The sequence below is a fragment of the Chryseobacterium sp. CBTAP 102 genome (genome assembly GCF_003201365.1).
Lineage (GTDB): Bacteria > Bacteroidota > Bacteroidia > Flavobacteriales > Weeksellaceae > Chryseobacterium > Chryseobacterium candidae.
In genome coordinates this window covers 101,994-159,664 of record NZ_QICX01000004.1, presented here as the reverse complement: position 1 = coordinate 159,664, position 57,671 = coordinate 101,994, and the positions used below count along the sequence as shown (strand labels likewise).

The 57,671-nt window shown below is 36.3% G+C and carries 48 protein-coding genes and 1 tRNA gene (1 of these 49 only partly in view); 37 read left to right on the top strand and 12 right to left on the bottom strand.

The features are described 5' to 3' along the window. From C8D70_RS07580 to C8D70_RS07565, 4 genes are all read right to left on the bottom strand, one after another. A protein-coding gene (locus C8D70_RS07580) for a PAS domain S-box protein (protein ID WP_110366911.1) crosses the window boundary here: on the bottom strand, window positions 1-1,836 show its 5' portion. Its footprint begins 1,686 nt before the window's first position; only the first 1,836 of its 3,522 coding nucleotides appear in the window; its start codon is at window positions 1,834-1,836; its stop codon lies off the left edge, out of view. A gap of 2 nt (window positions 1,837-1,838) precedes the next feature. Beyond that, window positions 1,839-2,984, bottom strand: coding sequence for an FIST signal transduction protein (locus tag C8D70_RS07575; protein WP_076597221.1), 1,146 nt, complete (start codon window positions 2,982-2,984; stop codon window positions 1,839-1,841). 760 nt (window positions 2,985-3,744) lie between these two features. Then, window positions 3,745-8,367: an FG-GAP-like repeat-containing protein gene (locus C8D70_RS07570; protein WP_110366910.1), complete on the bottom strand. Its 4,623-nt coding sequence runs from the start codon at window positions 8,365-8,367 to the stop codon at window positions 3,745-3,747. Window positions 8,368-8,898: 531 nt separating this feature from the next. Then, window positions 8,899-8,972: transfer RNA gene (locus C8D70_RS07565), tRNA-Arg, on the bottom strand. 59 nt (window positions 8,973-9,031) lie between these two features. Between C8D70_RS07565 and C8D70_RS07560 the strand changes: the two genes are divergently transcribed. The 3 genes from C8D70_RS07560 to C8D70_RS07550 are packed head-to-tail and all read left to right on the top strand — an operon-like array spanning window position 9,032 to window position 12,810. Further along, the gene (locus C8D70_RS07560; protein WP_228408002.1) at window positions 9,032-10,078 is read left to right on the top strand and encodes an ABC transporter substrate-binding protein; all 1,047 of its coding nucleotides are present in this window, start codon (window positions 9,032-9,034) and stop codon (window positions 10,076-10,078) included. Window positions 10,079-10,121: 43 nt separating this feature from the next. Next, window positions 10,122-10,766: a monofunctional biosynthetic peptidoglycan transglycosylase gene (gene mtgA, locus C8D70_RS07555; RefSeq protein ID WP_110366909.1), complete on the top strand. Its 645-nt coding sequence runs from the start codon at window positions 10,122-10,124 to the stop codon at window positions 10,764-10,766. A 13-nt stretch (window positions 10,767-10,779) separates the two neighbouring features. Further along, window positions 10,780-12,810 carry a recombinase gene (locus tag C8D70_RS07550; protein WP_110366908.1) on the top strand — a complete coding sequence of 677 codons (2,031 nt, stop codon included), beginning with the start codon at window positions 10,780-10,782 and terminating at the stop codon, window positions 12,808-12,810. Window positions 12,811-12,871: 61 nt separating this feature from the next. Here C8D70_RS07550 and C8D70_RS20765 read toward each other — a convergent pair whose 3' ends face one another. The 4 genes from C8D70_RS20765 to C8D70_RS07530 form a co-directional block, all read right to left on the bottom strand. After that, on the bottom strand, window positions 12,872-13,039 hold the full coding sequence (locus C8D70_RS20765; RefSeq protein ID WP_170872094.1) for a hypothetical protein: 168 nt from the start codon (window positions 13,037-13,039) through the stop codon (window positions 12,872-12,874). A 107-nt stretch (window positions 13,040-13,146) separates the two neighbouring features. Then, a complete protein-coding gene (locus C8D70_RS07540) occupies window positions 13,147-13,440 on the bottom strand; it encodes a hypothetical protein (protein WP_076597226.1) in 294 nt (97 codons plus the stop codon). A 165-nt stretch (window positions 13,441-13,605) separates the two neighbouring features. Continuing rightward, window positions 13,606-14,685 carry a DNA replication/repair protein RecF gene (gene recF, locus C8D70_RS07535; protein WP_110366906.1) on the bottom strand — a complete coding sequence of 360 codons (1,080 nt, stop codon included), beginning with the start codon at window positions 14,683-14,685 and terminating at the stop codon, window positions 13,606-13,608. Window positions 14,686-14,688: 3 nt separating this feature from the next. Then, window positions 14,689-15,444 carry a hypothetical protein gene (locus C8D70_RS07530; RefSeq protein ID WP_076597228.1) on the bottom strand — a complete coding sequence of 252 codons (756 nt, stop codon included), beginning with the start codon at window positions 15,442-15,444 and terminating at the stop codon, window positions 14,689-14,691. Window positions 15,445-15,462: 18 nt separating this feature from the next. On the opposite strand from C8D70_RS07530, the gene C8D70_RS07525 reads away from it, so the two are divergent. From C8D70_RS07525 to C8D70_RS07480, 10 genes are all read left to right on the top strand, one after another. Beyond that, on the top strand, window positions 15,463-21,405 hold the full coding sequence (locus C8D70_RS07525; protein WP_110366905.1) for an alpha-2-macroglobulin family protein: 5,943 nt from the start codon (window positions 15,463-15,465) through the stop codon (window positions 21,403-21,405). A 154-nt stretch (window positions 21,406-21,559) separates the two neighbouring features. Further along, on the top strand, window positions 21,560-22,048 hold the full coding sequence (gene eco, locus C8D70_RS07520; protein ID WP_076597230.1) for a serine protease inhibitor ecotin: 489 nt from the start codon (window positions 21,560-21,562) through the stop codon (window positions 22,046-22,048). Window positions 22,049-22,801: 753 nt separating this feature from the next. Then, a complete protein-coding gene (locus tag C8D70_RS07515) occupies window positions 22,802-24,220 on the top strand; it encodes a TolC family protein (RefSeq protein WP_110366904.1) in 1,419 nt (472 codons plus the stop codon). 11 nt (window positions 24,221-24,231) lie between these two features. Continuing rightward, a complete protein-coding gene (locus C8D70_RS07510; RefSeq protein WP_076597300.1) occupies window positions 24,232-25,188 on the top strand; it encodes an HlyD family secretion protein in 957 nt (318 codons plus the stop codon). Window positions 25,189-25,254: 66 nt separating this feature from the next. Next, window positions 25,255-26,463 carry an ABC transporter permease gene (locus tag C8D70_RS07505; RefSeq protein WP_110366903.1) on the top strand — a complete coding sequence of 403 codons (1,209 nt, stop codon included), beginning with the start codon at window positions 25,255-25,257 and terminating at the stop codon, window positions 26,461-26,463. A 164-nt stretch (window positions 26,464-26,627) separates the two neighbouring features. Then, window positions 26,628-27,083 (top strand): DUF1569 domain-containing protein, encoded by a 456-nt coding sequence (locus tag C8D70_RS07500; protein WP_110366902.1) that lies wholly within the window; start codon window positions 26,628-26,630, stop codon window positions 27,081-27,083. A 12-nt stretch (window positions 27,084-27,095) separates the two neighbouring features. Beyond that, a complete protein-coding gene (locus tag C8D70_RS07495; RefSeq protein ID WP_110366901.1) occupies window positions 27,096-27,566 on the top strand; it encodes a hypothetical protein in 471 nt (156 codons plus the stop codon). 47 nt (window positions 27,567-27,613) lie between these two features. Continuing rightward, on the top strand, window positions 27,614-27,985 hold the full coding sequence (locus C8D70_RS07490; protein WP_110366900.1) for a VOC family protein: 372 nt from the start codon (window positions 27,614-27,616) through the stop codon (window positions 27,983-27,985). 16 nt (window positions 27,986-28,001) lie between these two features. After that, window positions 28,002-28,550, top strand: coding sequence for an SRPBCC family protein (locus tag C8D70_RS07485; RefSeq protein WP_228408001.1), 549 nt, complete (start codon window positions 28,002-28,004; stop codon window positions 28,548-28,550). Between the two features lie 35 nt (window positions 28,551-28,585). Continuing rightward, a complete protein-coding gene (locus tag C8D70_RS07480; protein WP_110366899.1) occupies window positions 28,586-29,035 on the top strand; it encodes a VOC family protein in 450 nt (149 codons plus the stop codon). Between the two features lie 182 nt (window positions 29,036-29,217). On the opposite strand, the gene C8D70_RS07475 is transcribed toward C8D70_RS07480, so the two are convergent. Beyond that, window positions 29,218-29,517 carry a T9SS type A sorting domain-containing protein gene (locus tag C8D70_RS07475; RefSeq protein WP_110366898.1) on the bottom strand — a complete coding sequence of 100 codons (300 nt, stop codon included), beginning with the start codon at window positions 29,515-29,517 and terminating at the stop codon, window positions 29,218-29,220. A 749-nt stretch (window positions 29,518-30,266) separates the two neighbouring features. Between C8D70_RS07475 and C8D70_RS07470 the strand changes: the two genes are divergently transcribed. From C8D70_RS07470 to C8D70_RS07395, 15 genes are all read left to right on the top strand, one after another. Beyond that, window positions 30,267-30,593 carry a hypothetical protein gene (locus C8D70_RS07470; protein ID WP_076597240.1) on the top strand — a complete coding sequence of 109 codons (327 nt, stop codon included), beginning with the start codon at window positions 30,267-30,269 and terminating at the stop codon, window positions 30,591-30,593. Between the two features lie 18 nt (window positions 30,594-30,611). Beyond that, the gene (locus C8D70_RS07465) at window positions 30,612-31,244 is read left to right on the top strand and encodes a hypothetical protein (RefSeq protein WP_110366897.1); all 633 of its coding nucleotides are present in this window, start codon (window positions 30,612-30,614) and stop codon (window positions 31,242-31,244) included. 21 nt (window positions 31,245-31,265) lie between these two features. After that, a complete protein-coding gene (locus tag C8D70_RS07460; RefSeq protein WP_076597241.1) occupies window positions 31,266-32,042 on the top strand; it encodes a sensor histidine kinase in 777 nt (258 codons plus the stop codon). An 11-nt stretch (window positions 32,043-32,053) separates the two neighbouring features. Continuing rightward, window positions 32,054-32,743 (top strand): response regulator transcription factor, encoded by a 690-nt coding sequence (locus C8D70_RS07455; protein ID WP_076597242.1) that lies wholly within the window; start codon window positions 32,054-32,056, stop codon window positions 32,741-32,743. 141 nt (window positions 32,744-32,884) lie between these two features. Beyond that, window positions 32,885-33,277 carry a DUF1398 domain-containing protein gene (locus C8D70_RS07450; protein WP_076597243.1) on the top strand — a complete coding sequence of 131 codons (393 nt, stop codon included), beginning with the start codon at window positions 32,885-32,887 and terminating at the stop codon, window positions 33,275-33,277. Between the two features lie 131 nt (window positions 33,278-33,408). Then, window positions 33,409-34,086: a DUF2490 domain-containing protein gene (locus tag C8D70_RS07445; RefSeq protein WP_110366896.1), complete on the top strand. Its 678-nt coding sequence runs from the start codon at window positions 33,409-33,411 to the stop codon at window positions 34,084-34,086. A gap of 68 nt (window positions 34,087-34,154) precedes the next feature. Continuing rightward, on the top strand, window positions 34,155-35,159 hold the full coding sequence (locus C8D70_RS07440) for a bestrophin family protein (protein WP_110366895.1): 1,005 nt from the start codon (window positions 34,155-34,157) through the stop codon (window positions 35,157-35,159). A gap of 147 nt (window positions 35,160-35,306) precedes the next feature. Then, entirely contained in the window at window positions 35,307-36,920 is a 1,614-nt protein-coding gene (locus C8D70_RS07435; RefSeq protein WP_110366894.1) for a Na+/H+ antiporter, read from the top strand. Between the two features lie 325 nt (window positions 36,921-37,245). After that, window positions 37,246-37,671, top strand: a complete 426-nt coding sequence (locus C8D70_RS07430) for an SRPBCC family protein (protein ID WP_110366893.1) — start codon at window positions 37,246-37,248, stop codon at window positions 37,669-37,671. Between the two features lie 3 nt (window positions 37,672-37,674). Beyond that, window positions 37,675-38,181: a GNAT family N-acetyltransferase gene (locus tag C8D70_RS07425; RefSeq protein ID WP_076597248.1), complete on the top strand. Its 507-nt coding sequence runs from the start codon at window positions 37,675-37,677 to the stop codon at window positions 38,179-38,181. Window positions 38,182-38,364: 183 nt separating this feature from the next. After that, on the top strand, window positions 38,365-39,387 hold the full coding sequence (locus C8D70_RS07415) for a glutaminyl-peptide cyclotransferase (protein ID WP_076597249.1): 1,023 nt from the start codon (window positions 38,365-38,367) through the stop codon (window positions 39,385-39,387). Window positions 39,388-39,489: 102 nt separating this feature from the next. Further along, window positions 39,490-40,515, top strand: a complete 1,026-nt coding sequence (locus C8D70_RS07410) for a glutaminyl-peptide cyclotransferase (RefSeq protein ID WP_110367012.1) — start codon at window positions 39,490-39,492, stop codon at window positions 40,513-40,515. Window positions 40,516-40,659: 144 nt separating this feature from the next. Then, window positions 40,660-41,610: a hypothetical protein gene (locus C8D70_RS07405; protein WP_228408000.1), complete on the top strand. Its 951-nt coding sequence runs from the start codon at window positions 40,660-40,662 to the stop codon at window positions 41,608-41,610. Window positions 41,611-41,636: 26 nt separating this feature from the next. Then, entirely contained in the window at window positions 41,637-42,251 is a 615-nt protein-coding gene (locus C8D70_RS07400; RefSeq protein WP_002977952.1) for a deoxynucleoside kinase, read from the top strand. A gap of 92 nt (window positions 42,252-42,343) precedes the next feature. Next, window positions 42,344-42,694 (top strand): arsenate reductase family protein, encoded by a 351-nt coding sequence (locus C8D70_RS07395; RefSeq protein WP_076597252.1) that lies wholly within the window; start codon window positions 42,344-42,346, stop codon window positions 42,692-42,694. Window positions 42,695-42,756: 62 nt separating this feature from the next. Here the strand turns inward: C8D70_RS07395 and C8D70_RS07390 are convergent, their stop codons facing one another. Next, complete coding sequence (locus C8D70_RS07390; protein WP_076597253.1) at window positions 42,757-43,236, bottom strand: hypothetical protein; 480 nt, start codon at window positions 43,234-43,236, stop codon at window positions 42,757-42,759. Between the two features lie 93 nt (window positions 43,237-43,329). Here C8D70_RS07390 and C8D70_RS07385 point away from each other — a divergent pair, with 93 nt between their 5' ends. Further along, on the top strand, window positions 43,330-45,357 hold the full coding sequence (locus C8D70_RS07385) for a M43 family zinc metalloprotease (RefSeq protein ID WP_181416103.1): 2,028 nt from the start codon (window positions 43,330-43,332) through the stop codon (window positions 45,355-45,357). 231 nt (window positions 45,358-45,588) lie between these two features. Here C8D70_RS07385 and C8D70_RS07380 read toward each other — a convergent pair whose 3' ends face one another. Next, window positions 45,589-45,894 (bottom strand): DUF493 family protein, encoded by a 306-nt coding sequence (locus tag C8D70_RS07380; protein WP_047433612.1) that lies wholly within the window; start codon window positions 45,892-45,894, stop codon window positions 45,589-45,591. 40 nt (window positions 45,895-45,934) lie between these two features. Further along, on the bottom strand, window positions 45,935-46,606 hold the full coding sequence (locus C8D70_RS07375; RefSeq protein ID WP_076597255.1) for a DUF4197 family protein: 672 nt from the start codon (window positions 46,604-46,606) through the stop codon (window positions 45,935-45,937). A gap of 365 nt (window positions 46,607-46,971) precedes the next feature. On the opposite strand from C8D70_RS07375, the gene C8D70_RS07370 reads away from it, so the two are divergent. From C8D70_RS07370 to C8D70_RS20760, 8 genes are all read left to right on the top strand, one after another. Continuing rightward, complete coding sequence (locus tag C8D70_RS07370; RefSeq protein ID WP_110366890.1) at window positions 46,972-49,794, top strand: SusC/RagA family TonB-linked outer membrane protein; 2,823 nt, start codon at window positions 46,972-46,974, stop codon at window positions 49,792-49,794. 11 nt (window positions 49,795-49,805) lie between these two features. Beyond that, on the top strand, window positions 49,806-51,230 hold the full coding sequence (locus C8D70_RS07365) for a RagB/SusD family nutrient uptake outer membrane protein (protein WP_076597257.1): 1,425 nt from the start codon (window positions 49,806-49,808) through the stop codon (window positions 51,228-51,230). 75 nt (window positions 51,231-51,305) lie between these two features. Further along, window positions 51,306-52,697 carry a glucoamylase family protein gene (locus C8D70_RS07360; RefSeq protein ID WP_110366889.1) on the top strand — a complete coding sequence of 464 codons (1,392 nt, stop codon included), beginning with the start codon at window positions 51,306-51,308 and terminating at the stop codon, window positions 52,695-52,697. Between the two features lie 40 nt (window positions 52,698-52,737). Next, window positions 52,738-53,454: a prolyl oligopeptidase family serine peptidase gene (locus C8D70_RS07355; RefSeq protein ID WP_110366888.1), complete on the top strand. Its 717-nt coding sequence runs from the start codon at window positions 52,738-52,740 to the stop codon at window positions 53,452-53,454. A 65-nt stretch (window positions 53,455-53,519) separates the two neighbouring features. Beyond that, window positions 53,520-55,847 carry a beta-glucosidase BglX gene (gene bglX / locus C8D70_RS07350; protein ID WP_110366887.1) on the top strand — a complete coding sequence of 776 codons (2,328 nt, stop codon included), beginning with the start codon at window positions 53,520-53,522 and terminating at the stop codon, window positions 55,845-55,847. An 89-nt stretch (window positions 55,848-55,936) separates the two neighbouring features. After that, window positions 55,937-56,335 carry a hypothetical protein gene (locus C8D70_RS07345; RefSeq protein ID WP_076597261.1) on the top strand — a complete coding sequence of 133 codons (399 nt, stop codon included), beginning with the start codon at window positions 55,937-55,939 and terminating at the stop codon, window positions 56,333-56,335. Window positions 56,336-56,452: 117 nt separating this feature from the next. Then, complete coding sequence (locus C8D70_RS07340) at window positions 56,453-56,863, top strand: hypothetical protein (protein ID WP_076597262.1); 411 nt, start codon at window positions 56,453-56,455, stop codon at window positions 56,861-56,863. Between the two features lie 424 nt (window positions 56,864-57,287). Beyond that, entirely contained in the window at window positions 57,288-57,431 is a 144-nt protein-coding gene (locus C8D70_RS20760) for a bacteriocin-like protein (RefSeq protein ID WP_156121528.1), read from the top strand. Window positions 57,432-57,671: the final 240 nt, after the last annotated feature.

Below are 57,671 nucleotides of genomic sequence, written 5' to 3'. Positions count from 1 at the left end.
GCGCAATTGGATTTGCTCTTTGACAAACTCAAAATTATGGTCATCATGTAAAAATAAAAGCATAGGATTTTTGCCGATTAACTCATCTGCATCGTAGCCGGATACATTGCAAAAGCTCTGATTGGCATAACGAATGGTCTCGTTGTTGTCTACTTCCAGCAGCCCCAGATTCATATTGGCAATAATATTCCGGTATTTTTCCTCCTGTCTTTTCAAATGATCCTCCGCTTTTTTTCTTTCGGAAATGTCTTTTAGAAAATAACAATAATGTTTGTCACTATTCTGCACCACTTCAATAACTGACATTTCCACTGTTAGCTGTTCTCCGTTAGCTTTAATCACATTGCGCTCCAGTTGTTTGTTGAGCATAGATCTGAAAGGTATGTTTTCCGTTTTGGGAATAATCTTGTCATTGATCTGCTGACCTTCCATCTCTTTTTCGGTCCATCCGAAAGTTGATGCTGCACTTCTGTTCCAGAATGTAATCTTGCCTTTCTGGTCGGTGATAATAATAGCATTCATGGCGGAATCCATGATCATTCTGTGGCGTTCCTCACTTTGTTTCAGAAGATTTTGGGTGATGACACGTTCTGTTATATCATTATATTTCCAGAGATGCCCTTTGTAATGGTCATTAATAAAGATGGGGATATAATCTCTTTCGAGAAACCTGCCGTCTTTTGTTTCCAAAAGTTCATTGGTAACCAGCTCTCTCTTCTTAAGGATTTCATTAATTCTCTGCACAAAGTATGCTTCGTTTTTAAAGAGAGCTTTAGACTGCTCCGCAGAGTTAGTGCAGTCTGCGCCAATCATATCATCTGAAGAAACCGGGATATTGAACATCCTGCAGAACAGATTATTGGTGAAAACGATTTTTCTTTTTTCATCTTCCATTAATATTCCGAACTGTAGATTAGCCAGTAGTTTCTTCAAGATCTGCACAGTTTTCGATAGATCCCTTTCAAGAAAAATACGTTCTCTCACGTTCACAAGAACCTGTGTGAAGATGGTAAGAAGATTCTTTTCGGTATCGGATACCTGGTGATGATTCTTAACGAAATCAAAACCTACAAAGCCCAGACATTCATTTTGCAGCATTGCAGGAATGACCAGCAGGCTTTTGATATCCTGCTCCAGTAAAATGCCCTTAAGATCGCTTTCCGGCAATTCCTGGACATTGGGATAGTAGATGGTTTCTCCTTTTTTATTAATTTCCACCCATTCACTGATCATTTCCAAAGGCATATCCTGGAGATTTTCTATTTGCGGACTTACCCCTTCATTACAGTATTCAAAAATATTTGAGCAGGTACCTTTTGAAAAGTCGTATTTGAAAATATATGCCCTGTCTGCCTTTACAAATTCAGACATTTCCTGGAGGGACTTCTGAATGCTTTCCGACACTTTTTCGATCGGGATATTAATATATTCTGAAGAAATATCCATGAGAAGATGCTGGAAATCAAGCTGCTTATTAAGCTGTTCCTGTAGGAAAATTCTTTTTTTCAATAACTCTTTAACGTAAGATGACAATTCAGTAAGATCTTCAGAATCCTGATTTTCAACGGAGGGATCAAGAATTTTTATAAACTCATAAAGGCTGGAGATCGATTTCTGTTTGAGCTCGTTCTCATTTTTAAGATCCTGGTAGAGATCCAGGTATTCCTCCTCGCTTTGTTTGAATGCATGATTCATCAGTTCTTTATCTCTTTCAAAAGATTTATAAGACTGATTGACTGCGCGAATGAAATTTTTGAATTGCGGATGAGACTTACACTCTTCTGTAAGATGTTTGTTGATCTGTCTGTTGAGCAGATTGTGAAACTCGGGTTCCATAATTATTCTGTTTCATTTAATGTAGTAATGGTAATGGTCTGGTTGTGAAGTACACAGTCATCAAACGGCTTCAATGGAGAAATTTCTCCATAGGAATAAAAACCTGAGATCATTGTCTGCGGACCAAAGATGTCTCTCACTATTTCCACCTCCTCGCTGATGCGTTCGCCCAGAACCAGTTTCCTTCCCACACAACTGATGATGACAGCCATTTTGGGGCTGTGATTACGATTTATTTCAAGACATTCTTTTGCGGCGGCACTGGCAGCATCGGTTAATCTGTCCATATTAGCCTTCATAAATCTTACTTTGCCCCCTTCAGGTAGATCACCGGCGAAAATCATCATATTGTTTTTTTCATTGATGGACAGGATTGTTCTTACCACGTGAGTGTCATCTTCTGAAGACCTTATAGACAAAGGGAAGAGCAGGGCAGAGCCAGGCAGTTCTTCGGCATATTTTCCAAGATATTTTTTGTAAAGGTCCAGTGCATTTTTATGGTCTATCTCATACAGAATATTATTATATGATTGGGTAACGGTTCTTTCCAATCCAAAACTTTCCCAGCCTCCACAGGAAGAGTGGGATAATTCCAGATGATCACCGTAAAAGCCAATTGCCACTATTTTATTGGGCTTTGGTGTCTGGTTGAGACCTACGGATGTTTTTTCAAAACGATCTCCGTCTCCTGCCAATCCACCTGACACCAATACATGGGGTGGACGTATCTTGTTGATGCCTTCTACGAGCTGACTTCCATTGACCTTGCTTCCGTCGGACAGTACAAAGACCCATTTCAGATCTTCTTTGTCAAGGTTTTGCATCAATGCGCAGCCTGCGTCAAAACTGTTTTGGAAATCTTCAATATCGATCTGTGTACTTTTGATCTGTGATCTTGAAAAACCAATGGCGGTCAATGCAATCGTGTTATCATGTACTTCATTGGAAAATATTTCTCCGGAAGAAGAGGACAGCGCAATATCGGCATTGGGGAATTTCTTCTTTAAAAGCAAAAAGAAATCACTCTTCTCAATAATGGCCCTGGCACCATATCCAAGGATCAACTGAGCCTTATGATAGTCAAGGTTTTCATCATTCCTTTCAGTAATCCATTCTCCGTCTGAAAAAAGTAATTTGGCGACTTTCATAGTTATTATTTGTTTTTTTTTAGTTTTTTAATTTTTTGGTTTCAGCATTGTTCATCAGGTTATAGATCGTTAATTTGCTTATATTAAGAATCTTTGCAGTCTTGATGACATCATTGTTATTTTTGATTAGAAAATGAAGAATAATTTCTGTTGTGTATTCCTTGAGTGTTTTTTGCTGATCAGGTAAGACTTCAGACTCCTTATCGGGGCTGTAAAAACATCATCATCAACTAAGAATATTTTGGTCATTGTGGTGTGTTAAAAATATACTCTTAAAAATAATAGTTTTTCTTCATATAATGACATTTTTTATTTTATTAAATATCAATAATGGTTTATTTTAGAATGTTTTTAAATTTTATGACCTTCCGATGTGTAATTCATTAAATCACAGTAGCGCAAGATCTTTTATGAATCAGTACTCTTTTCAAGAAATAAATATATTTTTCCGTATAATTTGCTTTATTCTGTCTGTCAAAAATGCAGGCGATTAAAAAGGAAAGGCTGTGTTTGCAGGAAGGAACTTAATTATTGAAATATTTTGATTGGCACTGTAAATCTACTAAGGAAATTACTACCCGGATAAATTTGATCTTCCTACCGGTGATGATCTACCTGAGAGGTAAAAAAACCATCCGAAATTTCGAATGGTTTGGTATTGAAGGGTTAAACTATTTTGGTCTAACTTTTTCGATGGTTTATATTTTCAACTCCCGTTCCTTTATGGTCCGATTTGATTAGGAAAACGAAAGAATCTGAATTATCTTTTAAATTTGACCAGCATTTTCCTTGTGTAGGATTTATTTTCCGAGTCGGTAACCTTCAGCAGATAATAGCCTTTAATTTCCAATGGAAGATCAATTCTCACTTCTTCTGACGGGCTGAAATTCTTCTCTAAAATGCGGACACCATTAAGATCGAAAACATCAGCCTTTACGATTTGTTTTCTTGTATATTCTGAACCTTTTCGGTGTTCCAGTCTTATAAAGGCGACATCATTTACCGGATTCGGATACAGCTGGACAACCGTAAGTTCTTCTTCTCTTGCTTTGGACTGGATTGTATTGGTTACGGTGTTGGTTCTCATTGTTTTTTCATCATCAAAGGCAATAACAGCGCTGTTAATAATTTTTGTTTCTTCAGCCAGGCCTTTTTTAGGAAGAACAGTGAATGTTACATATCCTTGGGATGCTTTTGAATCTTTTTCAGTAGGAGGCAGGAATACGTTTTCCCATTTGAAAGTAACCTTATTGCCAACAATTTCCGTCGAAATATTATCGTGGCTTGTAGAGACTATTTTGAAGGTATTCATATCGAGTTCCTGCGGCATTGTGTCAACAATCGATACATTTTGGGCAGCAAAATTCCCTACATTTTCAAATCTTATAGTATAGGTAAGCATTTGATCAGGCAGAATATAACCTTCTTCGCCGTAACCTTTAGGATAAACCAAAATATCGTTGGGGTCTATTGCGCCGTACACATTGTATTTTTGGATCAATGTATTGTCTTCCAGATTGCAGTCTGTGGAAGCATTTACAATTTCACCTTTGAATTCAAGTTCATCATTAATCAAAACTGATGCACCTGTACCTGTCATAAAGCTTATCACCTTGTTATTGAAAGGATTCAGCGCTCCCAAAGCCCAGGAATATCTTGTATAATTTTTAGCATTTACTACAAATGTTTCCTGTTGTGTAATAGGAGAGGAAGGACTCGAGATGCTTACTGTTGAAGGAACTACAAAATTCAGCACGCTGGAAGCAGAAACATTCCGAGACTGATTGCTCACCACTATTTTAAATTGATTATTGGTATAACCTTTTCTGATGGCAGTTCCTCCCATATTGATTTTCAAATCTGTATTATTGCAGGCAGACGTTGCAGGAATGTATATTTGCTGTGAAGCCTGATAATTGGTCAGATCAAATAGTTTAGACCCTGCATTCAGTCCGTTTTCTGCTAAGATCTGTAACTCTACATTATTTTGAGTGGTATAAAAGCTGAACGTTCCTGCATCATTCGAATATACTTTGGCGTTTGTGGGCACCACTTTTATGGCAGCTCTTGAGACAGTTGGCTCAGTGTCTTGTTTTACCCCGTCATTGTTGCTGTCAAAATATACGATCCCTTTTACTTTTAGCTGTTGAGGTTCAATGATTTCTAGGATCTGATTGACCGAAACATTATTTATTTTCTGGATAATTCCGCTTGCCCATTTCACAGTGATGCTGTTAATTGCTGTGGCATTTCCTAAACCAAAATGCTGCGTATAACTGCTTTGTCCTCCAAAACCACTTTGGCTGTTCACCTCTCTCATCTGCGTTTTGGTTCCGGTTTCAACAAATATTTTTGTTCCGATGGCAGAGCCGTTGCTCTCAGTGGCTTTTAAATTAATTTCAATCCATTTATTGGTATTTCCGTTGTTGACAAAAATATGATTTTTCTGATTGGAATGCGTTGCCACTGCCAGGTCTAAATCTCCGTCATGATCATAATCGCTCCAGGCATGACCAAAAGAAAGCCCGAAGTTGTAGGTAATAGCTTCATCTCTGTTTTCGGTGAAATTTCCGTTTCCATCGTTAAAATAAAGAAACTTTCTGATCTTATCATTGGTGACAAATAGATCCAGATCTCCGTCATTGTCAATATCTGCAAAGCTGCATCCGTGAGAACTACCTCCCTGATTAACAACAGAATTGGTCACTTTCTGAAAATTTCCGTTTCCTAAATTTTTATACAGGAAATTGGTAGTTGTATTGGAATTGGTAACAAATAAATCTAAATCGCCGTCATTATCAATATCTCCCCAGCAGCTTCCCACGGATTTTCCCCCTTCCTGGTTGATGATATTGTTTTTCTTGGAAAAAGTACCGTTCCCGTCGTTATGGAATAAAGAATTTTTACTGCCAATACCATTAGGCACAAACAGATCCATTAATCCATCCTGATCGTAATCTGCCCAGGTTGGTCCAAGAGAAGAGTTAGCTTCCAGTGGAATAGCATCTGTAGCTTCTTTTACAAAACTTCCCGTGTTGTTATTTCGGTGCAGTTCGTTGTATTTTGTTGGGAAATAATTACACATAAATACATCCGCTTTGTTATCATTATCATAATCCGCAAAGGCACCGCCGTGGTAATAAGAAACATCCTGGGTGAAAGATTTGGTATTGTCTGCTACCAAAGTTCCGTTATCATTTCTGTAGAATTTATTAGGGTTTCTTGTATTATTAAGAACCAGAAGGTCTTCATCCCCATCATTGTCCACATCTGCCCATGTACTGCTCATCGATACGCCATCCTCAGGTAAAGTCTGTCCGGCGGTAAAACCTCCTGTTTTATTATTCATAAAGATCAAATTAGGTGCGGTAAGTCCCATATCTGTCACATAAAGATCGTCGTATCCGTCATTATTGATGTCTACCCAGCTGATCGTCCAGGAGTTGGTGGTAAAAGAATCAAATAATGGATTATCCAACCGTGAAAATATAAGCTTGGAGGTATTGGAGGTCTGTACAGAGACTGAATTGGCTATAGTAGATTGCTGCGTCTCTCCATTCACCTTTCCGGTAATAACGGTTTCTACGGTCGTATTAAGGGTAGTCCCTACCAATTCCCCATTATTGGCTCCCACGGTGGCCACCACTTTTGTTTCAACCTTATATGTGGAATTGGGTTGGAGGGTCGGCAAATTATTGTATGTTACCGTTGTTTTGTCATTGAGTTCTGTAACAGTCCCCTGTGTTTGGGATTGATTGGGATTGATCAATTTGGATTCGACCACTTTCAGCCCTTCCTGTACGATAACCTCAACTGAGGGTGTGGTTACTTCTCCGCTGGTTTTGATTTGAGAGATCACGGTCGCCTGTTCGGCAGGGATCAGTGTGTCATCACTAACAATGCTTGTCTGGGTGAAAGAATGTCCCAGTGAGCTTCCCGTATAACACATCCAGTTATCATTGAAATTGCTGTTCATCACGGCAATATCATTATTGCTTTGAACGATTAAATACGGTCTTTCCGATCCGGAAGGTGTTCCTGTCCCGTTATAAAATGCTTTCCATTCAGTTAGACTTATAGAGCAGTCGGCATACTTTTCAGGTGCAATGGTAAATGTTTTGCTGAATTTTGTTCCATTTGTTAAAGCATCTTTTACAGTTACGGTAGCGCCTGACTTTGAGAACAAATACAGATGAGAAAAGGAACCATTGTACTTTGAACCCGTCAGCGGGTTGGTGACATTGATTTCATTTCCCGGAGGCGCAATATACGTTAGGAAGTTTTTCCCTGCTGTTGTTCCGCTTTCGGAAGAGACCATCGTTGCCATATCGGAGGTGCCGGGAGAACCAGTTTCAAACCAGTTTCCTTCAAAAACAGACACTTTTTTCCCTGCTGAGCAGCTAATTCTGAAAACGGTGGGATAAGAAACATTCCCATTGGATTTTCCCACCCAGTCTCCCGCGGCCAATCGGTTAAGGGAGAAGGTTTTCACGGAGACCCAATTCCCGTTCACATAACGATCCAGATTTACCGTATTGGCGTTGTCCCAACTGACGATCCTGATTTCCTGCTCACCCGCCGCCTGGTAGGGAACAGTGAAATACATCAGTTCTCCGGAAGAACTTCCATTGGAGGTAGGAACATAGCCGCCACCGTCCCGTTCATTTCCGAATAAGGCACCATACTGCATGGTTACGGGCTTGTTAGCGATCAGCATATAGGTTTCTCCGGATATCATTGCATCCCTTCCTTCCGCAGAGTTATAAATTAAATCCTGGCCTACGTTTATCGTTTTGGAAAAGACCTTCACTGCATTTTCTGCATTGACATCGGTAAATCCCGTATTGGTTTTGGGCTGGGTAGAAATTTTATAAAAATCGATAACCGTATTATTTTGATACGCAAATACATTGATGTCTCTGTTAGAAGATGATATCATTGGAGCATATACAATAAATTTCTGTCCTATAGAACTCTTATCCACGCTCGGAATCCAGTCATGCTGCCAGTCGCTGTTCGTGCTTTGGGAGGCATACACCAGTTTATTGGATTTTACGATAAAATAATCTCCGTCCCATTTTAAAACGCCACCGGAAGCATACCGGGCATCATCATTGATACCGTTGTCCTTGATGTAGAGAACATAACTCTGTCCTGCTTTTAAGATCCCTGACTTGGAATCATCCGTATCTCCGTCCGCACCATCATCAATAATATTAAATTCAGTATCATCGTAGATGGCGGTCACAATCAGACAGACATTTCTCTGCACTGCGTCATTATTCGGAGGAACGTAGATCTGAAAATAAGTGGAAGGTTCCCCTGTTGCGTAAAGATCATTTATCCCTAAAAAAAGAATAAATAAAAAGAATAAATTTTTCATAGCTGATAATTATTTAACATATTAAACGATAATCAACAGATATGCTTGAATTTTTAAAATACTGTATATCAAGTATTTACATATGCGTGTTTCAAGGAAGAAAATTCCAAAATATAGACTTTTTTCATTTTTTGGAAAATCTATCTGAAATGCTATGTATAATCTATTTACTATTATAGATGTCATTACAAATGCTGATTCAGATTTGATCCGGACAAATTAAACGAACTCTTTAAAACGGAAATTTTTAAACTGGAATACAATCCAATTATCAAAGAGCTTATGAAAGAAATATTTTTAGATAACTATAAACAGTTCACTTGCGATATAGAATTTAAGAGAAAGTCAATTTCAAAAGAGATCAATTTACTTAATGAAAAGGTTGCTTTCCCTAAAAAGTAGAATTTGACGGAAAAAGTTTTCAAACACCTAAAATGAATATTGTTGCTCAGTGTATCTACCAGTATAATAACGGATTAGGAAATAAAAAAAACCGACATTGAAGAGTAAAATCTTCAAATGTCGGTCTTGTGACCTCGACAGGATTCAAACCTGTAACCTTCTGAGCCGTAATCAGATGCGCTATTCAGTTGCGCCACGAGGCCTTTTGTTATCTTCTTGATTAACGGTTGCAAATATACCACTTTTTTCCGTTCTTTGAAACATGAAACAGAAAATTTTACTTTTATTCACGGTCTTCTCGCTAATTGCCTGTAAAAGAGAATCAAAAATTTCGTCCTCAGACTGGACAAATATCTCAAACCGCACCCAATTTAAGGAACATGATGGTATCCTGGAACTGAAATCGGGGAATTTTACTTATAACTTTAAGCAAAATCAAACACCTTTCAAGAAAATAATCCTGTTGAATGCAAGTATGGCCGGCTATATTTCGGAGCTTGGAGCAGAAAATTTAATTATAGGAGTTTCCAGTCCGGAGTATATTTATTCAGAAAAAATTCAGAATCTGATTAAAGAAGGAAAAATTCAGAATGTAGGAAGCGAACAGAAATATGATGTGGAAAAAATTATCTCTATGAAACCGGATGCTATTTTTACCAATCATATTGCAAGTTTTGACAATACTTATGAGCTTTTAAAGAATAATGGTATTCAGGTGATATTTCTGGATGAATACATGGAACAGAAACCTTTGGAAAAAACAGCTTATATCAAAATTTTCGGAGAACTTTTAGGAAAAGAAAAAGAAGCAGAAGCTAAATATCAGGAAGTTGAAAAAAGTTACAGCGATCTGAAACAGCTTGCGTCAAAAGCAAAAGAAAAACCTGTTGTACTTGCCAATGAAATGTATGGAGATGTTTGGTATCTTCCGGGAGGAAATACTTCCGTGGCTCATTATATTTCGGATGCCAACGCTAATTATATCATGAAGGATAATAAAGATGAAAAAGCATTGACAATGAGCTTTGAGGAAGTTTATGCCAAAGCAGGAGGAGTTGAGTACTGGGTAAATGCAGGAAGTCATGCTTCGAAAAAAGAAATGCTGGGCATGAATCCTTTCTATGGGAAGCTGGATGTGTTCAATAAAGGGAAAATGTATACCATTGCGGGAAAAGAAAAACTGAAAGCCAATGATTTCTTCGAAAGTGGCGTGGTAAGAGCAGACTTGATCCTTAAAGATTACATTAAGATCTTCCATCCGGAACTTTTACCGGATTATCAGCTTACTTATATGAAAGAATTGCAGTAACTCGTACTATTTGCTTATTTTTGTCTTTCCTTTTTATCAAGTTATGTGGAAAAAAATTAAACAGCTTATCTTCATCATTCTTGTTTTGAATGTAGTTTTCATTATCTGGGGTAGATTCTTTAATCCGCCCATTACACTTACCCAGATAGGAGGGCTTTTTGAATATGGAAAACTGCATAGAGATTATATTTCCTATGATGAAATGGGAAATAATGTGAAAAAGGCCGTAATAGCCTCGGAAGACCAGAAATTTTTTGATCATGACGGTTTCGATTATACAGCCATCGAAAAAGCCATGAAATATAATGAGAAAGGCAAAAAAATAAGAGGAGGAAGCACCATTTCCCAGCAAACAGCAAAGAATGTATTTCTATGGCAGGGCAGAAGCTGGGTGAGAAAGGGGCTTGAAGCTGTGTATACTTTCATCATCGAGAAAGTATGGACTAAGGATATTATCCTGGAAAGATACCTGAATTCCATAGAAATGGGGCAGGGAGTATTTGGTGTAGAGGCTGCTGCTCAATATTATTTTGGAAAATCATCCAAAGATTTAAGTACCTCAGATGCAGCCTGGATTGCTGCTGTATTGCCTAATCCAAAGAAGTATGATCCTAAAAACCCATCTCCATATCTAAGAAAGAAACATAATTGGATTATGAGACAGATGAGGAATGTGAGTTTGAAATAGTATCTTTGTCCTAATGAAATTCTTTAATTCCAGCACAAATTTTGAGTCAGTTCTTAAAAAATATTTTTCTTTTAAGAACGAAACTCTTTCTTTAGAACCCTTTGCGGAGTTTCTGGAGACTGTAAAAGAGGCGGACTTCACAGATGTGCTCAATTTCTTCAGAAGCAATCCTAATTTTGCGGACAACTTTAAGTATTATATCCATAATATTTTTAGAGAAAGACCTTTCAACCTTTCCCTGACGGAAGCGAATATTCTTTCAGAAAATGCCTTTTTCCCGGAACTTAAGAAAAGAATACTGAACAAGGTTCTTCCACCCGTTGAAAACGAAAACACGGTGTGGTACATGATCGATAACGTCAGTATGAGACCGAAAAAGGATTTGAAATACCTGCATAATCTTCCTGAAAATGAGATTAATGAATTTTTAAACATGTTGGGAGCTTCGGATTTTATTATCCGCCCTAACGTTAAAAAGGAACTTATTTTCTCAATGAACATCCTTTCCTGGAGGGTAACAGGAATGGCGATGGAAGTGGAAGTAGTAAGAATGGCACCTCAATACAGAAATTTAGACAATCCGTTTCTTGCTCTTCAGAATGAGCTGGAAACATTAGCGGATGATCTGGTAAAAGACCCTGAATTACAGCTGCATTCAAAAGACAGCAGATTTAAGCAGATCAAAATCTATGCAGAGCAATGCCAGGAGTTTGTGAGTATTGCTTTTAAAAATTCAGCCAAATATGGTATTTCAGGAAAGATTAATCAATCCCTGTTAAAAATTCGTCAGCAGACGGAAAGAATATATGAAATTACTCAGTTATTGGTTATTGATACAGATGAAGATGTTCAGATAAAGTCTAAACAGTTGATTTTTAATATTCTGAATTATAAGTCTCACAAAAATAATATCTCAGACCTGATTAATGACAGCACGCGGCTGATTTCTCACCTTATTACCAATCATACTGCAGAAACTGGTACTCATTATATTACCTCTACCCGTAAGGAATATATGACCATGTTCTACAAAGCGAGTGGCGGTGGAATTATTGTAGGAGCACTTTGTGTTTTGAAAATGCTTTACGGATATATTCCCGGAAGTGATTTTTCACATGCCTTTTTGTATTCCATGAATTATGCAATGGGATTTGTGATGATTTATCTGATGGGCTTTACCCTTGCTACAAAACAGCCTGCAATGACAGCTGCCACGATGACAAAAGTATTATCCGAAGAAGGCAATGCCCAAAGAAACAACACGGAATTTGCCCATTTGGTCTCCAAATTATTCAGAAGTCAGTTTATTGCCTTTGTAGGGAATGTGTTGCTCGCTTTTCCGGTGGCTCTTGCCATTATTTACGGATTGGATGTGTTTTTCTCACAAAATCTTGCTGTAGAACGTTCTGATAAATTGTTAAAAGATCTTGATCCTTTTAAATCAAAAGCTATTCTTCACGCAAGTATTGCCGGATTCTACCTTTTTATTTCCGGGATCATTTCCGGGAATATCGGGAATAACTCTGTGTTTTATCAGATTCCGGAAAGAATTGCCAAAAACCTTTCCATCAGAAGCTTTTTCGGAAAAAAATTCGCAAAAGGACTTTCGAAATATTATGCTAAAAACTGGCCGGGAATCATTTCTAATTTCTGGTTTGGGGTTTTCCTTGGAGCAACTGCTCCGGTCGGAATGTTCTTCGGGCTGGATCTGGATATCAGACACATTACCTTCGCAGCCGGTAACTTTGCCTTAGGACTATATGGAAAAGATTTTTCTGTAGATTCTTATACATTCTGGATGTCTTTTGTAACAGTATTTCTGATTGGTTTCTTCAACTTCCTGGTAAGTTTCAGTTTGTCAATGTTCCTGGCATTCAGGTCAAGAAAGATGAACTTTGGCCAGGTAAGTGAAATCTATAAAGAGATTTTCAGATATTTTACGAAACATCCGCTGAAATTCTTCCTTCCATTACAATCCGGACTGGATAAAAAAGCAGATGATCTGATGAGCAGTACGATTTCCAATAAATCAGAAAAAGATTAATGGTATTTAAAATAAAAAATGCTACCCTCAGGTAGCATTTTTCTATCGTTATAAGTTACTTTTAAAGACAAATAGGAAGTAACGGACATTTTGTAGGTAAAGTTGTCCAGTAAACACATTCGTTCTCGTTAGCACAGCTTACGGCACAGCAGATTTCTCCGATACCACCTCCTTGTATTGTTCTTAAAGTTTTTCTTGTTAGTTTTTTTGATGCAATTGATTTTTTCATGGTAAAAATATTTAATATTAAATCTTCACTAAAATACATAATATATTGCATGGAACAAAATAATTTCAATTTTAGTGAATTATTTTAACCATTCAACTGTTTTAATATTATAAAATCTGAAGGTCTTTAAATTTATCCGCTCCGAATTTATCCTGAAATTTCTTGAGATAGAAGCTCTTTCGCATCTTAAAATCATGTTTCAATAAAGGAGAATCAATTTTGATTACGATACATTCATTTTCTATATTGACACTTCTGATTTCTTTGAAAAGACTTTCATCAAGATATTCTTCAAGGAAGTCTTTGATGTCAAAAGCCACAAGTTTATCTTCAAAACCATAAATTCTGGCAAAAGATTTTACCAGCTCAGAGGATTGATATTCACGTTTTTTCTTCTTCATAGTCGTAGTGCGGGTTTCATAGTCGTGATTCGGGTTTTTGAGTTACGTGGCTTGGGATATGTTTCGAATGATAAGTTAAGATAAAAAAATCTATAATTTGGAGAATCAGATTTAAATATTTTATGATTTTTAATTATAAATTTTGGTTTCAGAACCTTTTGATGGTTAAACCTCAAAAATTATACTCTCTTCATTGATTTTCTTTACCACATTTTCTGTACGTTCTCTATGAGTATCTGTGATAAAAATCTGTCCGAAACTTTCTTTATTAACCAGCTCAATCAATTGTGAAACCCTGGTATCATCAAGCTTATCAAAGATATCATCAAGCAACAGGATAGGAGTCTTTTTGGTGAGCTCTTTTACAAGACTCATCTGAGCCAGCTTTAAAGAGATCAGGAAAGATTTCTGCTGTCCCTGAGAACCGATTTTCTTGATTAATACATGATCCATTTCAAAAAGAAGATCATCTTTATGAATTCCTTTCGAAGTATAAGTAAGCATACGGTCTTTTTCAAGACTTTCCTTTAAAAGATTTTCAAAAGAATCCTCCAGCAGATGTGATTCGTAAATAACAGATACTGTTTCTTTTCCACCGGAAATAATCTGATAGAAATTCTGAACAATAGGATTGAGCTGTTCTACAAAATCTTTTCTTTTCTTAAATATTTTTGTTCCAAATCTGGTGATCGGGTCATCATAGATTTCCAGAGAATCTTTATCCCATGTTCTGTTTTTGGCAAAATATTTCAGTAAGGCATTTCGCTGCTGGATGGTTTTCTGATACTGAATAAGATCAAAAAGATATTCTGAATCCGTTTGAGAAATCATAGCATCCAGAAACTTACGCCTGCTTTCCCCGGAATCCGAAATAAGATTAGAATCATAGGGAGAAATCATAACACTTGGCAAATACCCGATATGATCTGCAAGCCTGTCATAGCTTTTATCATTCTTTTTGATGACCTTTTTAGCTTCTTTAGGCTGAGTGATTCTGATGATATCTTCATTGTCTTCATTCTGAATTTCAGCATCAATGGTAAAAAAGTCTTCCTCTTGTTTAATATTGTTGAGGTCAGTATTTCCTAAAAAGCTTTTTCCTACGGATAAATAATGCAGGGCATCCAGAATATTGGTCTTTCCCATACCGTTATTTCCCACAAAACAGTTGATTTGCGGGGAAAATTCAAATTTTTTCTCAGAGTGGTTTTTGAAATTGTAGAGGGAAAGCTTCTTAATAATCATTCGTCAAAAATACTCCATTATTACTAAAAATAAAAAAGGAAGTGCGGAACAAGTTTCCACTCCGAATGAGAAATAAGCGTCATCTCTTTTATTATCAGAGAAATAGATGAGAATATAAGTTATAATGCTTGCCATAAAAAATGCGAAGGCATACTGAAATTCAAGATAGAAGATCCCAATGATAGTACTGATGAAAACAAGGGTGTAGGCAATGTATTTGGTGTTATCAATACCTATCAGCATAGGAAAGGTTTTTACCGTATCACTATTCATATCCCGGATATCAAAGGGAAGTACTAGAGCCGTAATAAAGAAAAAACTGATCAGAAAAATAGGTATACTGAATTCAGGAAGGGTAAGCCAGCAGTTGACCAATGCCCACACCAATCCTACGTAGAAAACTTTCAGTAAAGGGATTTTCCGGATATAAACATCAAGAAAAAAGCTATTATAAAGTAGTCCCAGCACAACAATAATAAACCATTTTAAAAGTCTTATTTCATTATGATTATGAATGATTAAAAAAGCGCAGACAATTCCTGCAATGGCATTCATGATCACTATTTTGAAAAAGTGTTTGGTGTATTGGTATTTAGTATACAGATAACCACTGAAATAAGTAATGAAAATTAGTGCAAAGGTAGGGAAACGGAATGTGTTTTGCTCTTTCATGAAAAATACTGCAAAAAGAGTTCCCATAAGGGAGACATAAAGCTGACTGTCTATGACGGTTTTTTTCAGTATTTTTAAAATGTTCATTTATCAAAATTAATATATATGAAAAGATTTTCCAAGATTTTTCTGCTTTTGCTTATAATGCTGAGCTTTTCAACGGTGTCCGCACAGAAATATTACGATACCCAATGGAAAAAAGTAGCTGAAAACAGTACAAAAGGAGCCTACAAATCTAATCTTCCCATTATTTTAGACATACAAAAACAAGCCATGAAAGAAAATAATGCCTTCGAGCTGATCCGTTCTCTGAAAGCGGAATTCAGTATTGTGAACCAGACAGTGGACGATGATCAGAATGATGATGCTTCCCGGTTTTTCAAAAAACTTAAAAATGCAGAAGGGAAAATAAAGGGAGAGGGAAAACTTATATTTAAAGTTCTGCTTAATGGTTTTTTCATGGATTATTACAACCAGAATGCATGGAAAATAAACGGAAGAACCAATATCAACTCGCAGGACGTTTCACAGATTGAAACCTGGAGTAAGCTGGATTTTAAAAATTATCTGACTAAAAACTATCAGGAACTTGATCAGGAGAAGCCTGAAATGAAAAAGATTTCCCTGGAAAAGTATAAGAATATCTTTTCAGAAGCTGGAGATATCGCTTATTTCCCGACATTATCAGATTGGTATGGCGTAAAGAAAATAGGATTTTTATCTGAAAACAATATTTTCACCAGAAATGAACTGGCTGCCAACCGTACAACAATCAATGCAACTTATGATGAACTGATCGGGCAGAATACAGGAAATTCAAGGCTGTATTTCATGAGAGAAAAGATCACGGAAAACTGTAGCTTCAATCATTGTAAGGATAAACTTCAGCAGCTTCAGAATCTTTTGAAATCTAATGTAGAAGGAGATTATAAAGTAATGATTATGGGAGATGTCATGGATGAGCTTACTAATCAGAAGAAGTCTAAAGAAGCTCTTGCATTGGCTGCACAAGCTAAAAGTGAATATCCAAAATCTCTTTTTCTGGAGAATATTAAAAGCAAAGAAGCTCAGATTGTCAATCCATTTCTGAATTTAAAATATGAATCTCAGACTCAGAATAATCTGCCCATTCATTTTGTTGCACAATATAAGAATGTATCAGAATTTACCCTGAATATTTATGAAGTAAAAGAGGATTTTACGTCACTGCTTCAATACGTTCAGAACTCTTATTCCAATACTTTCGGAAATCTAAAAAAGAATCTGGTAAGAAAGGAAAAATTTCAGCTTCCGGATCCCAAAGATTATCAGAGCCATACAAGTTCTCTGGAAGTGAAGCCACTTCCTTCAGGAGTATATGTGGCAGAATTTACCGTTGCAGGAGCAGATATGAAAGATACTGACTCCAGACAGAATTTTTACTTTCTGGTTTCCGGGAACAGAATAATTTATCAGTCCAAAACAGACAGAAAGCCTCTTTCTGACGAACTGAAATTAGTTAATAGTGAGAATGGTAAGCCTTTAGCCAATGAAGGTCTTCGATTTTATGAATTTGTTTCCAATAAAACTCTAACTAAAATTGAGGGAACAACCAGTGCCAGCGGAGTATTTAAGCTTCCTGCTACAGACAGCAAAGAATATTACAGAACTTTCCTGATCCAACAGCCTAAAACAAATGATTTCCAGATCATGCAGGTGTATGGAAACAGAGGCTATGCTGATGATTATAATCCAAATAAACAAACGCGTTCAACCGCTCAGATTTTTGTAGACAGAGGAATTTACCGTCCCGGGCAGACTGTTTATTTCAAAGTGATCAATACCAGAATCAACAAGGAGGTGGAAGCTGTTCTTTCAGGATTAAAACAAAAAATCACTTTATTGAATACCAATAGTGAAGAGGTTTCTTCACAGGAATTTACTACCAATGAATTTGGTTCTTATCATGGAAGTTTTATTCTTCCAAAAGGGAAACTGAACGGAAACTTTTATCTGAGAATAGAAGGAGAAAGCACAGGATATAAAAATTTCAGGGTAGAAGAATACAAAAGACCAAAGTTTGAAGTAACCTTTGACCCTGTTAAAGAGGAGTACAAATACGGTCAGACTATAGAACTGAAAGGAAAAGCTGTCATGTTCTCCGGTGTTCCGCTGAGCAATAGCACAGTGAATTATGAAATCAAAAAACAGAATATCAGATGGAGATACTTCAGCTGGTATCCGCAGAATGATGATAATGAAAATTCAATTTTAGGCGAAGCAAAAACCAACGAGAAAGGAGAATTCACAATTCGTTTAGAACTTAAAAAAGATGAAAAGCTGGAAGGCATACAGATTGATAATTATGCCATCAATGCCTCTGTGACAGACATCAATGGAGAAACGCAGTCCGCAGATACCCAATTGAAAGTAGCGTCAGTTTCTCATTACATTCAGGCAGAAAATATCACTAATATTTTTACTGACGAAAACGTGAAATTGAAGGTGGAAACCAAAAATTATAATGATCAGAATCTTAAGAAACCTTATCAGGTTAAACTATCCAAACTGAAGGCTCCGGAAAGAATTTTCAGAGATAATTTCAAATCTGATGTTCAGAACTTGCCGAAATATTCAAAAGAAGAATTCATCAGCAAATTCCCACATGATCTTTTTGATAAAAATGACGAAATTAAAAACTGGAAAACTGAGAAAGTATTAGTTGAAAGACAGCAGCAGCCATCCGCTGACAATGCTCAGCTTTCAACGAATCTTGATTTAGGAAAACTGGAAACAGGAGATTATGAACTTGAACTTTTCAATAGGGAAGGAAAAGATACCATCAAAACTTCACAGTATTTCAGTGTTTGGGATAAAACAGCTTTAAAACCCAATCAAAAAACATTTCTTACAGTGATCGCTCCAAAAGAAGAATTATCAAGAGGAGAAAAAGCAAAAGTTTATGTTTACTCAGCAGTTCCTGATGCATTGGTGAATGTTTTTGTTCAGGACGGCTCCGGAAAAACGATTTCAGAAGTTCGTCAGATGAAAAACGGAATATTAGAATATACGGCTGAAATTCCTAAAGATAAAAGTGTTTCAGAGCTGAATCTTCAGTTTCAGCTGGTAGCATTTAATGATGTGAATACAGAATCTGTTTCCTTAAAAATAAAAGACACAGAAAAACCTTTAAAAATTGAAACCGTAACCTTCAGAGATAAGCTTGAACCTAACGCTAAGGAAAAATGGACGGTAAAAGTTACCGGAAATGACAAGGAAAAGATCAATGCCGAGGTATTAGCGAATATGTATGATATATCTTTGGATCAGTTTGCTAAAAACACGTACAGCTGGAGAAAATTATATACTCCATTTGTAATGGTGACTTCTTATGGAATCAGAAATTATCTGCAGCAGCAAAACTATCAGAAGAGATTAAAGTATTTTGAAGACAGATATATAACTGTTCCTCAGTTTAACTGGTTTGATGGAAATTATTATTCAATTTCAAGGGAAACTATAGTAGGATTTAGCAATCAGGAAGGAGTGAAAGCTCCTGCGTATGCATCTCCTCCGTCACCAATTGCTGGTGCCAAATTTAAAACAGCAAGAGCTGCCGTGGCAAAAGAAGCTGTGGTATTGAATGATAGTGCGATTGATCTCCTTGATTCAGGAAGACAATTGACGGAAGAGAAGAGAAAAAGATATACAGACGTTCCTGGCTCTGTTGATGTAGAGAAAGACTTGGATAAAGTAGCTGTTCGTCAAAACCTGAATGAAACAGCATTTTTCTATCCAGATCTAAAAACCGATATAGAAGGTAATGTAAGCTTCGAGTTCACCTCTCCGGAAGCACTGACAAAATGGAAACTGATGTTCCTTGCCCACACCAAAGATGCAAGAGCAGCTACCCTGGAAAAAGAAGTGGTAACGCAGAAAGAATTCTCAGTAACGCCAAATTATCCTAGATTTTTAAGAGAAGGAGATGAACTGAATCTACAGTCGAAATTATCCAATCTTACCGATAAAAAACTAAATGGTTCTGCCGAATTACAGATTCTGGATGCCTTTACCAATGAAAATATTTCTTCGAAGTTTGGAGTCACTTCCGGAGTACAAAACTTCAGTCTGAACGAAAACGGAAGCAGTGCATTAACATGGAAATTAAAGGTTCCGGATGATGTTTCTTCTGTTATTTTCAAAGTGGTGGCCAAAGCAGGAGCTTATTCTGACGGAGAACAGCAGGCCATTGCTGTATTGCCTAACAGAATGCTTGTGACGGATGCTGTTCCGGTTTTTGTGAAAGAAGGCGAAACCAAAACATTTGTATTAGATAATCTTAAAAATAATACATCTACAACGGCTTCCAATGTTTCCAATACGTTGGAACTGACAACTAATCCGATCTGGGAGATCATGTTTGCGCTTCCAGGTCTGAAAAATGATCAGAACAATTCTGCGGATGTTATCTTTAATAAATGGTTTGCTGATGTGCTGGCTTCAGAAATTTTCAAAGCCAATCCGAAAATGAAAACGGTTTTTGAAGAATATCAGAACAAAGGACTATTACAGTCAAATCTGGAAAAAAATCAGGAGTTGAAACAGTTATTGCTTGAAGAAACTCCTTGGGTATTGGAAAGCAAAAATGAAGGCGAGCAGATGCAAAAGCTGGCATTGCTGTTTGATGTTAACACGATGAAAAACTCCATTAATCAGGATTGGGATGATTTCAAAAAACTACAAAATCCTGACGGTGGATTCTCATGGTATCCCGGCTACCCAAGTTCTTACGGAACGTCATTGTATATCCTTAAAAACTTAGGAAAAATCAATTCATGGTTAAAAGATAATGTGAAAGACTATCAAAGTGCTGATCAGAAAGTTCTGGTAGCAAAATTGATTCAGTATGTAGACAATGAAGTGGCCAAATATTATGATGTGAAAAAAGACAATGTCTGGAACAACTGGGCGATCGATTATCTTGATACCAGAAACTATTGGGAGCAGCAATATCCTTTAAAAGGAAAAGGAGCTACCCTGAAAATGCTGGTAAAGCAAAAAGCAAAGACAGCTAAGATCAACGACTTTACATTCTTCGGGCTTCACCGCGCGGCATTATTGATGAACGATTATGGTCTGAAAGAGGTGTCAGATAAGTTAATGACTTACCTTAAAGAAACTTCCACAGATACCAAAACACAAGGGGTCTACTGGAAACAAAACCTGAATGACTGGGGATGGTTTGGTTCCAAAGTAGTTAACCATGCCGGAGCACTGGAAGCCTTCAACAAATTGAAAGCTAATGATCAATCTTTTATTGAAGATATGAAGATCTGGCTGGTAACCCAAAAAGAAGTCAACTCATGGGGAAGCTCAAGAGGAACAGCTGAGGTGATCTTTACCATTTTGAATTCAGGAAAATCATGGACGGGTACAGAAAGTGATAAAGCAACGATTGTTTGGGGTGGAAAAGAACTGGCTCCTCAGACACAGGCAACTGGTTATGTAAAATCAACCGTGAAACCGGAAGCTATAGATAAAAATTTAGCCACCGTAACGGTTACAAAACCTGGTCCCGGAATTGTGCAGGGAGGATTGTTCTGGCAGTATTATGAGGATCTTGATAAAATTAAATCTTCTGAAAATTATATTTCTGTAACGAAAGAGCTTTATAAAAAAGTGAAAACGGTAAACGGAGAAGAGCTTCAGAAAATTTCTTCTGAAACCCCGTTGAAAGTAGGTGATAAGGTAACTGTAAGGATGATTCTGAATACAGACAGAGCGATGGAGTTTATTCATATTAAAGATATGCGTGCAGCAGGATTTGAGCCTGTAGATGTATTATCCGGATATCAATGGAAAAATAATCTGGGCTACTATCAGTCGACCAAAGATGCTTCTACCAATTTCTATATTCAGTATATGCCGAAAGGAAAATATATATTTGAGTATGATGTAGTAGCCAATGCATCCGGTACATTCTCCAATGGAATTACAACCATGCAGAATTATTACGCACCCCAGATGAATGCTCACACAAAGGGAAGTAATGTGACAATTTCAGAGTAATGGATATACAAAAAGAACTCTAGTAACTTTTACTGCAGTTTTTTGTTTCCGGATTTTCAGTAAAAATAGAATTAATTCTAAAATTCAAACATTCGTTTAATTGTGGAATGGTTTTTGAAATTAATATAGTAGCAATTAAAAAAATTATTAAAAGATGAAATTTTCTAAAACTTTAATAACAGGATTAGTATTAATGGCTGGAATAAATGCTTTCGCACAAAAGAAAGCAGAAAAGTTTGAAAAACTACAAATTGAAATGTTCCCAAAAGCAAAAGAAGGATATAAACAAGTATATATTCAGCTTCCCGTAGCAAAAAATGAAAACGACTTAAAAGTTGAGCTTTTTGTGGGGGCTGAAAAAATGTTAGACTGTAACAACTATTTCTTAATGGGAGAAATGAAAACCCAGGATCTTCAGGGATGGGGATACAACTATTATGAAGTAGAATCTAACGGGGAAACAGCAGGAACACTGATGGGTTGTCTGGATAAAAAACCAACTAAAAAATTCGTCACGCTAAAACCTGAAATCGTAAGATACAACAGTAAACTTCCATTGGTATTCTATGTACCGAAAGATATCGAAGTTCGTTACAGAATCCTGCGTCCTGATGCTGCCATGAAAAAAGCAGTTCAAAAATAAATCAGCTTATTATAATCATACAGAAAACTCCTCACAGCATGTGGGGAGTTTTCGTTTTTTTCAGGGTAAAATAATTCGTCATTTCTTTGCTAAGTGAAACGCCCTTGCGAACGAATTCAAATCTATCAACAATGCTTTTGCGAACACTGCGTTGTATTTTAGGTTTTGGCTAAAGCCAATTGAAGTTTAATTTTTTTCCAAACGGACTAAAGTCCGTTCCTATTGAACATGATCTCTCGCAGTAAAGATCGTTTTTTCAAAGTTTATTTACTCCGTTTATCGTTCCGCAGAAATCCAGCTTTTAAAATTTATAAAGAGAATAAGTCCAATTTTATTCAATAGAAATGGGCTTTAGCCCATTTAATTAAAAGATTTAAGCCCCTTTGGCTTTAGCCTAAACTTACACTCAGTTTGACAGAGAGCAGATTATATATTTTCAAAGTTTATCCACTCGTTTGTCTTTCTTCGGGAGTCATCTTCCAAAATTCAAACTTAGTTTTTCAAATAAAACCTTGTTTTACCCCTTTTATTTCCTCAGAAAAATACAATAAAAAGACTATGAAAAAAGCAGAGCTAATTATTTTTTCAAAATTTTTTAAGTTTTAATTAACATTTAAACGCTTTGGGCAAAACTTTATTTTGCAGGGTTTTAAATCTAAACAAATTTTAAACTTAGTTTAAATTCACTGTATTGTAGAATTATCTTTAAAGATTTTAACAATTTTTGCATTATATTTGTTGTAAACATAAACCATGAAAAACAATTTATTGATTTTTACGTTTAGTTTTTTTGCTTTCCCCGCTTTTGGCTGGGCACAGTCTGCGCCGGATTTTAAAGAACTTCTGGATAGTGCGATGGTTCGGGACTCGAACCTTAAAATGCAGATTACCCAAAACAAACTTACCGATCTTGATGAACATAAACTGAAAGATATCTTTCTTCCAACATTGGAATTGAGTGGCCAGGCAGGTTATCTCAACGGAACAGTAAGACTGACGTCACCCGAATTTAATCTTGCTCCCTTCATCAATATTCCCGAAGGGACTTTCAATAATAACTTCAACGTATCAGGTTTTTCCGGTATTGCCAAGGCAGATGCCAAAATGCTTCTGTATTCAGGAGGAAAGGTGAAATACATGAAAAAAGCCGTGGAGGAAAAGAAAAAGTCTGAAGATATCCTTCTGGAGAAAACAAAAGATGAGGTGATTGCCACTATTTCTAAAGCGTATGATCAGCTCGCACTGATTCATCAGTCTAAAAAGGTTCTCGATGAAAGTAAAAAAAGGCTTGATATCAACAGAAAAACAGCCGATAAAGCCCTTGGTTATGGTTTGATAACACCTTATGACCATAAGAAAATTGAGCTGGCCCAGGCTACTTTAGATGCCAAAATGGTAGAATATGAAGGGAAAAAAGAATTGCTTCTTACCCAGCTTTATATTTTAACCGGAATCAACAGAGAAAGGCTCAGAATGATTGATCCTGTATTATCTCCGGTGGAATTGCTGGCTGCAGAAAAAGGGATAGAGCAAAGAGCCGAAATTCGTGCTCTGGAACATGGAATCAGTGCTGCAGACTATAAAATAAAAGCAGAAAGAACATGGATGATTCCTAAAGTACAGCTGATGGCTTCTGCCTATTATTTCGGATTGTACGGAAACAGAATAAAATCCTCAGAAAATGTTATTCCAGCTGTTCCCATTCTTGGATATGAAGGGAAAAAACTGGATTGGAGACCCAATAATATCAATGTATTTCCATTGATTACTGCAGGGGTTGGTTTTAAATGGGAAATTTTTGACGGGAAAGAAGGAAAACATGCAGAAGAAACCGCCAAAGTAGGAAAAGAAGTATTACAGAATCAGAAAGAAGATGCTTTGAAAAAACTGACATTGAATCTTGCCAATAATCAAACCAATTATGATATTGCTTCTGCACAGATTACGCTGAAAGCTAAGGAAAAAGAGCTGGCAAAAAATGCACTCGTGCAGGCAGAAAAAGAATTCAGATACGGAATGAGTAAATCTTCACAGCTTATTGATGCCGAAAATGATCTTGAAGTTGCAGAACTCGAATATCAGAATGCCATTTTCAACCAGAGAAGAGCGGGAATAGAACTGATGAGGTCTACCCAGGAACTGGATATCACCAAATTTTATTTAATCCCTTAAAAATTTAAATGATGCATAAAAATATATCTATACTCTTCGCTGCTCTGTTTTTATTGGGGAGCTGTGACAAAAAAAATGAAAAAATCAAAGAACCGGAAGGAAAAACTAAAAAGGATGTGATTTCTTTTGCTCCTAAAGTTACCGGAAGGATTCTGAAAATATATGTTTCCGAAGGTCAGACCGTAAAAAAAGGAGATACGCTTGCTCAGCTTGATGTTCCGGAAGTTTCTGCAAAAATTGCACAGGCACAAGGTGCAGTAAGCGCTGCGACGGCTCAGGAACAAATGGCCAAAAACGGAGCTACTGCCGATCAGATGAGGCAGCTTCAGGCCAAATATAAAGGACTCAAGGAACAGTATGAATTTGCTCAGAAATCTTATAAAAGAGCCAATAATATGTTCCGAGACAGCTTAATGTCTCCACAGGCTCATGACGAAATTTATGCAAAATTACAAGGCGCAAAAGCTCAATACGATGCTGTAGTTGCAGAACTGGATGATGTAAAAAGAGGAACCCGTTTCGAAAAAGTAGAAATGGCAGCCGGTCAGGCCTCACAGGCCAAAGGAGCTTTGCAGGAAGCTAACGTAGCGTATTCCGAAAGATATATTATTGCCACCAATGATATGGAGATTGAAACCATCAGTTTAAACACCGGCGAGCTTGCAACCGCTGGTTTTGCACTGTTCAACGGGTATATTCCGGAAAGTACTTATTTCAGATTTACCATTCCGGAAAGCGCTATTTCAAAATACAAAAAAGGGCAGGAGGTCACCATGCAGGTAGTTTACAACAAAGAAAACCTGACAGGAACTATCGTGTATATCAAACAGCTGACAAAATATGCGGATATCACTACAGCTTACCCTGACTACCAGTTACAGGATGCGATCTACGAGATCAAAGTAAAACCCAAAGACATGAATAAGGCTAAAAGTATTTTAGTCAATGCCAATGTAATCCTGAAATAAATTGAAAAGAACAGATGAAGCTTCTCTAGAGTTTCATTTCGTTCTTCCACCTATAAAAATATACAGATGAAAGAATTTTTCCGTCTTTTGAAACGTGAGTTCAAACTTTTTATCGGCAATTCTACCTTAAGGACGGTGTTCTTTTTGGCACCGGTTTTCTATGCAACGTTGCTGGGGTTTGTCTATAAAAGCGGAAAAGTTGAAAATACTCCAGTTCTTGTTATCGACAGGGATAATACACCTTTATCCAATCAATTGACAGAAATGCTGGATGATAATAAAAGCATTAAAATTATCAGATATCTGCAGGAACCTCTCAGTATCAAAGATGAGGTGATCAGACATGAGGCTGCTGCTGTAGTTATTATTCCCTCAAGATTTGAAGGAGATATGCTGCAGAAAAAATATCCTGAATTGAATGTGTATATCAATACAGGAAATGTTTTAACGGCCAATTTTGCTTCCAAAGCACTTCAGCTTACCATTGGTACATTTTCTGCGGGAGCTTCCATCAAAGCCCTTCAGAAAGCTGGAATGCCTGCTGCAAAAGCAGCTACACAATATGAACCTTTCAAAGCCAATTATATAACGCTATTCAATACTACCGGAAATTATCTCATTTTCATGTGGCCGGCGATGCTGGCAGTGGTATTACAACAGGTGATTTTATTGGCAATGGCGGTAAGTTTTGCTGCCGAATTTGAAAGAGGGTCTTTTGTAAAAGAATATCTCAAAATGAAAAGATGGGCTTTCCCAACCATGCTGATAAAAGTGATTCCAATCTGGGTGTTTTCTATTCTTATTGTAGGTATTTATTACTTTATGCATATGATCTTCAGGGTTCCGATGCCGGAAGGAATTTTTAATTTTATTCTTTTGACTGCCGTTTTTGTAGGATCAGTTTCATTTTTGGGCGTATTTATCAGTATTCTGATTCCGGACGCTTTGAAGGCAACACAGATTCTTATGGTTATTGCTTCACCAGCTTTCATCATCAGTGGTTTTACATGGCCTTTGAGTGCAATGCCTGCTTTTGTTCAGTTTATCGCGAATATCATTCCGTTAACTCCTTTTTTACAGGCTTTCAAAATTTTATTGATTCAAAAAGGTTCAGTAGAACTTACATTTCCTTACCTGAAACACCTAAGCATCCTCTTAGTAATATATGCTATTATCGGGTGGATTGCTTTAAAAATCAAACTCTGGTTTATTTTCAAAAAATCTGTACCACAGGAAACTGAGGTGGAGAATACTTCTCAGGAAGAGATTGAATAGTTTTTGGCCGCTGGCTGCTTATTATTTAGCTGCAGGATCCCCTCTCTGCGTAATACGTAAACCTACAACCCTAATGCCTGAACTCGCAGCTTTCAATTTTTTCAGTCAACAATACAATCAAACAAAAAAACTGATATATTTGTTCATAGTAAAATAGAAATTATATGGAAAATGTATTTGATGCAAAAGATGCTCAAAAATATATTGATAGAATAAATAAGTTAGTGGAAGACACCCATGGTTTGTGGGGCAAAATGACAGTAGACCAGATGCTGGCGCACTGTTGTATTACCTATGAAATGATCTACGAGCCGGAAAAACACAAAAAGCCCGGAGCTATTGCAAAATTTATACTGAAAACTTTCGTAAAACCTAAAGTAGTGGGCGAAAAAGCATATCCAAAAGATTCTCCTACCGCTCCACAATTTTTGATTACCACCAGAAAGAATTTTCATGAAGAAAAAACAAGACTGATCGGGTTTATTCAAAAGACACAGCAGTTGGGGGCAGATGCGTTCGACGGTAAAGAATCTTTTTCTTTTGGTAAATTAAATGCTCAGGAGTGGAATAATATGTTTGCCAAGCACCTGAACCATCACCTGGCACAATTTGGCGTCTAAAAATCACACAATATGAAAAAAATTGTATTGCTTCTCATTCTGACTGCGAATGTTGTATTGGGTCAGATGCCGGATATTTCCAATACATGGCTGAACAATAGTAAACCTTACATAGGAACTATTGGAAACAAAGGCCAGGAACTGAAACTGAAAATCAATATTTCTGAACAGAATAAAAAGAATGATCAGGAATATTTTGTTTCAGGATACTCTCTTGTGGATACCAATTATGCAAAATTTGAAGGAAAAATTACCATTTCAAAATATAAAGATTCCAGAAAACAGGGAACAGTATACGGAGAATATGAGCTGGCGGAAGAGAATAAAGGAAAACATTCCGGAATTTTTAAAGGAAAGTTTATCTATCATTTTAGCTGGAACAGGAAAACAGAGAAAATTGAAGAGCAGCACATTGAACTTACAGGTGATTGGAAAAGTTATGACGAAACCCTTGAATTTAAGACCCATCTGAAAAATCAGTAACACGAACTCATACTCAAAAAACACCTAAATAAAAACTCACTACTATTATGAAACTAGGCGCATTTTCAATCAGTTTAAGCGTAAAAGATCTTCATAAATCCAAAGACTTTTATGAGAAGCTTGGATTTACAACCATGGCAGGAACAGAAGCACAAAACTATCTGATCATGAAAAACGGATCTACACTGATAGGCCTTTTTCAGGCGATGTTTGATGGAAATATGCTTACCTTTAATCCCGGATGGGACGAAAATGCACAGAATCTCGAATCTTTTGACGATGTGCGTGAAATCCAGAAAAGATTAAAGCAAAGTGGAGTAGAAATCGGAAAAGAAGCTGATGAAACCACCTCCGGACCGGAACATATCTATCTTAAAGACCCTGATGGAAACATGATTCTTATAGATCAGCACAGATAATAATTAAAACACACGTATGATGAGAATATTTAGAAGAATTATTTTACTTTTAGCTACATTATTAATCTTTTTGTTGGTTTGGGCTGCTTTTATTTCGGGAGACTGTAAATATGAAAAGTCGGTTTCTATCAATGCACCGGTAGAAAAAGTATGGCAAAATACCAATACCCTCAACGCAATGGATCAATGGAGCCCATGGAATGACCTTGATCCTGGGATGAAAAAAGACTGGACAGGAACAAATGGACAGCCTGGAGAAAAAGTTTGCTGGGACAGTAAAAATAAAAATGCAGGAAAAGGCTGTCAGGAATTGAAAAAAGTAGATGAAGCAGGTAAAAGAATCGATACGGAAATCAAATTTCTTACGCCATACGAAAGTGAAGCAAATGCTTATGTAGTACTAGTTCCGGAAGGAAACGGAACAAAGGCAACATGGGGATTTACCTCAGAGATACCTTATCCTTTTACCTTGATAAAGCTGTTTATGAATATGGAGAATGCTATTGGAAAAGATTACCAGAAAGGGCTTTCAAGATTAAAAGCACTATCCGAAAAACCACAATAAAAAAGCTAAACTTAAAAAAACAAATCAATACAATTATGGCAACAGTAAACGTTTACCTGACATTCAACGGAAACTGCAGAGAAGCATTTGATTTTTATAAATCTGTTTTCGGAGGAGAATATTCTTACATAGGAACATTTGGGGAAATACCTCCATTAGAGGGAAAAGAAACACCTGAGGAAGACAAAAACAAAATTATGCACGTTTCACTTCCGATCTCTAAAGAAACGATTTTGATGGGAAGTGATACAGGAGGAGAATGGTCTTCCAACTTCAAGGCAGGAAACAACTTCTCAATTTCTGTGAATGCTGAATCTAAAGAAGAAGCAGACAGATTATTCGGTGGTCTTTCTGCAGGAGGACAGGTAACAATGCCTATGGAAGAGACTTTCTGGGGCGCTTATTTCGGAATGTTTAGTGATAAGTTCGGAATCAACTGGATGGTAAATTATGATGATCCTGCTAAAATGCAGCAGCACCCATAAAATTGATCTTTGTATTCAAAATATTGAAAAAACCGGCAGGCTTTGTCGGCTTTTTTATTTATTAGCTGTATTTTTTATTTCTTTTTAATGATTTTGTCGCTTCCTGATTCTGTTGTGATGTGGTACATTCCGTCAGGCAGCTCACTAATATCAAACTTGTTTTCACCTTTTTCGGCTTTTGTTTACCTTACAAGCTTTCCAGACTGGTCATATAACGAAACTTTGTTATTTTTCTTCAGATTATCCAAATAGAAGACACCGGAAGTTGGATTAGGATAAATATTGATCTTGTCTTTGACAGTGTTTTCTGAAGTACCCGGTGTGGAAATTTTTGTCCATGTAAATGCATCCAGGCACATATAGACATATCCTCCGGTAGATTGCAGCTGAAGCTCATCAATGATAGTATTGCTGTTATTCTGATTGTTTAAAGTAGTAAGATCAATCAGGGTAAATCCGTTGTTAATGTCTGTTGTTCCCATTTTTGCATTGAATGTCGTATTAAAACCGGAGGCTTTTGTAATGGTAAACTTTGTAACTCCTCCTGATTTTCCTGTAATGATAAGCGTTCCTGATGAGGTAGACTGATTTAAAGCAGTATTGCTTAAGAATACCCAAAACTTTGATACAGTGAATGCAGAACTTCTTTTAACACTGAAAGAAGGAGAGCTGATATTGGTTGTTCCTGTGTTGTCAATATAGATAATGTCATGGGCTGCTCCGTTCCAGCCGGTGTTCGGATAACTGCTTTGAATTCTAAAAGTTCCGGCCTGTGAAACAATACTGAATGTATATCCTCTACCGGTAAAGCTTGTGCTGCCGCCAGTTGAAGTTTCAAAAATTACAGTAGTTTCTGGGCACTGAATGCTGAAAGATTTCTTAATAAAGCAAAAATTACAAAAGAGATAATTTTTTTCATGATACAGATTTTTAATATTAACAGAAGGTCATACGCTTCCTGTATTGTTGATCTACTCACGAGATTTTCCTGTAAATGATACCACAAAATAACTTAGAAATACAAACTGATAACAGCGTATTAAATGCTGGATTGAAAAATGCGTAGAAATACGCAGTTTGGATATTTATTATTGTAATAATTTTGAAAAATAAATATTATGTTAATTGAAATCAATTTATTTCACGGTATGGTTATTTTTTTTATAACTTGTAATGTGTAGATACGGTCACTTTATTCAAACCTATTATATAATTTAAAACAAGAAAAACTATGGAACTACCTAAACATGCAGTCTTATTGGAAGATGCTAAAAAATGGATCAGCAATTGGCAGAATACAAAAATTATCGATGGAACATCTATCCGGGCTCATCTTATCCCGGCAAAGGATATCTATGATATTTTCATTAAAGACAAAGGATTTGAAAGATATCGAGGATACAATGCCATTACCGATGAAGGCGAATTTAAATTTCTGATGGTAGGAGTGGATGCATATGATAATGATATTGTAGATTATGATAAGGGAGATTATGTTTATGATATGACCACACCTTGTCCAAGCGTATGCTCCACTGCAAAATGGTGGAATCTGTAATCCGAAAACTAGAGATCATTGGATCACTGGATAGAAATATTGTCATTAATTGGAAAAGGCATTCTGCTGATTAATCTGGCAGTATACTGTATAGGCTTTTCCGGAAGAGGAAGAGCCTGTATATTCTTCATCAGCTATTTGGCATGGATATTACTATGTGAAATTGTTTTCTATGTATTGAATTCACAGAAGATTAATAATCTGTTTTTCTCACATTATTATCTGATAGGGCAGTTTTTGTTACTGGGATTATTTTTTCATGAAATTTTAACGGAAAAATACCAGAAAAAAACAGCACGTACACTTTTAATCATCATTCCTCTAGTTCTTGTTATACAGTATATATTATATCCCGAAAAGTATTATGTTTTTAATCTGTTCGAAATATTTGTCACTTCTTATTCTATTATCATTCTGGCATTATTTCATTTATATAATATACTGGATACCAAAAAGAAATACAATTATATAAGCCTGGGACTTTTACTTTACCTGATAAGCAGTACCGTAATATTTTTGTCCGGAAACCTCTATACGGTGATGAACAGAAAACTGCATAAAGAGATTTGGGTATTCAATGTTGTTATGTTTATTGTGTACCAGATTTTTATTCTGATTGAATATCTTTCTTCCCGTAAAAAAAATGTGTAATTACTGTTATGATCTTACAAAATGAATGAGAATACAATTATTTCCACTATCGTTTATACCTTTCTGGCATTTACCTTACTGGCGGTTACCCTGATCATATTTTATTATTTTTCGAATAAGAAAATAACAAGAAACCTTATTCAGAAAAAAGAGCTGGAGGTGAGATATGAGAAAGATCTTACCCACGCCATTATCAGTGCTCAGGAAAAAGAGAGACTGCGGATTGCCCAGGATCTGCATGATGATATCAGCTCAAAACTCAGTGTGGTTTCTTTGAATATCCATCTTCTGGATTTTGATAATTTAACCAGAGAAGAATACAATGATCTGAAAAATAAAATCATACATCTGGTCAACAAAACTGCAGAAAGTGCCAGGCAGATCTCACATGATCTCCTTCCCCCAATTTTGGAAAAATTCGGACTCCATGCGGCAATAGATGCATTGTGCTCAGAAATAAACCTGTCCAAAACCCTGCAGGTTACTTATTCCAATAGTCTGTACTTTGCAAAAGCAGAGGAAGAAAAAAATTTGCATATCTTTAGAATACTTCAGGAGCTCATTAACAATTCCATAAAACACGGGGAAAGTACACATATCGATATAGAATTTTTGGGAAAAGACGGTAAAAATACCTGTATCTATAAAGATGATGGTAAAGGATTTAATTTGAATGAAAATACTTTGAAAGAAGGATTAGGCTTAAGAAATATCAGAAGCCGGGTAGAACTAATCAGTGGAACACTAAAAATTGAAAGTGAAAACAATAAAGGAATCGCTGTAGAATTTACATTTTAAATCATTATAAGATGGAGAATAACATAATTCGTGTAATAATTGTAGACGATGAAGCACTCTTTCGCCAGGGAATTTCATTGTTGATACAGAGAGAAAAAGATATTGAACTGGTAAGTGATTTCAGTAATGGCAAAGAGCTGCTGGACGAGCTTGTAACCCTTGAAAAACTGCCTGATATTATCCTGATGGATCTCAATATGCCGGAAATTAACGGAGTAGAAGCTACCAAACAAATCCATATCAAATATCCTCAGATCAGGATTATTGCATTAACGAGCTATAATACAAAAGCATTTATCGTCAATATGATACAGTCAGGAGCCTGCTCTTTTCTTAAAAAAAACTCAAGCCCTGCAGAATTGCTCACCGCAATAAGGGAAGTACACAGCAAAGGCTTCTTTTATAATAATGAGGTAATGGAAGCGCTCCATCAAAATCTTATAGAACCTAAAAAGAAAGTTTCCAGTATTTTTGATGCCAATCATATCTCCAAAAGAGAAAAAGAAGTATTGGAACTCATCTGCAAACAATACAATACTTCTGAGATTGCTGATCAGCTTTTTATAAGCTCCAGAACCGTTGAGGGCCACCGCAACAGCCTTCTGCTGAAAACAGGAGCCAAAAATACTGCGGGTTTAGTGGTATATGCCATAGAAAGTAAAATTGCAGATATGAACTATTTAAAAGACAGGTTTGAATAAACATTTATGCAGATGTTTTATTAAAAATTAAATGAAATTTATATTTTCTGATTAAATTAGCAGTTGTTTTGAAAAGCAGAATCCCAGAAGGGTGTTTATGAAAAACAATAATTTACAGTAACAAACAGAAAATACAAAAGAATGAAATTTACAATTGAAAACATTAAAGCAGAACATCAGAAAGTAAAAAGCGGAGCCGATTTTCCCCAATATATTCAGGCTATAAAAGCATTGGGGGTTTCTCATTACAAAACATATGTCTCAGATGGAAATACCAGGTACTTTAATAATGAAAACCAATCTGTACAGACCGGCAGCAAATATGATGAGCTTCCCATTTCCAAAACTTTAAACCTTGAAAATTTTAAAACCAGGCTAAAACTACATCAACAAGGAGGAACAGACTACATGACTTTCTGTAAAGACTGTGCCGAAAACGGAATCAATGGCTGGACAATGGATCTGAATGAAATGACCTGTAATTATTTTGACCAGAATGAAAGTTTTGTCCTGACAGAACAGGTTCCGGGATAATTTTTTACAAAAAAACGGATGCAGACCATTGCATCCGTACTTCTTTAAAGTAACTTATAAAATATTGTTTGCTATTATTGATTTAAAATATTAATTTTGTTAAAAACGATAGATAATAGTAATTGATAAACATGAGAAAGGTTTTTACGAAGTTGGCATTCACAGTATTAGGTTTGGGATCTATTTTGACATTTGCTCAAAAAAACGATCTGGGAGCATGGTATATGTATTTTGGAAACAACAAAATCAGCAAGAAGCTGAACTGGCACAATGAAATTCAGTACCGTAATTTTGATGCTCTTGGAGATCTTGAACAGTTACTGATCCGTACAGGAGTTGGGTATGATCTCACTGAAAATAACAACAATGTTTTATTGGGATACGGTTTCATTCTCAGCCAGCCTTATGTAAACGGTGAAAAAAAAGAAAATATTGAACACCGAATTTTCCAGCAGTTTATCACCAAACAGAAATTCGGACGTTTCTATCTTCAGCATCGTTACCGTTTGGAAGAACGTTTTCTTCAGGATGATTTCAGAATGAGATTCCGTTATATGCTAGGATTGAATATACCGATTACTCAAAAAGAGATGCTTCCTAAAACCCTCTATGCATCAGTATATAATGAAATTTTTCTGCACTTCAATAGTCCGGTTTTCGACAGAAACAGAGTCTATGGAGCCTTAGGATATGTCATCAATAAAAATATGAGAATTGAAGCAGGGTATATGAACCAGATTCAGGAGAACAGAAACCGCGGACAGATTCAGATTGGTTTTTATAATAATATTCCGTTTACCAAAAACTAATAAAGCTGCTGCTGAATGCTCTTGAAAAATCATTTGAAAATATATTAAACACTAAAAAATAAACACTTATGCATTCAGGAAAAAGATTCGGAGCCCGCGAGTTCATTATCTGGACCAGACGGAGCATTTACGCTTTGGTTATATTATCGGCAATCCCTACAGTCCTCTACTTTTTGGGCTTGAGGTTTCTTTCCGTTCCATGGCAGCCGATTGCCATTATGGGAACAGCAGTTGCCTTTATTGTTGGATTTAAAAACAATGCCAGCTACAGCAGACTCTGGGAAGCAAGACAGATCTACGGAGCTATTATTAATGACAGCCGTAGTTTTGGATATATCCTGAGAGATGCACTTCTTTCCAAAGACTCTGATAAAGTAAAAGAAATGTTTCTTCGTCATTATGCATGGCTTACCGCATTGAGATTTCAGCTTCGTGAACCGAGAGCATGGGAAAACATGGGATCAGATCAGTTTGATGAATATGCTAAAAAATATGATATTCCGGAGAGATTGGCCACATTGGATGAAGAATTGAAAAAATATCTTTCTGAACATGAACTTCAGTACATTATAAGCAAAAAAAACAGAGCTACCCAATTGATGGCCAGACAGAGTAAAGTTTTATCTGAAGCCTACGAAAAGGGAGAAATCAATGATTTTCAATGGACACAGATCAACCAGCAATTGGTGAAGTTTACAGATAATCAGGGAAAAGCTGAAAGAATTAAAAACTTTCCTTATCCGAGAAATTTTTCTTCCATCACAACCTATCTTTTGCTTTTATTCATTGTTTTCGTGCCTTTCGGATTATTGAAAGAGTTTGATAAATTAGGTGAAGGAACATCGTTAGAAGGCTTAACTTTATGGTTTAATATCCCGTTTTCTTTACTCGTGACATGGTGTTTTCATACACTGGACAGTGTGGGAGAGGCCTCGGTAAATCCCTTTGAAGGAAGTCCCAATGACGTTCCTATCACTCAGATCAGCCGTACCATTGAAATCGATATGAGGGATATGCTGGATGAATCTGATCTTCCGCCAGCCATCACTCCGAAGAATAATATCGTACTTTAATTCTTTCCGTCTTTATAATGTATGAGGACGGCTGTAAAGAAAAAGTCTAAACGTCGGATGAAATTAAACCTTATAGGTTTTTAAAACCTATAAGGTTTGGACAAATCCAAATAAAAATATGTAACACTTAAAAACAACTAACTCAAAATGATTCACAGCTATGTTATTATATCCATTGCAGTACTGCTGTCTGTGATGATATTGGTAATGATTGGCCAGAAATTAAAAGTAGCTTACCCTATTTTTCTTGTTATTGCAGGATTATTAATAAGTTTTGTACCAGGAATGCCGCGTATTGAAATAGAGCCTGATCTTGTTTTTCTTATTTTCCTTCCGCCTATTTTGTTTGAGGCAGCCTGGTTTACTTCATGGCAGGATTTTCATAAATGGAGAAAACAGATTCTTTCTATGGCTTTCGGATTGGTATTTTTAACATCCATTGTCGTGGCTTATCTTTCATCTTCCATTATTCCCGGACTTACTTTGGCAATGGGATTTTTATTGGGAGGCGTCAATTCTCCACCGGATGCGGTAGCTGCCACTTCTGTACTGAAGCATATGAAAATTCCTAAGAAAATTACCAGTATCCTGGAAGGAGAGAGCTTAATCAATGATGCGTCAAGTTTAATTGTGTTTAAATTTGCCCTGGCAGCCGTTATTTCAGGACAGTTTATCTGGAGAGATGCCATTCAGGATTTCTTTATGATGGCCGTCGGTGGTATTGCAGTAGGAGTTGCTGTGGGCTTTCTGTTTGGTGCATTGCTTAAGGTTATTCCTACCAATTCCAATATCGATACCATTATTACTCTTATCGTCCCTTACATTATGTATGTGGGAGCGGAGCATTTTCATTTTTCAGGAGTACTGGCAGTGGTGGGCGGAGGTTTGCTGATGTCATATAATTCACATTGTTATTTAAGCCATACCTCAAGAATCCAGTCGGGGAATGTGTGGAGTGTGCTGATATTCCTGATGAATACCATCATTTTCATTCTGATTGGTCTTGAACTTCCGATTGTAGTGGAAGGAATGAAAGAATACACCATTTCAGAAGGTATTTTCTACAGTGTAGTGATTGGCGGAGCTATCATTGGAACAAGAATTCTATACAGCTATGCATTGATGTACTTCCCAAGAGTCTGCTCTAAAGAATTAAGATTAAAAGTTCCAAAACCAGACTGGCGGGAGCCGTTTATCATCAGTTTTGCAGCCATGAGAGGAGTGGTTTCACTGGCAGCAGCCCTATCAATCCCTGCTTTTTTACCCAACGGAGAAGTATTCCCACACAGAAATATTATTTTGTTTGTAACTTTTGTGATCATATTGATCACTCTGGTAGGACAAGGTCTATTGTTGAGTCCGATCTTGAAATTATTGAATATTCAGGATGCCGGAAGTGAACTGCCGGAAGAAAAACAGGAGGTAATTCTTATGCGCAAACTGAAAGAAACAGCATTGCATAAACTGGATAATGACTTTTCTGAATTAGCCGTAACCAATAGCCTGGTGCGTCATCAAAAGCACAAATTGGAAAATGAAATGATGCTGATGGCAGATAAAGCCCAATGCATGGCTTCCACAGGAGATTATGTAACAGCGATCAATGAAAATAAAGATGTCTTACGCCAAATCATTCAGGCACAGAGAAACGAACTGCACAGAATGAAAAGAGAGAAAATCTTTGATGATCACGTCATGAGAACCATTGAAATGCAGCTGGATTTTGATGAAGCCAAAATCACAGGTTTTTCACATGGGTAATTAAAAATAAAAACTATAAAAGTCACAGAAGAGTATACTGGAATAAGCTTAAATTGTGGAAGATCACAAAATGAAAATCCTTAGATTTTCAGAACTTAAGTGTACTTCTCATTAATGGAAATTTAAACTTTTAAATCATTACTGTCCGATAAAAAGTAGAAATACATTAAAAACATCAATATTTACGGCCTGTTAATTATATTTATATTTTAACTTAATCGGACAGGAATGTTTTGAAATAATTTAGAAGATAAAAACTTTTGCGGTTTTTGAGGTTAAATAGTAGGGATAAAATATGTACATTTAAACATATTAAATCCATAATATGAACACACCCATCACTGTTCAGTGTACCATAAATGCTCCGGTTGAAAAAGTCTGGAAAGCATTAACCGATAAAAATGAAATGAAATCCTGGTATTTTGATATCCAGGATTTTGTATTGGAAACAGGTAAGGAATTCAATTTCTATGAACCAGGAGGAGCCGATAAATATCATCATCACGGGGAGGTTTTAGAAATAATCCCCAATCAGAAATTAAAGCACACATGGTCTTATCCTGATTTTTCAACCCTGAAGACCGTTGTAACCTGGGAATTGCAGCCAGAAAATGAACATACGGTAGTAAAGCTAACCCATGAAGATATGGAAAACTTTAAAAATTTGGGCGAAGGTTTTTCACGAGAGAACTTTACAGAAGGCTGGAACACCATTTTGGGACAGAGCTTAAAAGAATATTTAGAAAAATAGACAATGATTACATTACAGCCCTTTACCATACATGATGCTCCACAACTGATTTCAAAAATAAAAGACGAAAGAATGCTTCTTCAGTTTGCCGGACCCGCATATCGTTTTCCTCTCACAGAAGAACAGCTGGAAACAGATTTGTCTGATGAAAAAAGAACGCTGTTTAAAATTAAAGATCAGACCGGAAGTACAATAGGTCATGCTCAGATTTTCTTAAAAGAAAAAACTTTCCTGCTGGGAAGAATTCTGATCTGGGATGAAAATAACAGGGGAAAAGGCTATGGAAAGAAGGTTATGCAGGAGCTTTTGAAATATGGCTTCAGTCATTTTGATAAAGAAACTGCCGAACTGAATGTCTACGACTGGAATACCGGAGCTATTGAATGTTACAGAAAAGTAGGGTTTGCTTTTGATCCCGATGTTAAAAACGAAGCCATGATCGATAAGGAAATATGGGTTTCCCTGAATATGAAAATCCACAGAAATACTTTTAACGTACAGAAATCATGAAACAGTTTACAGTTTACGGCAGACTGGTTTTAAGGCTCTTTTTATTCCACTGTAGATAAAGTGAATGAGAGAATTTGCTATCTATGATAACAATGGTTACATATTACAATTTGGTGAACCCGCAGATAATATTGGCAATACGGAATAAAATTTGCTATTTTTGGAGAAATATTTAGAAATTCAATGAAAAAAAATATTATAGCGGGTTTCGCAGCGATTTTATTATTGGCGTCTTGTAATAAGGATAAAGAGATTCTTAATACATTAAACACTTATAATACTTCAATGGAGGCGAAGGGTTACCATTTTGGAGATAAGCTTGAGCTTCCGAAAGAAGTAACGGAAAATGCAGAAAGCGTAACGATCAGCTTTGGAGATAAAGAAACAACCGATTTAACAATTGATCCCAAATTTTTCACACTAGGAGACAATGCTGTTACATTCAATATTAAAACAAAAGGAGGAGAAGTCCTTAATCAGGATGCAACGATCAACGTGTTTGCAAAAAATCCGGAAAAAAATATTCCTTATCAGATTGTAGCCGAATATCCTCACGATCCTAAAAACTTTGTACAGGGTTTCCAGATTGAAGGAAATACGATTTATGAAAGTGACGGGCAGAACGGATCTTCACAGATTTTAAAATATACGCTGGGAACGACCACTCCGTTGGCTTCTACAAAACAGGCTCAGGAAGATTTTTCTGAAGGAAGTACCATCGTTGGAGATAAAGTGTATCAGCTTACATGGCAGAGCAAAAAAGGATATGTCTATGATAAAAGTTCGTTAAAGCTGCTTTCAGAATTTGCTTATCCAAATGTATTAGGTGAAGGTTGGGGATTAACGTATGACGGGAAAAATCTGATTGCTTCTGACGGAAGTAAGCTTTTATATTTCCTTGATGTAAACGATCCTTCAAAACTGATTAAATATATTGCCGTTGCAGGAAGTTCTCAGGCATATGATCAGCTGAACGAGCTGGAATACCACAACGGATTTATCTATGCGAACGTATGGCAGAAGCCGGTCATTTTAAAAATCAATCCTGCTAACGGAGAAGTAGTGGGAACTTTTGATTTTACAGAAATCGCAAAACAGAATACCAAAGGAAGTGATGATGTCCTGAACGGAATTGCTTTCAAAGGGGACAATATGCTGGTAACAGGAAAGAACTGGTCAAAGATTTACGAAGTTCAGATCAAATAATCTGATTCTATTGATAAAAAACAAAAATAGCGTTCCTCCGGGAGCGTTATTTTCGTTTTGAGGATTAAATTTTAGTACTTTTGACAAATGATTAATACCTTTATGAAGCGAAACATTACTATTGGTTTTGCAGCAGTTCTATTCTTGGCTTCTTGCAGTAATAAAGAAAAAATGCTTGATTCTCTGGCAGATTATAACAATGCAAAGGAAACAAAAGGATATCATTTCGGGGATAAACTTGACCTTCCGAAAGAGGTGACGGAAAATGCAGAAAGCATTAAAATTAGCTTTGGAGATAAAGAAACCGCAGACTTAAGGATTGATCCCGAATTTTTCACACTTGGAGATAATAAAGTGGTCTTTGTAATTAAGACCAACAGCGGAGAAGTCCTGAATCAGGATGCTACCATCAATGTATTTACAAAAACTCCTGAGCAGAATATTCCCTATACAATAGTTGCCGATTACCCTCATGATCCTAAAAATTTTATTGAAGGCTTTGTGGTAGAGGGAAATACGGTGTATGAAAGTGACGGAATGAAGGGAGCTTCCCAGCTTATAAAATATACATTAGGATCTGCTGTTCCCAAAATTGTTGCAAAGCAGCCTGCTGAGATTTTTTCTGAAGGTTGTGCCATTGTGGGAGATAAGGTTTATCAGCTGACGTATCAGAATAAAATCGGTTTTATTTATGATAAAAACACTTTGAAAAAGATTTCTGAATTTCCATTGCCTGATGCAATAGGAGAAGGGTGGGGGCTTTCCTATGATGGAAAGAATCTGATCGCTACAGATGGTTCAAAGAATCTTTATTTTCTGGATGTTAATAATCCTTCAAAAGTAATAAAAACGATTGCGGTTGGCGGTAATTCTACAATTTACAATCAGCTCAATGAACTTGAATACCACAGCGGATTTATCTATGCGAATGTTTGGCATCAACCTGTCATTCTAAAAATTAATCCCGCAAACGGAGAAGTCATAGGTAAACTTGATTTTACACAGTTGACCAAAGAAAATGATAAAGGAGAGAGCGAGCATGTGTTAAACGGAATTGCTTTTAAAGGTGATCATATGCTGGTTACCGGGAAAAACTGGGAGAAAATTTATGAAGTTACTTTTCAATAAATTCATTATATCTTTTGTAGAGCGGTCTTTTTGCAGCAACAGGATGGTCTCAGTTTTGATTAACAGTAAAGAAGATTCTCTAAGACTTAATCATCTTTTGGATAAAGTTATTTTTCAGTAAATTGACCCCATTAAAAAAACAGAGTGAAGTTTTTAAACATACTATTTTTTTTCCTTTTCTGTATGGCTTCGGCACAGAATATTATTCCTTTAGATACTTTGAAACTTAAGGAAGCTAAAGATATGCTTGCTGACGATTATGGGAATCTGTATATCTATAAGAACAAAGATTTCAGCTTTACCAAATATGATTCTTTAGGGAAACAGATCGGAAAGATGATGCTTACTGTTCCATACAAAGTACAGACCGTACAAAATCCTCTGAATGTACCGTTGTTTTCTGAAAATGCTCAGGAAATGAAATTTATAGACCAGAATATGAATGAGATTCAAAGATTGGATTTTAAGCAGAAATTTGGTTTTATCAGGATGGCTTATGCTGAAGATCTCCAGCAGCTGTGGCTTTTGGATGACAGTACAAAGCGTTTGATACAGTATAATTTCAGAAATGATACAACCATCAATTCCTATCCTTTTGATATCAGTTTTGAAGATCTGATGGATATGCTGGTCTATGAAAATAAGGTCTATATTTTAACCAGAAAACATATCAGGATTTACAGCCTGAAGTTTGAAATACTTTTTGAGGCCCCGCTGGAAAACGGAAAACGGTTTCGAAGAGAAAATGATATGATCCTGGTTGTTGCCGGTAATTTCGTTTCACAATATGTGCCTGAAAAAGGAATGTCCACTGTTTTTGAAGACCAGGAAGCGCAAATTGTGGATAAAAACATCCTCTCTTATTTTGCAATCAAAGGGAACAAACTCTATCTTTACAGCTTTGAAAAAGTAAAGAAAGCGCAACAGCAAAAACAGCTTGAAGCTCAGCCGGAATCTCTGCAGACACCTACAGAAAAACCAGAAGAGAAACCTGATGAGAATACAGTAGAGAAACCTTCAGACAATACCTTACAGAAATTGATTGAAGATATTTCTCAGGTTCAGACTGAAGCTGTTGAAAAACTTATCAACTAATCAGTAAATACAAGGAAAAGAATATTATGCATATTGCAGTTACAGGAAACATCGGAGCCGGAAAAACAACTTTGACAACGATGCTTTCCAAGCATTACGGATGGGATGCACAATTTGAAGATGTAGATCATAACCCTTATCTGGAGGATTTTTATTCAGACATGAGCAAGTGGAGTTTTGCACTGCAGGTGTATTTCCTGGGCAGCAGATTCCGTCAGGTAAAAGAGATCAGAGAAAGCGGAAAAAATATTATTCAGGATCGCACCATCTATGAAGATGCCCATATTTTTGCAGAAAACCTGAATGATATGAATCTTCTTTCAGACAGAGATTTCAATAACTACTCATCGGTATTTGATCTGATGAAGTCTTTTGTATCAGCTCCAGATCTTTTAATCTATTTAAAATCAGATGTTCCTAACCTGGTTAAAAAAATTTACAAAAGAGGCCGTGAATATGAAGCATCTATCAGCATTGAATATCTGTCAAAGCTGAATCAGAAATATGAAAAATGGATTTCCAATTACACCGAAGGAAAACTTCTGATCGTAGAAGTGGATGATCTTGACTTCGTTGAAAAACCGGAAGATTTCGGATTTATTCTGGAGAAAATTGAAGCAGAACTTCACGGATTGTTTTAACATATTTTTATCAGAACATTAAGACATACTCAGGGTAATTCTTTTTAAATTTGTTTAGGATCAGGTTTAATTTTTTAATAATTAAATATATCATGGTAGTTAAAGTTTTACATAATGGAAACTGTTCAAAGTCAAATGCCGTATTGGAGTATCTTGACGAAAACGGAGTGCCTTTTGAGATCATTAATATTGTTGAAGATCCTTTAAGTCCTCTTGAAATAAGAACAGTGTTGAAAAAACTCAACCAAAGTGTTTTTCATATTATTCGTAAGACAGATAAGCTGTATATTGAGAATTATGCCGATAAAAACTATTCGGAAGAAGAATGGATAAAAATTCTTTCTGAGAATCCATCTCTTATACAAAGGCCCATTCTGGTAAAAGGTTCCGTAGCAATGCTGGGAAGACCTATTGAAAATGTAAAGTTCTTTATTGAAAAGTAAAGAATGCATCATAAAAAAATCCGCTCTTTAAAAATAAAGAGCGGATTTTTTGTTTTAATTCTTTATTTGAGAGGTTTCTTTTGCTTTTCCTTTGGGTTTTGTAAAGTATTGTATAATGCTTCCAGTTCTTTCGGTGGAATGCCAGAATCAAAAGTAGCGGAAGTATAAGTAATTCCATTGGATGTGATAATAATAGTAGCAGCTAATGCCCTGTCGGTATATCTGCCGGTTGTGGGAGACTGAAGATTCGATATTTTAGATAGATCCAGAGTCTCTGCCTGTCTGGAAATGTTCTCCCATTCAGAAAGAGACATAGCCGTTTGGGTTGAATCTCCATTTAATCTAGCGGTAATAAGGTTGGGTGTATACACAACACTTCGATTGGTTCCCCGGGTTCTTTCTGTTAATTCGATTTTTTCGATTTTTTGCTGTTTTATGATTTTAGTTGAATTTTTACTATTAACGTTATTTTTGTTTTGATTAATACAACTGATTATTGATAATATTGTAATGATATTAATTATGATAAATTGTGGTTTCATTGAATTATGTTTGTTTTATTTGGTATTTTATTGAACTGTAGTCTGTTTATGGCGGTTTTTTTTGTATGTTTGCTAAAATACAAAAATATAATAATGAATAACTCTATTATTTCGAAATCTTCTCTAGCAGTCCTATTCTTTATGGGAATTGGATTTTCAAATGCACAGATTAGAGAAGAAACAAAGTCTCCCAAAAGATTTACAGAGCAAAAGCTGGATCCTAATGGGATTGAAAAATGCGGAACACTTGAATACGAAGCAAACCTGAAAAGAAAATTTCCTGAGAGACTTACAACAGAACAGTTTGAAAAATGGCTTGCCCCTTTAATTGAAAAAGCCAAGGCTAATAAATCCCAGAATGGAACTGTTATTACAATTCCAGTCGTAGTTCATGTTATTCACAGCGGTCAGGATGTGGGAATTGCTCCTAATATCACAGATGCTCAGGTGATGTCTCAGATTACAGTAATGACTAATGATTTCAGAAAAAAGATTAACACTCCGGGATATAATACCAATCCTGTAGGTGCAGATACTGAAATACAGTTTGTGCTGGCAAAGGTAGACCCTAACGGAAATCCAACCAATGGAATTGACAGGGTAAATCTTTGCAAAGACTATTGGGCAAATGGGGCTCCTCAATATGGATATCAGAATTTTATCAATGATGTTGTAAAAACCGGGACGATCTGGGATCCTACAAAATATATGAATATGTGGAGTGTAGACTTTGCAGATAATGGATTGTTGGGATTTGCTCAGTTTCCGTCTGGCTCCGGTCTTCAGGGACTTGGTGCGAATGGAGGCCTTGCCACTACAGACGGGGTTGTTGCAGGATATTCTACTTTTGGAAGTATGGATTATAATGACGGTACATTTTTAATGCAGGCTGGCTATGACAGAGGAAGAACAATGACCCATGAAGTAGGACATTTCCTGGGGCTTAGACATATCTGGGGAGATGGAGCGTGTGGTAATGACTATTGTGCAGATACTCCAACAGCACATGAGGAAAATTATGTGTGTGATCCTTCTATCGCAAGTTGTGATAATCCTGCGGTTTTTGAAATGGTGCAGAATTATATGGATTATACAAATGATACTTGTATGAATATTTATACTACTGATCAGAAAACCAGAGTAAGGGCAGTGATGGACAATTCTCCAAGAAGAATGGAACTTAAAGCATCAAATACAGATTTGCCTATTCCTTTGTTTGTTAATGATGCGGAGATAAAATTTGACGGTGGGTGCTCAATAGGAGTCGTTAATTGTGGAGAAGGAGTGCTTCGTCTGCTTATCACCAATAGAGGTACGAGTAATTTGACATCAGCTGTTATTTCATATTCAATAAATGGAGGAACTGCTCAAACTTATAATTGGACAGGTAATTTGGCTCAAGATAAATCGGGGGTGATTAATATCCCTGTAAATGGTTCTGTAGCATCTTCTCCCGTTTCCTTCTCCCTCACATCTGTAAATGGAGCAGCAGATCAGAGAAGCACCAATAATTCTACAAGCGGTAATTATGTAAAGCCAGTTCCCCCTCAATATTTTTCAACCACTACTGTTACCTTTAAGTTGCAGAGAGACAAGTATGGCCAGGAAACGAGATGGAACCTTAAAAACAGTGCGGGACAAATTGTAAAAGAAGGCAAATATAGTAATACTCAACTAGGACAGCCTACTCCGGCTCTTATCACTCAAGTATGGACCTTACCACAGGATTGTTATGCATTTACAATGTCTGATGACTTTGGTGATGGATTGGAAAATGGATATGTAGACCTTACTACAAGTACCGGACAGACCATATTTCATCTAGAAAATGAATTTGTTTATGAGACTAAAACATTTACCACACGTGAATCGTTAGGAACCGGGGAGGTTAATAAGAACAATAAATTTGGCGTATATCCTAATCCGGTTAATGATATTCTTAACATTACTGGGCTTTCTGGAGAATCTCAATTTGAAATTCATAATGCTGTAGGACAAATTGTTAAGAAAGGAAAAATTAGTGATAATCAGATTCGTGTGGTAGACCTTGTAAAAGGAGTGTATGTTATCACGATACAGAATGCTAAAACCTCAGAAAGTATTAAATTCGTTAAGAAATAATTATACAGAATATATCTTTTAACATAGATGATCCGCTTCTGAATGGGGCGGACTTTTTTTTAACTGTAAAGGAATAAAATAAGAAAAGATATTCAGAGTAAAGAATACAATTTCCATAGTATAACTTGTAATTATAAATTCGGATAAAAAGCTACAATGTAGTGGAGGGAAATTTGGAGAATATCAGTACAATAAAAACCGCTTCATGACATCATGAAACGGCTTTTGTTTTTACAATAGAATAACGCCTTCTATTTTTGCTACTTCTTTATAAATATTCACTACCTGATTGGCATCCAAAACAAATGCATTAATGTTGCAGGCTGTGTATTTTCCATTTTTGCTTTCGCGGTTTCCCAGTGTAAATTTAATACCATCAAAAACCCTGTAAATTTCAGTAAGTTTTGCCTGGTCTGTAGGAATAATAAATTTAAATAAATAATCCTCCGGAAAATCGTGATGATCTTCCAGTTTTTCCCTTAAAGACTGATAAAAATCTTCAGGGCTTGCGTGTTGATTTCCTTGTAATATATCCATCTGCAATTGTTAATATAATATAAATATAACGAATTTTTTCCTATTTTCCAAACGGTCCCAGGAGAGATTTGGAGTTCTGATGCTCATAATCTTCAATGATATTGAATAATCCATTGACCAGCTGTTCGGAAGCCAGCTTGCTCAATCCTCCTGAATTGACAGTATTGCTGTTTCCACCTAAGAGGCTGCCCAGAAAATTACTTCCGGATAAAGCTGTATTGATGGTTTTTACAATTCCATATTCATTCAGCTTTTCATCTACCTTAGGAGCAATAGCTGCAATAAGCTGCTGGGATGTTTTTTCCTTCAGAATCTGTGTAGCAGTGGTGCCCTGCATAATTCTCGTTACATCCTGGGCATTCAGGCTGTTTACAGCATCCTGTAAAATAGGTTTTGAAGTATTTACGGTGTAAGCTGCTGCCTGTGCTATATAATCTCTTTCTTTGGCAACCAGTGAAGGTGCTATTTTTTCAAGTGTAGAATTGATATCTCTCAGTTCTTTAGGAAGTGCTTTATCTACCATATTATTCTGCAGAAATGCTTCTTTGTTCCCATAGATACCCATTCCTTTATCAATACCATTGAGCAGGATTCTCTTTATAATGGAAAGCCCCATGTCGGAAGTGGCTAATGAGGTGCAGGATTGCACACTGGTGGTAATAAATGCACCGGTTCCCACGATAAGAGCGGCTGCAATGATATATTTTTTCATTGATCTTTTTTGTTATCTGTTTTCTAAGTTGCTTTCTCAAAAACTGCACCAAAGGTAATTACTATTCTCAATTTAACAAAATATTAAATTGACTGTTGTATTTGGTGAATTTTTAGGATAAAAGTGTTAATTTATTATTAATGAAATGATTTAAAATCGATTATTATTTTAAGTATAAATTGATAAAATTTTAAATTTTATCAGTTTTCATCTAAAGAAAGTAGGTAATTTTTAAATGTTTAAGATAATTTAACATTGTTCGATATTTTTTATATTTTTGGCTAATGTCTTTTTTTGAGATTTTAAATAACTCCACTATTTAGAGACATAAAAAAATGAATTTATTTGAATAAAATTGAAACTATATGAAACAAAGTAATTTAAAGTATTCATGTCTCATTGCTGCTTTATACTTCGGTATGAATGTCAATGCTCAGACTACTCCCAAAGATACTGCCGCCAAAGAGCAGAAGATCGAGGAAGTAGTTTTGATCGGATATGGATCTCAGAAAAAAGAAAACGTTACAGGAAGTATCGGAATTGTTTCTGCAAAGGATCTTGCTGATAAACCGAATTCAAACCCTATGAGTTCTGTTCAGGGAAAAATTGCAGGTGTGAATATTACCAATGCAGGAGCTCCTGGAGGCTCGCCGAGAGTGGATATTCGAGGTATTGGATCTTTAACAGGACAAACTGTTTTTATTGTTGATGGAACAATTACAGATGATATATCTTTCCTTAATCCACAAGATATTGAGTCCATGAGTGTTTTGAAAGATCCTTCCAGTTTAGCAATTTTTGGAGCAAGAGCGTCTAACGGAGCTGTAATTATTAAAACAAAAACGGGAAGAGGTAAGAAGCCTGTTTTTAGTCTTAATTCTTATTTGGGAATCAAAAAAGTGACTAATATTCCGGAAATGGCGAATGCGGATCAATATATTGAACTATATAATGAAAAACTAAGAAATGAAGGAAATACTGATCCGACAAAATTTTTAAGCAGAGCCAATTATCCTGCAGATACGAAATGGTTTGACGAGATTTTTAGAACCAGTATCATTAACGCAAATGATTTTTCGGCCTCAGGAAGCATCGGAAAATTAAACTATTATGGAAGTATTGGAAACTTACAGGATGAAGGAAATTTAGCTGCAGGAAGAGGAATAAACTCAGGAAGTGGGTTTAACAGAATGAATACCAAGTTAAATTTATCATATAAAATAACTGATAATCTTACCATTGGTAATAATTTTACATTTTCAAAAATCCGTAGTGATGTAGCTCAGAATCCTTTACTGGATGCTTATACTGCGCCTCCTATATTTTCTACAATGAACCCTGCAACTGGTGACTATCAGTTTTTCAACGGATATTCGATACCAAACCCAAGAGCGAAATTGGATATGTTTCGTTCTCAGATAAGAGAAGAAAGACTTTTGAATAATATTTTTGCAGAATATAAATTCTTAAAAGATTTTACTGTAAGAATCAGCTATACAACGGACAATACTAATAAAAATAAGTATGAATATACCCCAAGACTTAATTATGTTCCGGTATCAGATCAAAAAGATCCGGTTCTAGTGACAAGAGATTCCAGAAATAGAAATTATGTTTGGGACAATACGTTAACCTGGAAGAAAAATTTTGGAGATCATAATTTAGAGATTTTGGGAGGTTTCTCCAGAACGAGAAATTCTTATTCTGAAACATATGCATCTGCTCAGAAAGTGTATTATGACGGAACAAATGAATCTTTAAATATACTTAATGGTACTGATCTGGTGATTTATACTGATGACAGACCTAAACTGGATCTTAATCAGGACCAATACCGTATAGAATCGCTTTTTGCCAGATTGAATTACGACTATAAAGGAAAATATCTTTTAAACGCTTCTGTTCGTAGAGATGGATCTTCACAGATTTCTACCGAGAGATTTAAGATTTTCCCAGCAGTAAGTGCAGGATGGGTAATATCAAAAGAAGATTTTATGAGTGGACAAAATTTGTTTAATCTTTTAAAGCTTAGGGCGAGCTATGGTAAACTTGGGAATCCTAATGTGAAAAGAAAGTTTACTCTGAACAGAACAATTATTGATGGAGGTGCATATTACGGAAATACTGGTTACCCTGCAGCAACAATCGACCAGATTATCGACCCGTCTATTGGATGGGAAACCACTTCAGGAGGAGATGTAGGTTTAGAAATGGCATTATTTAATAACAAGTTAAAAATTGATGCTAATTATTTTAATAAGGACTCAAAAGATGTTGTATATGGAATTTTCCAGGGTACTGTTTCCGGTGCAAGCAACTGGAGAGATTATGTAACAAATGCTTACTCTTTTAATAACAAAGGATTTGAAGTTGCTGTAAACTATAATACAAAAATTAATGAAAATATTACTTTTGGAATTTATGGTAACTATACAGGGTTGAAAAATAAAATTACTTCAGTGTATGGCGGTTCATATTTAGAAGCAGGAGCTAGTTTATTCGGAAATTCTGTTATCAGATTACAGGAAGGGCAGGCTGTAGGGTCTTATTATGGATATCAGGTTGTGGGAGTATTCCAAAATGCTGATGAAGTAGCAGCCTCAGCTACACAGAATGGAGCAAAACCCGGAGCATTTAAATTTGCTGATTTAGATGGAAATGGTATTATTGATACAAGAGATAAGACATTCCTGGGAAGTCCTATTCCAAAAGGATCTTATGGGTTTGGAGTGAATATGAATATTTATGACTTTGACTTCGCTATTGATTTCCAGGGAGTATTTGGTAATAAAATCTATAACTATAACCGCGAACAGCGTTATGGAAATGAAAACTGGGATTTAGATTTCTACAATAACAGATGGCATGGTGCGGGTACATCAAATTCATACTCTATGGTTACAAACGATCAGGCAATTATTTTACCAAGCAGTTTTTATGTAGAGGATGGAAGTTATATCAGAATCAGAAATATCCAGGTTGGATATAATTTACCAAAAACATTTGCCAAATCTATGTCTATTACTAAATTAAGATTATATGTAAGTGCTCAGAATCCATGGACAAGCTTTAAGTATAACGGCTTCTCCCCTGAAATCTTGAATTCAGATAGAGTACAAATGGGAGTGGATCAGAACATTTACCCTATCTCTGCAATCTACACATTTGGTATGAATTTAACATTTTAATTAGAAAAGTAATGAAAAAAATATTTTTATCAATTGCAATGGTTTCTCTTTTAACCAGCTGCAATAACTATTTGGATATCAAAGAGGAAGGGGAAGTAGAAGCAACATCATTTTTCCAGACTCAGGATGATGCCATGCAGGCAACTAATGCTATTTATAACTTTTTAAGAAGCTGGGAAAATTCAGCATTTCCTTACCAGTTTATTTATGGTGTTCCGGCAGATGATGTTGTAAAAGGATCCAATCCGGGAGATGGGTCTTTTATCAATGTGTATGATAATTTTACATTTACGGTAAGTGATGATGGTGTAAGAAGTTATTGGATCGGTCAGTGGCAGGCAATAAACAGAGCGAATCAGGTTATTACTAACGTTCCAAAGATAAATATGGACTCCACGCTTAAAAACAGACTTGTTGCAGAAGCAAAAATGTTGAGAGCCTATTTTTATTTTAATTTGGTAAGAATTTATGGTGGTGTGCCAATATTTGATGGAGTACAGACCAATTACAATATCCCAAGGAATTCTGTAACCGAGGTTTACAATTTTATTATATCTGATCTTACCAGTGCTGCAGAAATTCTCCCTCAAGCTTATCCAGCTACAGATCTGGGAAGAGTTACTAAGGGAGCTGCATTAGGACTATTGTCGAAAGTTTATCTTTACAAGAAAGACTGGCAAAAGGCTTATGATACTTCAAATCAGTTGATAGGAATGGGATATGATCTAGATCCTGATTTCAATCATGTATTCAGAATCGCCGGAGAGTTTGGAAAAGAATCTGTATTTGAAGTTAACTGTGATTGTGCGCCTCAGCTTAATCCAAATGCGGGAAGTCAGTATGCAGAAGTTCAGGGGGTAAGAAACCAATTCGGATGGGGATTCTTTACACCTTCTCAGGCATTGGAAAACGCATTTGAACCTGGTGATATAAGAAAAGAACTTACCATTCTTAGAAATGGAGAAACTACGCCCGAAGGTGATTTGATTGCAATGGGAGATCCAAATTCTGTAACCACATTTAACCAAAAAGTATATCTTCCTAAAGCTTTAAACAATAGCGCTTGTGCTTACGGATCAAAACAAAATATCAGAATTTTAAGATTTGCAGAAATTCTTTTAATCAATGCAGAAGCAGCTAACGAACTTGGTAATACTGCTACAGCCACAGCTAATCTTAACAAGGTAAGAACAAGAGCTCAATTGGCAGGAACTACAGCTACAACACAGACTGCACTTAGAAAAGCAATCTGGCATGAGCGTAGAGTAGAGCTTGCTATGGAAGGTGATCGTTTCGTAGACCTTGTAAGAACTGGCGAGGCAGCTGCCGTACTTGCTCCTTACGGATTCAAAGCAGGGAAGAATGAGTTATTCCCAATTCCTTTGGATGCAATGAACCAAAGTAACGGAGCTTTTGTCCAAAACCCAGGCTATTAAAATAAACCATAAACATTAGAGGAGAATGAAAGTTCTCCTCTTCTTTTAGTAAGAAACCCTATAAAAAGAGATCTCATGAAAAGGAACGTATTATCGATAGCTATCACTTCTTTATTTTTTGTGTATTCCTGTAAAAATGCTCCAATGGCCAAACAGGAAGGTGGAAAAACTGAAGCCGTAAAAAGCAATGTCACGGATGAACAATTGATGGACAGAGTACAGAAAGATGTTTTAAAGTATTTCTGGGATTACGCAGAACCTAACTCCATGTTGGGAAGAGAACGCTACCATGAAGACAATATTTATCCGGATAATGATAAGCACGTGATCACTACTGGAGGCTCAGGATTTGGGCTGGCAACTATTCTGGTAGGAGTAGAAAGAGGATTTGTTCCGAGAAAAGAAGCGGTAAAAAGACTTACACATATCATGGATTTCCTGGCTAAGGCAGACCGGCACAAAGGAGCCTGGTCACATTGGATCAATGGGGAAACCGGAAAAACAGTTCCTTTCGGGAAAAAAGATAATGGCGGTGATCTTGTAGAAACCGCATTCCTTACTTCAGGAATACTGATGATCCGTGAATACTTTAAAAACGGAAATGCAGAAGAAAAAGCCCTTGCTGCAAAATGTGATGGGGTATGGAAAGGAATCCAATGGAACTGGTATACCAAAGGAGGTGAGAAAGTCCTTTACTGGCACTGGTCACCGGATTACCAATGGGAAATGAATTTTCCTCTTGAAGGATATAATGAATGTCTGATCACTTATATTTTAGCCGCATCTTCACCTACTTATTCCATTGATGCCGAAACCTATTATAAAGGCTGGACCAGAAATGGAACTTACCTTACAGACAAAACAAAATACGGATTACCTCTGTATGTAAAACACAACTATGCCGAGGAATACGGCGGCCCCCTTTTCTGGGCACAATATTCATATATCGGGCTTGATCCGACAGGATTATCGGATAAGTTGGTGAAAAACTATTTTGATATCAATAAAAATCAAACCCTTATCGACTATAAATACTGTGTTGAAAATCCCAAGCAGTGGAAAGGTTACGGACCCAACTATTGGGGATTGACTGCCGGTTACACAAGAAATGAGGATGGAAGCACAGGATACACCGCTCATATGCCTGGCAATGATAATGGAGTAATTACTCCTACGGCTGCATTGAGCAGTTTCCCATACACACCAAAAGAATCAATGGCTTTTCTGAGATTTATATATACTCAAAAACCTGAATTCATAGGTTCTGCAGGTCCTTATGATGCTACCTCTGTCAATTATAACAATTGGTTTACCCCAAGATATCTGGCAATAGATCAGGGAACTATAGCTCCTATGATTGAAAATTACAGATCAGGATTTCTTTGGAAGTTATTTATGAATGCCCCGGAAATTCAGCAGGGATTAAAAAAACTAAGCTTCCAGTCAGCCAAATACGGAATAAAATAATTCAATAGGAACGGGCTTTAATCAAAACCTAAATAACAATATGAAACTAAAACTGAAACATATCCCTCTTTTACTGCTGCCGTTTTCATTACAACTGAATGCGCAGGAAATAAAAGCGGAACTCAATAAAGAAATTAAAAGACAGGAGAAAATGTCTTATATTCTGGATTACCCTTTAAATACAAAAGGAAATGTACCATTAATAGTTTTCCTTCATGGCTCAGGAGAACGGGGAACTAATCTGGATATGGTAAAAGCACACAGTCCGTTTACCTATAAAAATCTGATCAAAGAACCTGTAGCCATTCTGGCACCTCAGTGTCCGCAAGGAACATGGTGGGATACGGTTACCGTATATAATCTGATCAAAGAAATTCAGAAAAAATATACAATTGATGCTTCCCGAATTTATCTTACAGGGCTTTCTATGGGAGGCTGGGGAACTTTGAAACTGGCCATGGAACATCCGGAAATGTTTGCTGCAGTAGCTTCAGTCTGTGCGCCGACAGATCAGGTAATGACCGCCAATATTCATCAGTTTAAAGATTTGAATATGAAAATATTTCATGGCGGAATGGATGATATCGTACTGCCTGACAATGCTTTTAATTTTTATCAGAAGCTTCATCCTGTAAACCCTACGGCAGAACTGGTTATCTTCCCGAATGATAATCATAACTCATGGGATTCTACCTATTCCAATCCTGCTTTGTATGAATGGATGCTTTCAAAAAAGAAAAGTAATGACACCCAATGATTGAAAAGTAAAACCATCAAATTGAAGCAAAAAATATAAAAAGAATAATTTAAGAAGATAGATTTATGAAAAAGTTAATTGTAATCGCCACCTTAGCATTGGCTCCTGTATTTTCCGCTCAGGAAATGATAACGAAGCCCGTTCAGTCTTATCAGACAGCTCAGTATCAGGCTAAAAAGAAAGCATTTGTGGATAATCTTTTATCTAAAATGACATTGGATGAAAAAATCGGCCAGATGAACCTTCCCACTTCCGGAGATTTCACTACAGGACAGGCACAGAGTTCTGATATTGGAAAAAAAGTAGAGCAGGGATTAGTAGGCGGATTATTCAATATAAAAGGAGCAGATAAAATAAAAGCTGTTCAGAAAGTAGCTGTAGAAAAAAGCCGTCTGAAAATTCCTATGATTTTCGGGATGGATGTAATCCACGGCTATGAAACTACTTTCCCGATTCCATTAGGATTGGCTGCGTCATGGGATATGAATCTTATCCAGCAGTCTGCAAGAGTAGCAGCCAGAGAAGCTGCTTCGGACGGAATCAACTGGACATTCTCTCCCATGGTGGATATTTCCCGCGAACCAAGATGGGGAAGAGTATCAGAAGGTTCTGGTGAAGATCCTTATTTGGGAAGTGAAATTTCTAAAAACATGGTGTATGGTTATCAGGGGAAAGACCTTGCTAACGGAACCAATATTTTAGCCTGCGTAAAACACTTTGCATTATACGGAGCCGGAGAAGCAGGAAGAGATTATAATACGGTTGACATGAGCCATGTAAGAATGTTTAATGAGTATTTTCCTCCTTACAAAGCAGCAGTGGATGCCGGTGTTGCTTCAGTAATGGCTTCTTTCAATGAAGTGGATGGAGTACCGGCAACAGGAAACAGATGGCTTCAGACGGAAGTATTAAGAAATCTATGGAAATTCAAAGGCTTCGTCGTAACAGACTATACCGGTATCAATGAAATGGTAGACCATGGCATGGGAGATCTTCAGCAGGTTTCTGCCTTGGCTTTAAAAGCCGGAGTTGATATGGATATGGTGGGAGAAGGTTTTTTAACAACTCTAAAAAAATCTCTTGAAGAAGGAAAAGTGAAACAGGCTGAAATTGATATGGCGGCAAGAAGAATTCTTGAAGCAAAATATGATCTAGGCTTATTTGATAATCCATACAAACACGGAGATGCAAAATTGGCAGCAAAGGAAGTCTATAATATGGAAAACCGTAATATAGCAAGAAGTGCAGCGGCTCAATCCATGGTGTTATTAAAAAATGACAATCAGGTATTGCCTTTAAAGAAATCAGGAACAGTTGCTGTAATTGGCCCATTGGTAAATAACTCAATGAATATGGCCGGAACATGGAGTGTTGCTACAAAACATGCTGCCTCAGTTTCTTTGATGCAGGGATTGCAGGCAAACTATGGAAAGGAAGTTAAGTTTTTATCAGCAAAAGGAGCCAATATAGATGATGATGCCAAGTTAGAAGAAATTTATGCAGCTCACGGTAAAAAAACAGACAGAGATAACCGTTCCAAAGAAGAATTGCTAAGAGAAGCTGTGGATGTTGCCGGCAAAGCAGATGTGATTGTCCTGGCTATCGGAGAATCTGCAGAAATGAGCGGAGAATCTTCTTCCAGAACGGAAATTACCATTCCTCAGTCTCAGGTTGATTTATTAAATGAATTAAAGAAAACCGGAAAACCGATTGCAATGGTTCTTTTCACAGGCCGTCCTTTAGCATTAACCAATGTAAAAGATACTCCGGATTCTATCTTGAATGCCTGGTTTGCAGGATCTGAAGCAGGAAATGCCATTGCAGATGTTCTGTTCGGAAAAGTAAACCCATCCGGAAAACTTCCGATGACTTTCCCAAGAAGCCTAGGGCAGGTGCCCATCTATTATAATGCTAAAAATACAGGTCGTCCGCTAAGTCAGGACAAAGTAGACAAATGTACTTATGAAAGATTCCGCTCCAACTATATGGACGAATGTAATACACCATTATATGCTTTCGGGTACGGATTGAGCTATACGAAATTCAATTACTCCGATATGGCGGTTTCCGCTAATACCGCGAAAGGAAATCAGACCGTTCAGGCATCAGTTACAGTAACGAATACAGGAAACTATGACGGCGCTGAAGTGGTTCAGCTGTATATCAGAGATAGGGTAGGAAGTATCACAAGACCGGTTAAAGAATTGAAAGGCTTCCAGAAAATATTTTTGAAGAAAGGAGAATCTAAAAAAGTAACTTTTGATATCACTCCTGAAAACCTGAAGTTTTACAACGGAGATTTGAAATACGACTGGGAATCAGGTGAATTCGATATCATGATCGGAACAAGTTCTGACAATGTACAGCATTCAAAGATTAACTGGACTAAGTAAGATCTGAAAAGTTCCTCCGGAGTTGTATATTTTCTATTCTTTGGCATGATTTTTAATAATAGATGTGTAATTATTATATACACATTGACATGAAAAAAACAATTTTATTAAGCACAATGTTCCTTGGTTCTTTAGTGTTTGCCCAAAAAGGAGCCATAAAAGGTGGTGACAAAGATGCACACGGATGTATTGGTTCAGCAGGGTATACTTATTCTCAGATTAAGAAAGACTGTATAAGAACTTTTGAACAAAAAATTAAGCTGACAGAAGTAGCTCCGAAAGACAGCTATACTTCAATAGCTGCAGTTATTTTCAGTAAAGACATGAAAAAAGCTGAGGTTTTTGTAAAAGATGCCGGTGAAAGAAGCATTATCCTTACCAGAACAGGAGGTAAAGCCAAAGTCTGGAAAAAGGATGGCTATGTATTGGTTCCTTACAAAAAGAACGGATATCAGCTTAAAAAAGATAATATCGTGATCTATCAATAAAATCCGATTTCAAAAAAGAAAAGCCATTCGCAAGAGTGGTTTTTTTTGTAACTTAGAAAATTAATTAATATCACATTTTGGGATATTTTAATCTATCAGAAAACAAAAATTTTACATATGAAAAAAATAATTTTATTTAGTACCTTGTTCCTTGGTTCATTCGTTTTTGCGCAAAAAAGTACTCCTGTTCTCGGAGGAGACAGAGATGTTCATGGTTGTATTGGTTCAGCAGGATATACTTATTCACAATTAAGAAATAATTGTATACAAACTTTCAATCAGAAAATAAAACTTAAAGAAGTAAATTCAGATAAAAGTTATACGACAATGACGGCAGTTATCTTTACTAAAAATCAGAAAAAGGCTGAAATTTTTATTCAGGATGGAAATGCAAAAAGTATCATTTTGGATAAAAAAGGAAAAGAAAAAGTATGGAAAAGCGGATCTCACATTAAAGACAGTTATGTCCTTACTCCTTATAAAAAAGGGTATCAAATCAAGAAAAATGATGTTGTCATCTATCAATAAGTTCAGACTTAAAAAGATATATAGCCACTCGGAAGAGTGGTTTTTTTGTGGTATAAATTTAATTAGATTTTAATATGACATGTTTTGTCACTTTAGGTAGATATTTTTGCATCATTATAGAATGAAAATATACAGAGAATTTACTTATAAATAGTGGGATTTACAGGATGCCACATTGAAGTGATTGTCATGTCTTAAAAAGTATTAAACTCGTTCTAAATAGAGTTTTTTTATCTTCCTTATTTTAAGAAAGTATATAAATATACAATAATGATTATTCGAAATAATAAACAAATTATCATTGTAAGTTGAATAAAACGAATAAGTTATATTTTTGTTTTAAAAAAATCTTTATATTGGACCTACCAAATTAAAGCGTAATCCGAAAAGCATAAGAGTAGGAGAAAAATCAAAAAATGTTACTATGAAAAACTTAAGAAAACTTTCAAAAAGAGAATTGAAAACTGTTCAGGGAGGTATCCCGATGTGTCTGGCAGGGTACTTCTGGTGCTCATTGGAAAGAAAATGTATTCCGGTAGGATCGCCATGCGGACTTATTATCGACTAATTAATTAAAAATAGTATAAAACAGGCTGTCTCAGAAATGGAATAGCCTGTTTTATTTGCTCTTACCAATCTACTTAGCAATCAGGAGCGTTAAGAAAATTTCAAATCCGTTAAAAAATTTCCACTGTCTGAGCATGGGACTTATTCAGAACCGAAGCAGAAACTTATGATCCATGCGAGTTTGGAAATTTTAGGAGTACATTCAAATTTTTAGCGTATGATTCCCGTCCTGAACTTTTGT

Bases quoted from the DNA above. Each gene is read 5' to 3' on its own strand.
- C8D70_RS07400 (WP_002977952.1), top strand. From the start codon at position 41,637: ATGCATATTGCAGTTACAGGAAACATCGGAGCCGGAAAAACAACTTTG.
- C8D70_RS07370 (WP_110366890.1), top strand. From the start codon at position 46,972: ATGAAACAAAGTAATTTAAAGTATTCATGTCTCATTGCTGCTTTATAC.
- C8D70_RS20765 (WP_170872094.1), bottom strand. From the start codon at position 13,039: ATGAAAAAATCAATTGCATCAAAAAAACTAACAAGAAAAACTTTAAGA.
- C8D70_RS07525 (WP_110366905.1), top strand. From the start codon at position 15,463: ATGAAAAGATTTTCCAAGATTTTTCTGCTTTTGCTTATAATGCTGAGC.
- C8D70_RS07470 (WP_076597240.1), top strand. From the start codon at position 30,267: ATGGAACTACCTAAACATGCAGTCTTATTGGAAGATGCTAAAAAATGG.
- C8D70_RS07385 (WP_181416103.1), top strand. From the start codon at position 43,330: ATGAATAACTCTATTATTTCGAAATCTTCTCTAGCAGTCCTATTCTTT.
- C8D70_RS07540 (WP_076597226.1), bottom strand. From the start codon at position 13,440: ATGAAGAAGAAAAAACGTGAATATCAATCCTCTGAGCTGGTAAAATCT.
- C8D70_RS07515 (WP_110366904.1), top strand. From the start codon at position 22,802: ATGAAAAACAATTTATTGATTTTTACGTTTAGTTTTTTTGCTTTCCCC.
- C8D70_RS07415 (WP_076597249.1), top strand. From the start codon at position 38,365: ATGAAAAAAAATATTATAGCGGGTTTCGCAGCGATTTTATTATTGGCG.
- C8D70_RS07510 (WP_076597300.1), top strand. From the start codon at position 24,232: ATGCATAAAAATATATCTATACTCTTCGCTGCTCTGTTTTTATTGGGG.
- C8D70_RS07575 (WP_076597221.1), bottom strand. From the start codon at position 2,984: ATGAAAGTCGCCAAATTACTTTTTTCAGACGGAGAATGGATTACTGAA.
- C8D70_RS07390 (WP_076597253.1), bottom strand. From the start codon at position 43,236: ATGAAACCACAATTTATCATAATTAATATCATTACAATATTATCAATA.
- C8D70_RS07455 (WP_076597242.1), top strand. From the start codon at position 32,054: ATGGAGAATAACATAATTCGTGTAATAATTGTAGACGATGAAGCACTC.
- C8D70_RS07500 (WP_110366902.1), top strand. From the start codon at position 26,628: ATGGAAAATGTATTTGATGCAAAAGATGCTCAAAAATATATTGATAGA.
- C8D70_RS07560 (WP_228408002.1), top strand. From the start codon at position 9,032: ATGAAACAGAAAATTTTACTTTTATTCACGGTCTTCTCGCTAATTGCC.
- bglX (WP_110366887.1), top strand. From the start codon at position 53,520: ATGAAAAAGTTAATTGTAATCGCCACCTTAGCATTGGCTCCTGTATTT.
- C8D70_RS07475 (WP_110366898.1), bottom strand. From the start codon at position 29,517: ATGGGAACAACAGACATTAACAACGGATTTACCCTGATTGATCTTACT.
- C8D70_RS07360 (WP_110366889.1), top strand. From the start codon at position 51,306: ATGAAAAGGAACGTATTATCGATAGCTATCACTTCTTTATTTTTTGTG.
- C8D70_RS07550 (WP_110366908.1), top strand. From the start codon at position 10,780: ATGAAATTCTTTAATTCCAGCACAAATTTTGAGTCAGTTCTTAAAAAA.
- C8D70_RS07355 (WP_110366888.1), top strand. From the start codon at position 52,738: ATGAAACTAAAACTGAAACATATCCCTCTTTTACTGCTGCCGTTTTCA.
- C8D70_RS07380 (WP_047433612.1), bottom strand. From the start codon at position 45,894: ATGGATATATTACAAGGAAATCAACACGCAAGCCCTGAAGATTTTTAT.
- eco (WP_076597230.1), top strand. From the start codon at position 21,560: ATGAAATTTTCTAAAACTTTAATAACAGGATTAGTATTAATGGCTGGA.
- C8D70_RS07485 (WP_228408001.1), top strand. From the start codon at position 28,002: ATGATGAGAATATTTAGAAGAATTATTTTACTTTTAGCTACATTATTA.
- C8D70_RS07505 (WP_110366903.1), top strand. From the start codon at position 25,255: ATGAAAGAATTTTTCCGTCTTTTGAAACGTGAGTTCAAACTTTTTATC.
- C8D70_RS07480 (WP_110366899.1), top strand. From the start codon at position 28,586: ATGGCAACAGTAAACGTTTACCTGACATTCAACGGAAACTGCAGAGAA.
- C8D70_RS07445 (WP_110366896.1), top strand. From the start codon at position 33,409: ATGAGAAAGGTTTTTACGAAGTTGGCATTCACAGTATTAGGTTTGGGA.
- recF (WP_110366906.1), bottom strand. From the start codon at position 14,685: ATGATTATTAAGAAGCTTTCCCTCTACAATTTCAAAAACCACTCTGAG.
- C8D70_RS07530 (WP_076597228.1), bottom strand. From the start codon at position 15,444: ATGAACATTTTAAAAATACTGAAAAAAACCGTCATAGACAGTCAGCTT.
- C8D70_RS07490 (WP_110366900.1), top strand. From the start codon at position 27,614: ATGAAACTAGGCGCATTTTCAATCAGTTTAAGCGTAAAAGATCTTCAT.
- C8D70_RS07440 (WP_110366895.1), top strand. From the start codon at position 34,155: ATGCATTCAGGAAAAAGATTCGGAGCCCGCGAGTTCATTATCTGGACC.
- C8D70_RS07345 (WP_076597261.1), top strand. From the start codon at position 55,937: ATGAAAAAAACAATTTTATTAAGCACAATGTTCCTTGGTTCTTTAGTG.
- C8D70_RS07340 (WP_076597262.1), top strand. From the start codon at position 56,453: ATGAAAAAAATAATTTTATTTAGTACCTTGTTCCTTGGTTCATTCGTT.
- C8D70_RS20760 (WP_156121528.1), top strand. From the start codon at position 57,288: ATGAAAAACTTAAGAAAACTTTCAAAAAGAGAATTGAAAACTGTTCAG.
- C8D70_RS07365 (WP_076597257.1), top strand. From the start codon at position 49,806: ATGAAAAAAATATTTTTATCAATTGCAATGGTTTCTCTTTTAACCAGC.
- C8D70_RS07410 (WP_110367012.1), top strand. From the start codon at position 39,490: ATGAAGCGAAACATTACTATTGGTTTTGCAGCAGTTCTATTCTTGGCT.
- C8D70_RS07450 (WP_076597243.1), top strand. From the start codon at position 32,885: ATGAAATTTACAATTGAAAACATTAAAGCAGAACATCAGAAAGTAAAA.
- C8D70_RS07495 (WP_110366901.1), top strand. From the start codon at position 27,096: ATGAAAAAAATTGTATTGCTTCTCATTCTGACTGCGAATGTTGTATTG.
- C8D70_RS07435 (WP_110366894.1), top strand. From the start codon at position 35,307: ATGATTCACAGCTATGTTATTATATCCATTGCAGTACTGCTGTCTGTG.
- C8D70_RS07460 (WP_076597241.1), top strand. From the start codon at position 31,266: ATGAATGAGAATACAATTATTTCCACTATCGTTTATACCTTTCTGGCA.
- C8D70_RS07375 (WP_076597255.1), bottom strand. From the start codon at position 46,606: ATGAAAAAATATATCATTGCAGCCGCTCTTATCGTGGGAACCGGTGCA.
- mtgA (WP_110366909.1), top strand. From the start codon at position 10,122: ATGTGGAAAAAAATTAAACAGCTTATCTTCATCATTCTTGTTTTGAAT.
- C8D70_RS07425 (WP_076597248.1), top strand. From the start codon at position 37,675: ATGATTACATTACAGCCCTTTACCATACATGATGCTCCACAACTGATT.
- C8D70_RS07430 (WP_110366893.1), top strand. From the start codon at position 37,246: ATGAACACACCCATCACTGTTCAGTGTACCATAAATGCTCCGGTTGAA.
- C8D70_RS07570 (WP_110366910.1), bottom strand. From the start codon at position 8,367: ATGAAAAATTTATTCTTTTTATTTATTCTTTTTTTAGGGATAAATGAT.
- C8D70_RS07395 (WP_076597252.1), top strand. From the start codon at position 42,344: ATGGTAGTTAAAGTTTTACATAATGGAAACTGTTCAAAGTCAAATGCC.